This window comes from Collinsella sp. SGI.180 (assembly GCF_050313455.1).
In the GTDB taxonomy this organism is placed as follows: Bacteria; Actinomycetota; Coriobacteriia; order Coriobacteriales; family Coriobacteriaceae; genus Collinsella.
Map to the genome: position 1 here is coordinate 1 of NZ_JBNPLL010000003.1, position 56,995 is coordinate 56,995.

The 56,995-nt window shown below is 59.2% G+C and carries 56 protein-coding genes, 5 tRNA genes and 1 pseudogene (1 of these 62 cut by a window edge); 41 read left to right on the plus strand and 21 right to left on the minus strand.

The window, feature by feature from the left end; genetic code table 11:
• Positions 1-335: 335 nt before the first annotated feature.
• The 38 genes and pseudogenes from ACQRAP_RS01730 (at position 336) to ACQRAP_RS01915 (ending at position 29,605) form a co-directional block, all read left to right on the plus strand.
• Positions 336-611, plus strand: a complete 276-nt coding sequence (locus ACQRAP_RS01730) for a type II toxin-antitoxin system RelB/DinJ family antitoxin (protein WP_427729109.1) — start codon at positions 336-338, stop codon at positions 609-611.
• Positions 608-907, plus strand: coding sequence for a type II toxin-antitoxin system YafQ family toxin (locus tag ACQRAP_RS01735; RefSeq protein ID WP_427729110.1), 300 nt, complete (start codon positions 608-610; stop codon positions 905-907). Before ACQRAP_RS01730 ends, ACQRAP_RS01735 begins: the two co-directional genes overlap by 4 nt.
• Positions 908-2,045: 1,138 nt before the next feature.
• Complete coding sequence (locus ACQRAP_RS01740) at positions 2,046-2,312, plus strand: hypothetical protein (RefSeq protein WP_427729114.1); 267 nt, start codon at positions 2,046-2,048, stop codon at positions 2,310-2,312.
• A 52-nt stretch (positions 2,313-2,364) separates the two neighbouring features.
• Positions 2,365-2,676, plus strand: coding sequence for a hypothetical protein (locus ACQRAP_RS01745; RefSeq protein ID WP_427794737.1), 312 nt, complete (start codon positions 2,365-2,367; stop codon positions 2,674-2,676).
• Positions 2,677-2,733: 57 nt separating this feature from the next.
• Complete coding sequence (locus ACQRAP_RS01750) at positions 2,734-3,102, plus strand: hypothetical protein (protein WP_427794738.1); 369 nt, start codon at positions 2,734-2,736, stop codon at positions 3,100-3,102.
• Entirely contained in the window at positions 3,099-3,413 is a 315-nt protein-coding gene (locus ACQRAP_RS01755) for a type II toxin-antitoxin system RelE family toxin (protein WP_427729120.1), read from the plus strand. Before ACQRAP_RS01750 ends, ACQRAP_RS01755 begins: the two co-directional genes overlap by 4 nt.
• A 188-nt stretch (positions 3,414-3,601) precedes the next feature.
• Positions 3,602-3,751, plus strand: a complete 150-nt coding sequence (locus tag ACQRAP_RS01760) for a hypothetical protein (RefSeq protein ID WP_427794739.1) — start codon at positions 3,602-3,604, stop codon at positions 3,749-3,751.
• Positions 3,752-3,810: 59 nt separating this feature from the next.
• Positions 3,811-4,008 (plus strand): annotated as a pseudogene (locus ACQRAP_RS01765) (DUF3825 domain-containing protein); the annotation flags it as partial.
• Positions 4,009-4,147: 139 nt separating this feature from the next.
• A tRNA-Val gene (locus tag ACQRAP_RS01770) sits at positions 4,148-4,222 on the plus strand.
• Between the two features lie 382 nt (positions 4,223-4,604).
• Entirely contained in the window at positions 4,605-5,762 is a 1,158-nt protein-coding gene (locus ACQRAP_RS01775) for a hypothetical protein (protein ID WP_427794740.1), read from the plus strand.
• Between the two features lie 364 nt (positions 5,763-6,126).
• Positions 6,127-6,199: transfer RNA gene (locus tag ACQRAP_RS01780), tRNA-Ala, on the plus strand.
• Positions 6,200-6,397: 198 nt separating this feature from the next.
• Positions 6,398-6,473 (plus strand) — tRNA-Ile (locus ACQRAP_RS01785).
• Between the two features lie 592 nt (positions 6,474-7,065).
• Positions 7,066-7,138, plus strand: a tRNA-Ala gene (locus tag ACQRAP_RS01790).
• A gap of 75 nt (positions 7,139-7,213) precedes the next feature.
• Positions 7,214-9,247 (plus strand): ABC-F family ATP-binding cassette domain-containing protein, encoded by a 2,034-nt coding sequence (locus tag ACQRAP_RS01795; protein WP_427794741.1) that lies wholly within the window; start codon positions 7,214-7,216, stop codon positions 9,245-9,247.
• Positions 9,234-9,530, plus strand: coding sequence for a hypothetical protein (locus tag ACQRAP_RS01800; protein WP_427794742.1), 297 nt, complete (start codon positions 9,234-9,236; stop codon positions 9,528-9,530). The genes ACQRAP_RS01795 and ACQRAP_RS01800 overlap by 14 nt, the downstream gene beginning before the upstream one ends.
• Positions 9,531-9,539: 9 nt before the next feature.
• Positions 9,540-10,223, plus strand: a complete 684-nt coding sequence (locus tag ACQRAP_RS01805) for a site-2 protease family protein (RefSeq protein WP_427794743.1) — start codon at positions 9,540-9,542, stop codon at positions 10,221-10,223.
• Between the two features lie 84 nt (positions 10,224-10,307).
• Complete coding sequence (locus ACQRAP_RS01810) at positions 10,308-11,117, plus strand: segregation and condensation protein A (protein WP_427794744.1); 810 nt, start codon at positions 10,308-10,310, stop codon at positions 11,115-11,117.
• Positions 11,118-11,128: 11 nt separating this feature from the next.
• Positions 11,129-11,857, plus strand: a complete 729-nt coding sequence (scpB, locus tag ACQRAP_RS01815) for an SMC-Scp complex subunit ScpB (RefSeq protein ID WP_427748055.1) — start codon at positions 11,129-11,131, stop codon at positions 11,855-11,857.
• A complete protein-coding gene (locus tag ACQRAP_RS01820) occupies positions 11,844-12,809 on the plus strand; it encodes a pseudouridine synthase (protein ID WP_427794745.1) in 966 nt (321 codons plus the stop codon). Before scpB ends, ACQRAP_RS01820 begins: the two co-directional genes overlap by 14 nt.
• Before the next feature lie 66 nt (positions 12,810-12,875).
• A complete protein-coding gene (gene cmk / locus ACQRAP_RS01825) occupies positions 12,876-13,562 on the plus strand; it encodes a (d)CMP kinase (RefSeq protein WP_427748054.1) in 687 nt (228 codons plus the stop codon).
• 3 nt (positions 13,563-13,565) lie between these two features.
• On the plus strand, positions 13,566-14,294 hold the full coding sequence (locus ACQRAP_RS01830) for a lysophospholipid acyltransferase family protein (protein WP_427793511.1): 729 nt from the start codon (positions 13,566-13,568) through the stop codon (positions 14,292-14,294).
• Between the two features lie 2 nt (positions 14,295-14,296).
• Complete coding sequence (locus tag ACQRAP_RS01835) at positions 14,297-15,196, plus strand: 4-hydroxy-3-methylbut-2-enyl diphosphate reductase (protein WP_427794746.1); 900 nt, start codon at positions 14,297-14,299, stop codon at positions 15,194-15,196.
• 2 nt (positions 15,197-15,198) lie between these two features.
• Entirely contained in the window at positions 15,199-16,641 is a 1,443-nt protein-coding gene (locus ACQRAP_RS01840) for a DUF512 domain-containing protein (RefSeq protein ID WP_427794747.1), read from the plus strand.
• A gap of 10 nt (positions 16,642-16,651) precedes the next feature.
• Positions 16,652-17,986, plus strand: coding sequence for a ribosome biogenesis GTPase Der (gene der, locus ACQRAP_RS01845; RefSeq protein WP_427748050.1), 1,335 nt, complete (start codon positions 16,652-16,654; stop codon positions 17,984-17,986).
• Entirely contained in the window at positions 17,979-18,662 is a 684-nt protein-coding gene (gene plsY, locus ACQRAP_RS01850; protein ID WP_427794748.1) for a glycerol-3-phosphate 1-O-acyltransferase PlsY, read from the plus strand. Before der ends, plsY begins: the two co-directional genes overlap by 8 nt.
• A 9-nt stretch (positions 18,663-18,671) precedes the next feature.
• Entirely contained in the window at positions 18,672-19,679 is a 1,008-nt protein-coding gene (locus ACQRAP_RS01855; RefSeq protein WP_427794749.1) for an NAD(P)H-dependent glycerol-3-phosphate dehydrogenase, read from the plus strand.
• An 18-nt stretch (positions 19,680-19,697) separates the two neighbouring features.
• A complete protein-coding gene (rpe, locus tag ACQRAP_RS01860) occupies positions 19,698-20,369 on the plus strand; it encodes a ribulose-phosphate 3-epimerase (protein ID WP_427748047.1) in 672 nt (223 codons plus the stop codon).
• Positions 20,370-20,375: 6 nt separating this feature from the next.
• Positions 20,376-21,554, plus strand: coding sequence for a cysteine desulfurase family protein (locus ACQRAP_RS01865; protein WP_427794750.1), 1,179 nt, complete (start codon positions 20,376-20,378; stop codon positions 21,552-21,554).
• The gene (locus ACQRAP_RS01870; RefSeq protein WP_427794751.1) at positions 21,551-22,360 is read left to right on the plus strand and encodes a Nif3-like dinuclear metal center hexameric protein; all 810 of its coding nucleotides are present in this window, start codon (positions 21,551-21,553) and stop codon (positions 22,358-22,360) included. Before ACQRAP_RS01865 ends, ACQRAP_RS01870 begins: the two co-directional genes overlap by 4 nt.
• Positions 22,357-23,076, plus strand: coding sequence for a zinc ribbon domain-containing protein (locus tag ACQRAP_RS01875; RefSeq protein WP_427726754.1), 720 nt, complete (start codon positions 22,357-22,359; stop codon positions 23,074-23,076). Before ACQRAP_RS01870 ends, ACQRAP_RS01875 begins: the two co-directional genes overlap by 4 nt.
• Positions 23,077-23,078: 2 nt before the next feature.
• The gene (gene coaBC, locus ACQRAP_RS01880; protein WP_427794752.1) at positions 23,079-24,293 is read left to right on the plus strand and encodes a bifunctional phosphopantothenoylcysteine decarboxylase/phosphopantothenate--cysteine ligase CoaBC; all 1,215 of its coding nucleotides are present in this window, start codon (positions 23,079-23,081) and stop codon (positions 24,291-24,293) included.
• An 80-nt stretch (positions 24,294-24,373) separates the two neighbouring features.
• Positions 24,374-24,450 (plus strand) — tRNA-Pro (locus tag ACQRAP_RS01885).
• 294 nt (positions 24,451-24,744) lie between these two features.
• Positions 24,745-25,449 (plus strand): CDP-alcohol phosphatidyltransferase family protein, encoded by a 705-nt coding sequence (locus tag ACQRAP_RS01890; protein ID WP_427794753.1) that lies wholly within the window; start codon positions 24,745-24,747, stop codon positions 25,447-25,449.
• A gap of 66 nt (positions 25,450-25,515) precedes the next feature.
• Entirely contained in the window at positions 25,516-25,950 is a 435-nt protein-coding gene (locus ACQRAP_RS01895; RefSeq protein WP_195838557.1) for an FHA domain-containing protein, read from the plus strand.
• A 3-nt stretch (positions 25,951-25,953) separates the two neighbouring features.
• Complete coding sequence (locus ACQRAP_RS01900) at positions 25,954-26,838, plus strand: MerR family transcriptional regulator (protein ID WP_154516382.1); 885 nt, start codon at positions 25,954-25,956, stop codon at positions 26,836-26,838.
• A 23-nt stretch (positions 26,839-26,861) separates the two neighbouring features.
• Positions 26,862-27,407: an adenine phosphoribosyltransferase gene (locus ACQRAP_RS01905; RefSeq protein ID WP_427794754.1), complete on the plus strand. Its 546-nt coding sequence runs from the start codon at positions 26,862-26,864 to the stop codon at positions 27,405-27,407.
• Between the two features lie 32 nt (positions 27,408-27,439).
• Positions 27,440-28,561: a coiled-coil domain-containing protein gene (locus ACQRAP_RS01910; RefSeq protein WP_154516376.1), complete on the plus strand. Its 1,122-nt coding sequence runs from the start codon at positions 27,440-27,442 to the stop codon at positions 28,559-28,561.
• A 177-nt stretch (positions 28,562-28,738) separates the two neighbouring features.
• Positions 28,739-29,605, plus strand: a complete 867-nt coding sequence (locus tag ACQRAP_RS01915; RefSeq protein ID WP_427748039.1) for a DegV family protein — start codon at positions 28,739-28,741, stop codon at positions 29,603-29,605.
• A 73-nt stretch (positions 29,606-29,678) separates the two neighbouring features.
• Here ACQRAP_RS01915 and ACQRAP_RS01920 read toward each other — a convergent pair whose 3' ends face one another.
• Positions 29,679-30,290 carry a DUF1836 domain-containing protein gene (locus tag ACQRAP_RS01920; protein ID WP_195838555.1) on the minus strand — a complete coding sequence of 204 codons (612 nt, stop codon included), beginning with the start codon at positions 30,288-30,290 and terminating at the stop codon, positions 29,679-29,681.
• A 154-nt stretch (positions 30,291-30,444) separates the two neighbouring features.
• A complete protein-coding gene (locus ACQRAP_RS01925) occupies positions 30,445-31,383 on the minus strand; it encodes an NAD(P)/FAD-dependent oxidoreductase (protein WP_427794755.1) in 939 nt (312 codons plus the stop codon).
• Positions 31,384-31,500: 117 nt separating this feature from the next.
• On the opposite strand from ACQRAP_RS01925, the gene ACQRAP_RS01930 reads away from it, so the two are divergent.
• Positions 31,501-32,802, plus strand: coding sequence for an MGDG synthase family glycosyltransferase (locus ACQRAP_RS01930; RefSeq protein WP_427794757.1), 1,302 nt, complete (start codon positions 31,501-31,503; stop codon positions 32,800-32,802).
• 510 nt (positions 32,803-33,312) lie between these two features.
• Here the strand turns inward: ACQRAP_RS01930 and dut are convergent.
• From dut to ACQRAP_RS01945, 3 genes are read right to left on the minus strand one after another with little or no spacing between them, the layout of a single operon-like run.
• Entirely contained in the window at positions 33,313-33,756 is a 444-nt protein-coding gene (dut, locus tag ACQRAP_RS01935) for a dUTP diphosphatase (protein ID WP_427794758.1), read from the minus strand.
• 4 nt (positions 33,757-33,760) lie between these two features.
• Complete coding sequence (gene nrdR, locus ACQRAP_RS01940) at positions 33,761-34,204, minus strand: transcriptional regulator NrdR (RefSeq protein ID WP_427717459.1); 444 nt, start codon at positions 34,202-34,204, stop codon at positions 33,761-33,763.
• Between the two features lie 51 nt (positions 34,205-34,255).
• Entirely contained in the window at positions 34,256-34,705 is a 450-nt protein-coding gene (locus ACQRAP_RS01945; protein WP_427717462.1) for a LysM peptidoglycan-binding domain-containing protein, read from the minus strand.
• 162 nt (positions 34,706-34,867) lie between these two features.
• Here ACQRAP_RS01945 and lexA point away from each other — a divergent pair, with 162 nt between their 5' ends.
• Both lexA and ACQRAP_RS01955 read left to right on the plus strand, forming a co-directional pair.
• A complete protein-coding gene (gene lexA / locus ACQRAP_RS01950) occupies positions 34,868-35,512 on the plus strand; it encodes a transcriptional repressor LexA (RefSeq protein WP_427794759.1) in 645 nt (214 codons plus the stop codon).
• Positions 35,512-36,216: a heparan-alpha-glucosaminide N-acetyltransferase gene (locus ACQRAP_RS01955; RefSeq protein WP_427794760.1), complete on the plus strand. Its 705-nt coding sequence runs from the start codon at positions 35,512-35,514 to the stop codon at positions 36,214-36,216. The genes lexA and ACQRAP_RS01955 overlap by 1 nt, the downstream gene beginning before the upstream one ends.
• Here ACQRAP_RS01955 and hflX read toward each other — a convergent pair.
• The 16 genes from hflX to ACQRAP_RS02035 all read right to left on the minus strand — a co-directional run.
• Positions 36,201-37,490 carry a GTPase HflX gene (gene hflX, locus ACQRAP_RS01960; protein ID WP_427748031.1) on the minus strand — a complete coding sequence of 430 codons (1,290 nt, stop codon included), beginning with the start codon at positions 37,488-37,490 and terminating at the stop codon, positions 36,201-36,203. The two genes, ACQRAP_RS01955 and hflX, sit on opposite strands and share 16 nt — an antisense overlap.
• Complete coding sequence (miaA, locus tag ACQRAP_RS01965) at positions 37,490-38,428, minus strand: tRNA (adenosine(37)-N6)-dimethylallyltransferase MiaA (protein WP_427794761.1); 939 nt, start codon at positions 38,426-38,428, stop codon at positions 37,490-37,492. Before miaA ends, hflX begins: the two co-directional genes overlap by 1 nt.
• Entirely contained in the window at positions 38,428-39,798 is a 1,371-nt protein-coding gene (gene miaB, locus ACQRAP_RS01970) for a tRNA (N6-isopentenyl adenosine(37)-C2)-methylthiotransferase MiaB (protein WP_427717472.1), read from the minus strand. Before miaB ends, miaA begins: the two co-directional genes overlap by 1 nt.
• A 64-nt stretch (positions 39,799-39,862) precedes the next feature.
• Entirely contained in the window at positions 39,863-40,180 is a 318-nt protein-coding gene (locus ACQRAP_RS01975) for a stage V sporulation protein S (protein WP_118079896.1), read from the minus strand.
• A 74-nt stretch (positions 40,181-40,254) separates the two neighbouring features.
• Positions 40,255-41,340 carry an ATP-binding protein gene (locus tag ACQRAP_RS01980; protein WP_427794762.1) on the minus strand — a complete coding sequence of 362 codons (1,086 nt, stop codon included), beginning with the start codon at positions 41,338-41,340 and terminating at the stop codon, positions 40,255-40,257.
• A 1-nt stretch (position 41,341) separates the two neighbouring features.
• Complete coding sequence (gene rny / locus ACQRAP_RS01985; protein WP_427726813.1) at positions 41,342-42,895, minus strand: ribonuclease Y; 1,554 nt, start codon at positions 42,893-42,895, stop codon at positions 41,342-41,344.
• 257 nt (positions 42,896-43,152) lie between these two features.
• The gene (locus ACQRAP_RS01990; RefSeq protein WP_427794763.1) at positions 43,153-43,845 is read right to left on the minus strand and encodes a regulatory protein RecX; all 693 of its coding nucleotides are present in this window, start codon (positions 43,843-43,845) and stop codon (positions 43,153-43,155) included.
• Positions 43,846-43,856: 11 nt separating this feature from the next.
• Complete coding sequence (recA, locus tag ACQRAP_RS01995; RefSeq protein ID WP_427794764.1) at positions 43,857-45,005, minus strand: recombinase RecA; 1,149 nt, start codon at positions 45,003-45,005, stop codon at positions 43,857-43,859.
• A gap of 257 nt (positions 45,006-45,262) precedes the next feature.
• Positions 45,263-45,793 (minus strand): CinA family protein, encoded by a 531-nt coding sequence (locus tag ACQRAP_RS02000; protein WP_427794766.1) that lies wholly within the window; start codon positions 45,791-45,793, stop codon positions 45,263-45,265.
• 12 nt (positions 45,794-45,805) lie between these two features.
• On the minus strand, positions 45,806-46,354 hold the full coding sequence (gene pgsA / locus ACQRAP_RS02005; RefSeq protein WP_229770672.1) for a CDP-diacylglycerol--glycerol-3-phosphate 3-phosphatidyltransferase: 549 nt from the start codon (positions 46,352-46,354) through the stop codon (positions 45,806-45,808).
• A 99-nt stretch (positions 46,355-46,453) separates the two neighbouring features.
• Positions 46,454-47,803 (minus strand): 30S ribosomal protein S12 methylthiotransferase RimO, encoded by a 1,350-nt coding sequence (gene rimO, locus ACQRAP_RS02010; RefSeq protein ID WP_427794767.1) that lies wholly within the window; start codon positions 47,801-47,803, stop codon positions 46,454-46,456.
• Positions 47,804-47,829: 26 nt separating this feature from the next.
• Complete coding sequence (locus ACQRAP_RS02015) at positions 47,830-48,327, minus strand: YajQ family cyclic di-GMP-binding protein (RefSeq protein WP_427794768.1); 498 nt, start codon at positions 48,325-48,327, stop codon at positions 47,830-47,832.
• 26 nt (positions 48,328-48,353) lie between these two features.
• On the minus strand, positions 48,354-49,844 hold the full coding sequence (locus ACQRAP_RS02020) for a RodZ domain-containing protein (protein ID WP_427794770.1): 1,491 nt from the start codon (positions 49,842-49,844) through the stop codon (positions 48,354-48,356).
• Entirely contained in the window at positions 49,844-52,624 is a 2,781-nt protein-coding gene (locus ACQRAP_RS02025) for a DNA translocase FtsK 4TM domain-containing protein (protein WP_427794771.1), read from the minus strand. The genes ACQRAP_RS02020 and ACQRAP_RS02025 overlap by 1 nt, the downstream gene beginning before the upstream one ends.
• Before the next feature lies 1 nt (position 52,625).
• Entirely contained in the window at positions 52,626-54,296 is a 1,671-nt protein-coding gene (locus ACQRAP_RS02030) for a ribonuclease J (RefSeq protein WP_117654800.1), read from the minus strand.
• Positions 54,297-54,947: 651 nt separating this feature from the next.
• Positions 54,948-56,995 carry the 3' portion of a polyribonucleotide nucleotidyltransferase gene (locus ACQRAP_RS02035; RefSeq protein WP_427794772.1) on the minus strand. The gene runs 199 nt beyond the window's last position, so 2,048 of the gene's 2,247 nt are visible here — the last part of the coding sequence; its start codon lies off the right edge, out of view — the gene reads right to left on this strand; it ends in the stop codon at positions 54,948-54,950.

A 56,995-nucleotide genomic window follows, 5' to 3' on the forward strand; every position in this document is an offset into this window, starting at 1 on the left:
CCACGACCACAGCGACCGACACCACGGCCGGAAAGGCCTCTAGGCCCAAGGCCGCCACCGCGACGACCGCCTCGCTCCCCAAGGCCGGTGATAACTGCTGGACCTCCGCATCCCTAACGCTAATCTTTCTCGGCATAGCGCTCCTATGCGCCGCGATTCGCTGCTAAAGCGCTCGATTTCGGATTGCTCCTGAGTGAGGGTATTGGCTTACGTCAACACCCTCACTCTCCTTGAATAGGGAAGCTTCTACGATATCGATTGTTTGTAATCATCTTTTCTATACTTGTATGTACGTTATACTAAGGTTGTACTCACGCTATTGAAAGGACCTATAAATGGCAAGCTCAACATTAACCATCAGGGTTGACGACGACCTTAAGCGCGAGGCGGCAGAAGTGGCCGATTACTATGGGCTTGACCTATCATCCGTTACACGCGCTTTCTTTAAGCAAATGGTCAACACTCATCGCATCCCGTTGACCTTTGCTCCCGAGGAACCCAATGTCGAAAGTCTCGAGGCCATTCGCGAAGGAGATGCATTCCTGGCATCCGGTAAAAAAGGGCGTTTTGACAACGGTGCCGATCTGATCGCTGCGGCGATGGCGCAATGAGTACGCTGACCGCTGAGTTCTCTGCAGCTTTCTCACGCGATTTAAAGAAAAAAGCAAAGCGCCGGAATTGGAATCTGACAGAGCTTCAAAAGCTAATTGACCTAGTGCTGCAGAATACACCTGAGTCAACAGAGATATTAAAGCGACGCCATAATATGCACCGGCTAAACGGCAACTGGAACGGACGAAACGAATGCCATGTAGCAAACTCCGGTGATTGGCTTGTCATATGGTCATCAAACGAAGAGGTGGCATTCTTTGAGCGTACGGGTACCCATGACGAACTGTTCCGATGACATCCTTTGGTTCAACACCAGTAAAGCTATTCGAGTTTCAGCAATTCATTTCCTTATTGTTTAACTGTGATAGCTACTTAGCTGCAAAATGACTCGCTCATAGAGCCGGCATATGGCTATACGCAATCAGGTTTTCCTTTCACCGACTGGCAAAACGATCTACACCTAATTTTGGGAATCAATCACGGGCTGTTTCCCTGCTCGTAGTCTGATCTCGCTACACTAATAACTGCTGCTACCAGGTAGTTTTCAGGCGCCGTTTCCAATGGCTCTTGCGAAGATCGGAGCGGTTATGCTCGCCACCGCGTTCCACACCAGCCGTCACTACATCCTGTTTACTTTCATGACCTGACTATGCGTTTTGCTGGGCGGGGCCTTCTTATGCCGCGGGCGCGCGGCCGGGCTGGTTTCCGTCGATGCGTCCTGGCTGGATGCGTCGAGCGCGGGCGGCGGCGTCGCCTGCCAGGGCGGGACTCCTGCATCCGCGCGCTTTGTGGCGCACGCGGGCGGGGCCTTTGTCGCAGGCGGCGTGGTGGATGCCGACGGGTCCGTGGCGGCGCGTGTGACGATCGAGCCCGTGGATGCCACGGCGCCGGCGGGGGAGACCGCCGGGCCCGATGCGCCGGGCGATGGTCCGTCCGCCCCTGGCACCGACCCCGCTACCGGCGAGCCAGCTGCGAATCCGTCGACGAATCCCACACAAAAGCCCGCGGCCGCGACTAGGGACGGTTACCACGACCACAGCGGCCAACACCACGGCCGCCAAGGCCCCTAGGCCCAAGGCCGCCACCGCGACCTCCTCGTCACTCCCCAAGACAGCCGACAGCCATTGGATTGCCGTGTCCGCATTGCTGTCCGTGTTGGGAGCAGCGGTTCTCAAAGCTGCACGCCGTTGCTGATGCTCCCGATTTCTGGATGTGCGGGAAAACCGGAGCCCGCCGAGCGCAAGCCAAATTCTGTTAATAAAACTGGAGGTCGCGAAAGCGCAAAACCGGGGTCTGGTCGGCAGAACTCGGCCCCCACCACTTCTGGACAAGGCCGGCTGTCAGAGTTCGTGTCTTATAGGAATATTTTAATTCACGCCGCGTTACGTCTAGACTGCTCCTTATACTCGAATATAAACACTAAGGGGGTAGTCATGTTTTGGAGCTATGTTCAGCTTGATGATGGCACTCAATTTGCCTACTCAGAGACAAGAGAAGACGGAACCGTTCGCGTGGCCGTCGAGCGCCCGGTTGACTTTGGCTTTGACCATGCGGAATGCTTCTTGCCTGCGGTCAAATGGTTCAACGTCGAAGGATTTACTGCTGATGACCTCAATTTCTTGACTGAATTCGTTAGATCAAACGCCCCGTTTATCTTCGAGCTCGCCGAACGCCAAAAAGGCGGACCGGCGGTGGCATAATTTATTTGGTTCGTTTGCCCGAGGCGAGCAAACGCCTGATAGCGATATTGACTTGCGCCTAGTCTGCGGCAACACCATGACGTTCGGCACGCTTTACGAACTATCCCATGAGCTCGAGAAGGAACTTGGGCGAAAAGTTGATATCGTCACCAACCCACCAGAGCACATGCGCCCGCCCTTCCGCAAAGGCATCGAACAGGATGAGGCCGCCGAGCACAATATCCTCGGCATTGGCGCTCGCAAAAACCTTACACTGCAGCATCGAAGACCTTGTCTGGCAACCGATCGCCATAGAGTACGATTCGAAACCCTGTTCATCCGTAATCTAAATACTAAGATTATTGTTGTTTATCTTTCCTTTTAGTACGTATTTAAATGGGTCTATAATACGTATTAGAGACACATTTTGAAGGAGGTTGCTATGGTTGCCGTAATAGACAACAAACTCGTTTTCGGACGCGAACAGGTGCTGACTTCGACGCAGGCAAGCAAAAATTTTGGCGAAGCGAGACGTCGCGCTCGAAAGGAGCCGCAATTTGTCTCAGACAGGAACGATGGCATCGATACTGTTATCGTCAGCTTCGACGAGTTCGAAGCGATGGCGGTTGAACTCGAACAGCTCAGAGAGGAGCGCCTGCACGCCATAGCCGCTGCAAGGCTCGCGCAGGGCGACGCTAATTCGAATCGCAAGGGCATCCCGTTCTCCTATACCGTGGGACGTGAGAGGTTCGAGACCATGCTAGAAGCCGAGGCGACCGATCCCATTTCCGACGAGGAGCTGTTCGAGTGAGCGTGGCTAGGTTTAAAGTTGAGTTTTACGACAAGACTGCCGAGAAAGAGTATCTGTCACTCGATGGCTCGGACCGCGCTATGGTGAACAAAGGTATTGCGCGTCTTGCACTTCGAGCCGATGAAATTGGTAAGCCACTTTCGGGTCTTCTTGCAGGTTGTAGGGAACTTAAGTTTCGCTTTGATGGCATTCGCGTAATTTATCGCATCCGCGATGGGCACGTCGAAGTAGTTCAAATCATCGCAATAGGTGCAAGGGACAGGGGCAAGGTTTTCGACCTGGCATCTGGACGCCTGGACAGCGATGGTTGATTGCCTCAAGAAAAATCTATTTAGATTGCATGGTCAACGTCTGGATCCAAGACCTCGTATCCGAAAACCGCTCTCGCGCCGATCTCGCGGAAGAGCTTAGGCGCAATTGCGTTGTGTGTCTCGACTGCGCTTCGCCCGTATAGAATCAAACCTTCCGCACGCTGGTTACTGAATGGGTTGGACACCGCATGGAACTCCCTAGCACCCTGTGCAGCAATGCCTACGACTTTGCGTTTTGTCCCGAGCCCTGCTACGACCGCCTTGTTGACCTCGCCGATCCCGAGGACTGGGGCCCCAGTAACCGCATCCTCAAAAAACTACCTGTCGTTTTCTTTTAGCCGCGCGGTGTTCCTGCCCGAGCGCGACGCGGACCAGACCGCCCGCAGCTAGCTACACGCTCGCGGTGCCGCAGTTCTATGGTGGCCGAATCCAGCTGGTCCTGCCGCTGTGCCTGACCGGCGACAAGCCCGAGCTGGCGCTGACCATCCAGCGCGAGGACGGCTTTTACGCCGCGCGCACCTGCCTCACACTCGACATGGCATACAACAACGCGCGACTTATCTGCCGCCCCGAGACCTTGTGGATCAAGCGATAAAGGGCGGTTTAGCTGCGGGTTTGTCGGTTACTTTGGTTGCTTTGGCTTGGCAGGAGCCCACGAATTTAAAATCGAGGGCAAAAAAGTTCTTGGTAAACCACGTGCGGCTATGATAGTATCTCTTTTGCCGAAAGGCGACGGGCGATTGGCTCAGGGGTAGAGCATATCCTTCACACGGATGGGGTCACAAGTTCGAATCTTGTATCGCCCACCATCAAAAGCACAGGTCAGAGGTATTAAGTCTCTGGCCTTTTTCTTTTTGACACCAAGGGTGACACCAAAACTGACACTAAAATCGGATCGTAGTCGTATAAGGCGTCATTATTTTCGCGCCCTTTTTGCTGATGCTATCGCATGTTTTGTATAAAACGCATGCGTATTTCCATTGAATTCCCCATCTGTTTCGAGCGCAAATGTGGAGACATGGACCACACAACCAGGGCTCCTTCCAGCGGAATTGTATTGCACGAGGGATCTTCGGCAGAACTCGTCAAGCTATTGGTTTGCTTCCGGTACTTACCCGCATGATGGCCCAGTAGATTATCGGCCATGCCCGTGATCCACACGGCCCGCGGCCGAAACCAGGGGAGACGCAAATGGACGAAATCGTCTGCGCAAACACCGCATTCCGTTACTGGCGCTGCCCGCCGCAGGTGCGCGATCTCTACCCGCGCCTGCCCAACTCCGAAGACGGCTGGCGAGCTCTATCCCAAGCCCCTTTCGTAACCGACGTCCTCAAGACCCCGATTATTACCACAACAGTGCCCGGTGGCGTTAACTACCATTCGGGATTACGGACGTCAATCCACTGTGATGATACTTCTGGAGTGGACAGCACGCTGGAAACCGCGATGAACTTTAGGGTTACCAATCCACTTGCGACGCTATTTAGCATGGCGCGCTTTGTGTCTTTAACCGATCTTGTCCTTGCCATGTACGAATTCTGCGGATGGTTCTCAGTCTTTGAGCCCACCGCCGCAGCAGAAGCGGAACTAGGCAAAGCCAAAGACGCTGCCGAGAATGCAACGACCGAATCCCTCTTTGACCTTGATGAAAGCCAAGACGAGCCACAATGGAAACGCGTTTATGCTCGCATAAAAGTCAAGGAACAGGTAAATACGAAGGGGACCAACGGACAAAAGAAGACGAATGAGGTCACAAGGCTAAAGGGCACTTCGCTCTGGATGAGGAAGCCGCTCATTGAATTACACGAGCTTCATGAGTACGCCAGTAAGATGAAAAAACGAAAGTGGGGTACGAAGTTTTACAACGCCGCGCAGCTGGTGACGGGTATAGCCGCTTCTCCGCTCGAAGTTGCAGGAATTTTATTGCTATCGCTTCCTCGCTCTCGCGGCGGTGCCGGTTTTAGAAACGTTTACGTCAACGACCTTACGCCGCTTACCGCAACGGCGCAGAGCATAGCAGGGCAAAAAGTCTGCTACGGGGATATCGTGATTGTGAATCCAACCATAATGAAGGCAGGCATCGTGGAGATTCAGGGAGAGGTCATCCACGGATCAGGCGCCGTGCTCGACCACGATGCCAAACGCATGACGGCGCTGCAAAGTATGGGGTATGACGTCTTCCTGGTTACACACGACATGCTCAACGATGCCGAGCAGCTTGATGCGATCGTGCGAAGTCTTTGCTCGCGTTTGGAATTGCGCTATAGGTGCAAAACTAGGGCGCAAAAGACGACGGAAATGGAGTTACGAGCCAACGTGCTGTGCAATTGGCTGGAAATCGGTCGTTAAACGGGTGCCTGCTCACTTCCGGGCGCCCTCGGCCGGCTGCCCTCGACGCTGCCGTCACGGATGCGGCCCATCTACTACGTTTAGCCCCGGCCCCTCGACCATACCCCGTATTTCGCGAAAACCGCAGGCCGTCTACCTGCGGTTTTATTTTTACCCGTGACGTCATGGTCGGGGGATGCCGCCCAAACGTAGTAGATGGGCCGCATCCGTGGCGGGAGGTCCCCGGGGGCGGCCGGCCGGGCGCCGGGAGGGAGGGCGACGCCCGATCCCGAGCCCGTCCCGCATCCCCGGCCCCGCCGCCGAAAGTTTTTCCGAAATTGTCCTTGCATCGGCGGGGGAGTTCCCGTATAGTACTTCTTCGCACGGGGGCGTAGCTCAGCTGGGAGAGCGCTTGACTGGCAGTCAAGAGGTCAGGGGTTCGATCCCCCTCGTCTCCACCCGAGCATTGAATGAGGCTCCAACGCAAGTTGGAGCCTTTTTTCATATAGGCACACAAGGTCAAAGGCGGCACCATGATCCTCCTGGTCGACAAGATCGTGCGTTGAACGGGTGCCGCGTGCATGGTAGTATTTCACGTCGTAGGTCAAAACGTTGGAAGTTGTTCTTCAACCCTAACCGCGACAGCTACTTTATAAGGGCTCTTGGCGCAACGGTTAGCGCAGGGGACTCATAATCCCTGGGTTCTGGGTTCGAATCCCGGAGGGCCCACCACTATCTACCAGCGGTTTCTCTGATATTCAGTTAATCGGGGGAACCGCTTTCGTTTTAGCTTTCCCTTCTAGAATCCTCGTGTTTCTTCTGGCTATCCGCAACTATCCGCAACAGCCAAATGTATAAACACTGGCCGGTTTCTGCTCGATGACAACATTACCTGCCCGCAAATCAGTTTGTTTGTCCACCTCCATGCATCCGGGCCGGCTGCCCTCGACGCTGCCGCCACGGATGCGGCCCATCTACTACGTTTAGCCCCGGCCCCTCGACCATACCCCGTATTTCGCGAAAACCGCAGGCCGTCTACCTGCGGTTTTATTTTTACCCGTGACGCCATGGTCGGGGGATGCCGCCCAAACGTAGTAGATGGGCCGCATCCGTGGCGGGAGGTCCCCGGGGGCGGCCGGCCAGGCGCCGGAGAGGGGGCGGCGGCAACGCCGCCGCCCGCGGGGTGCGCCCCCGCGGGCCGGATCGGGCACCGCGGGCCCCTCGCTCCCGAGCCCGTCCCGCATCCCCGGCCCCGCCGCCGAAAGATTTTTCCGAGATTGTCCTTGCATCGGCGGGGGAGTTCCCGTATAGTACTTCTTCGCACGGGGGCGTAGCTCAGCTGGGAGAGCGCTTGACTGGCAGTCAAGAGGTCAGGGGTTCGATCCCCCTCGTCTCCACCCGAGCATTGAATGAGGCTCCAACGCAAGTTGGGGCCTTTTTTCATATAGGCACACAAGGTCAAAGGCGGCACCATGATCCTCCTGGTCGACAAGATCGAAAAAAGCTTCGGCGCGCGCGTCCTCTTTAGCGGCGCGTCCTTTCAGATCAACCCCGGCGAACGCTTTGCGCTCGTGGGACCCAACGGCGCCGGCAAAACCACCATGCTCAAAATCATCATGGGTATCGACAGCCCCGACGCCGGCCAGGTCCAGTACTCCAAGGACTGTCAGGTGGGCTACCTCGAGCAGGAAACCAACCTGGAGCACAAGGATACGACCATCCTCGCCGAGGTCATGGCCGCCGCCAAGGAAATCCGCCGCATGGGCGAGCGCGCCAACGAGCTGCAGGCCCAGATCACCGAGCTCTCTGAGCAGGGCAAGGACGTCGACGCGCTCCTTAACGAGTACGGCCAGGTCCAGGACCGCTTTGAGCACTTGGGCGGCTACGAGCTCGAGAGCAATGCCCGCAAGATCCTGTCCGGTCTGGGCTTTAAGGTCACCGACTTTGAGCGCCCGTGTTCCGAGTTCTCGGGCGGCTGGCAGATGCGCATCGCGCTGGCCAAGCTCTTCCTGCGTCATCCCGACCTGCTACTTCTGGACGAGCCCACCAACCACCTGGACCTCGAAAGCGTCCAGTGGTTGCGCGGCTTTATCGCCAACTACGACGGCGCCGTGCTCATCGTCAGCCACGACCGCGCCTTTATGGACGCCTGCGTCGACCACGTCGCCGCGCTCGAGAACCGCCGCGTGACCACCTACACCGGCAACTACAGCAGCTACCTCAAGCAGCGCGAGGACAACCTGGAGCAGATGCGCGCCAAGCGTGCCGCCCAGGAGCGCGACATCGCCCACATGCAGGTCTTCGTCGACAAGTTCCGCTACAAGCCCACCAAAGCCGCCCAGGCGCAGGAGCGCATCCGCAAGATCGAGCAGATTAAAAAGGAGCTCGTCATCCTGCCCGAGGGCCACAAGCACATCGACTTTAAGTTCCCCGACCCGCCGCGCTCGGGCGACATGGTCGTGGGCCTAGAGGGCGTGTCCAAGTCCTACGGCAACAAGCACATCTATAGCGATATCGACCTCAAACTCTACCGCGGCGAGCATGTGGCGCTCGTCGGCCCTAACGGCGCCGGCAAGTCCACGCTCATGAAGATCATCGCCGGCCTGGAGCCGCCCACTACCGGCGCGCGCGACCTGGGTACCAACGTGGGCGTGGCCTATTACGCCCAGCACGCGCTCGAAGGCATGACCGAGTCCAACACCGTCCTGCAAGAGATCGACACCGTCACGCCCAAGTGGACCGTGCCGCAGCAGCGCAGCCTACTGGGCGCCTTCCTGTTTAGCGACAACGATTCTATCGAAAAGCAGGTTCGCGTTCTTTCCGGCGGCGAAAAGGCGCGTCTTGCCCTGGCTAAGATGCTCGTTGCCCCCGAGGCACTTCTGTGCCTGGACGAGCCCACCAACCATCTGGACATCGACTCGGTGGACATGCTCGAGAACGCCCTACAAAACTTCCCCGGCACCATTGTTCTGATCAGTCACGACGAGCACCTGGTGCGAGCCGTGGCCAACCGCGTGATCGATATCCGCGATGGCAAGGTCACGGTCTATGACGGCGACTACGACTACTACCTCTACAAGCGCGAGGATCTCGCGGCCCGCGCCGCCGCCGAGGCGGCAGGGGAGAGCACACCGGCCACGGCCAAGCCCACCAAAGCCAGCGCCGCCCAGGCCGATACCCCCGCTGCGGCCCCCAAGCCGGCCGAGGGCAAAAAGACCAAGGAGCAAAAGCGTGCCGAGGCCCAGGCCCGCGCCGCGCTCAACAAAAAGCTCAAGGGCGTGCGCAATCAGCTCAAGAAGATCGAGGCAGAGCTCGACAAAAAGCGTGCCCGCTATGACGAGCTTATGGAATTGATGGCGAGCGAAGAGCTTTATGCCGATCAGGATAAGTTCAACGCCGCGCTGGGGGAATATAACGGCCTTAAGCAAGAGCTGCCCAAGCTCGAGGACGAATGGCTGGAGCTTTCCACCCAAATCGAAGAGGAGACCGCGCGTGAACTCTCGTAAGGCCGCTGCCGTGGCGATGAGCATCATAGCCATCGCGTGCCGCATCTGCGGCATCTTTATGAGCGCGATGACTGTGCTGCTGTGCTTTAGCGGCCTGACCGCCAAGCTGCAGATTGTGGGCTTTGTCGTTGAGCTTTCGCGCGCGCTGCCGAGCACCATTGCCGGCTACGGCGTCATCACATCGCCCTTTGGTGGTGTGTTCCGCCTGGATTACGCCATCGTGGCCGTCATCCTGTTTGTGGCCGACTACCTGCTTACGCGCGCCTCGCGCCGCGTCCGCTAGGGGAGCGCCATGTCCAGTAGCTACCTCATGAACCTGCTTGCCAGCGCCGTCGCCGTCATCGTGGGCATCGTGATCCACGAGAGCGCACACGCCGCCGCAGCCTGGGCGCTCGGCGACAAAACGGCCCGTTCGCGCGGCCGCGTCTCGCTCAACCCGCTCAACCATATCGACCCGTTTGGCACTATCATCCTGCCGCTGCTCATGCTCGCCGCCGGCGGCCCGGTGTTCGCCTTCGCCAAGCCCGTGCCGGTCTACCTCAACAACCTCAAGCACCCCAAGCGCGATGAGGTCTTGGTGAGCGCGGCCGGCCCCGTATCGAACATCGCGCTGGCGTGCCTTGCCGCGGCCCTCATGCACGCAGCATACGGCAACCTCTACACCAGCATGTCCTTTGCCGTAGCGTCCCAAATCATGAACTTCGGCGCCACCTTTATCGTGGTCAACCTGTCGCTTGCGTTCTTTAACCTCATCCCGATTCCGCCGCTCGACGGCTCGTCTATCATCGTGCCGTTTCTCAAAGGCAAGGCACTCGCCAACTACTACCAACTTCAGCAATACGCCATGCCGATTCTTATCATCGTGCTGTATCTGCTGCCCATGTGGACCGGCATCGACGTGATCGGCCGCTATTTCGACGTTACCGTGTATCCGCTCGCCGGGCAGCTGCTTAACTTCGCAATCGCCGGCATCTAAGGTAAACTTACAGGTCGACCGCGCAAAACGGTCGCAACATGCACCCAAACCGCGCCGCGAAGGCGCCGTCAAAGGAGGTCGAAGATGTCGTATCGCGTGTCGACGCAGGTCTACAGCGGACCGTTCGACCTGCTGCTGCAGCTGGTAACCCGCCAAAAAGTTGATATCGGCGCCATCTCGATCAGCGAGGTGGCCGAGCAGTACCTGGCCGAGGTCGATCGTATTGAGGCGCTGGACCTGGACGTGGCGAGCGACTTTTTGCTGGTCGCGGCAACCCTTTTGGACATCAAGGCCGCCTCGCTGGTGCCCCAGGAGGCCCCGCACAAAGCCGACGACGATGACGATATTGACGAAGACCTCGAGGAACTCAGCGCACTCGACGGCGACGCCCTGCGCGAGGTCCTGATCCAGCGCCTGATCGCCTACAAGCAGTTTAAGGGTGCGGCAGCGGCTCTTGGCGCGCGCATGCAGGCCGAAAGCCGCATGCATCCGCGTGTGGCCGGCCCCGACCCCGAGTTTTTGGGCCTTATGCCCGACTACCTGGCCGGTATCACGCTGCGCGGCCTCGCCGTCATCTGCGCCGACCTGGACGGCAAGCGCCAGACCTTCCTGCTGGAGGCCGAGCACGTGGCGCCGCATCGCGTGCCGCTCGACCTGACGGTGGCCTCGGTCGACCGCTTTACCATGGCGCACCAAACTTGCACCTTCCGCGAGCTGTTAGACGGCGACGCCACCACCGAGCAGCTTGTCGTCACCTTCCTGGCCATGCTGGAGCTCGCCAAGCGAGGCTCGCTCACCCTGAGCCAGGACGAGATCTTTGGAACCATCCGCATCAACCGCGTCGAGGGCGCCGAGGCATACGTGCCCGGCGAAGGCCCCGAGCTCACCGAATAGGAGCGGCAACCATGTCAACCCTTTCCACGCTAGAGGCAAACAGCCTCAAAGGCGCCCTCGAGGCGCTGTTGCTGGTTTCGAGCGATCCGGTGAGCGCGCCCGCGCTGGCAGATGCGCTGGATATCGCCCCGGGCGAGTGTGCGTCGCTTTTGGCCGAGCTCAAAGTTGAGTACGAGGAGGCCAACCGCGGCTTTCAGCTGCGCGAGGTTGCCGGCGGCTGGCGCCTGTTTACGCATCCCGCCTACCACGACGTGGTCGAGGCCTATGTGCTGAGCTGGGATACGCAAAAACTATCGCAGGCGGCACTCGAAACCCTGGCCGTCATCGCCTACCACCAGCCCGTCACGCGCGAGGTGGTCAAGGGCATCCGCGGCGTCAACTCCGACGGCGTCATCGCGTCGCTCGTTGACAAGGGTCTGGTGCGCGAGCTCGGTCGCGACCCCCAGCGCGGTCAGGCCATCATTTACGGCACGACCAACGCCTTTTTGGAGAAGTTCGGTCTGCGCTCCACCCGCGACCTTCCCGATCTGGAGCAGTTTGCCCCCGACGAGCAGTCGCGTCAATTTATCCGCGAGCGCCTGAGCGGCCGCAGCATTCAGTCTACGCTCGAGGAGCAGGTCGAGGACCTGGACGAAGAGCGCGAACTGCTGGATACCGATGTTGAAGATGTCGAGGCAGTCGGTGGCGAGGAAACACTTGCCACCGACGACGCTGCGGAGGATACGCATGACGAGGACTAGCGAAGCAGGGGAGACGCGCGCCGCCGGCGTCACGGGCGCACCCGCGACCGACCCCCAGCCCGTCTACCCGCACACCATGCGCCTGCAGCGCTTTTTGGCGCGCGCGGGCGTGGCGAGCCGCCGCGGCTCGGAGGACCTGATGACCGCCGGCCGCGTGACTGTCAACGGCCAGGTCGCGACCGAACTGGGCACCAAGGTCGATGTGGACCGCGACCATATCGAGGTTGACGGCATGCCCGTCAACCTCAACCAGGGCGCCGTGTACCTGATGCTCTACAAGCCGACCGGCTACCTCACCACCATGAGCGATCCGCAGGAGCGCCCCTGCGTGGCCGACCTTGTCCCGCGCGACCGTTTTCCGGGGCTCTTCCCGGTGGGTCGCCTGGACCGCGACACCACAGGCCTTTTGCTCTTTACCACCGACGGCGACCTGTCGCAGGACCTTCTACACCCCAGCAAACACGTCTACAAGACCTACCAGGCGCTCGTGGACGGCCACCTGACCGATCGCGACTTGGAACCGCTGCGCCGCGGCATCGAGCTCGACGACGGCCTGTGCCAGCCGGCAATCTGCCGCGTCATTACCGCGCGCGAGGCCGAGGCGGTGGCTCCGCAGGGTGTGAAGTCCGGCACAACCGCCGTGGAGGTCATTATCCGCGAGGGCCGCAAAAACCAGGTCAAGCGCATGCTGAGCAAGATCCACCATCCGGTGATCCGCCTGCACCGCTGTAACTTTGCCGGCCTGGAGCTCAAGGACGTGGCCAAGGGCTCGTGGCGCGAGCTCACCGACCGCGAGGTGCAGATCCTCAAGGCCGGCGGCATCCCGCCCAAACAGGCCGGCGCCAAGCGCGGCGCTGCGACGGCGACCAACACCGCGACCCGCACGCGCCACCACGGCAGCCACGGCTCCGCGCCCAAGCGCAACACCTACCGCGAGCGCTACACGGGCTAGCCAGTCCGCCAAGCCGCAGCGCCCGCGTCCCATACCAGCACGTCAACCACCGAAAGGAAGCATTGCATGATCGTCGCCATCGACGGCCCCGCCGGTTCCGGCAAGTCCACCATCGCCAAGGAGATCGCCCGCCAGCTGGGCTTTAACAAGCTCGACACGGGCGCCATGTATCGCGCCGTCACCTTCGCCGCGCTCGACCGCGGCATCGATCTGGACGACGAGGCTGCCATCGACGCCCTCGCCGAGCAGATCGAGATCCGCTTTACCAACGGCACCGGCGAGGACACGCGCCTGACCATCGACGGCGCGGATGCCTCGGCTGCCATTCGCACCCCGCAGGTCGACGCTAACGTGTCCAAGGTCTCGGCCTACCCGGGCGTACGCGCGGCCATGCTCATCCATCAGCGTCGCGCCGCCGAGGACCGCGACATCGTGGCCGAGGGTCGCGACATCGGCACCGTCGTGTTCCCCAACGCGCAGGTCAAGGTCTTTCTGACCGCCGACCCGCGCGAGCGCGCCCGTCGCCGCGTGCTGCAGCGCCACCAAAACGATGCCCAGCCGCCCACCGAAGATCAGCTCGAGGCCGAGGTCGACGAGACCCTCGACGCCCTCAAGCAGCGCGACAAGCTCGACAGCAGCCGCGAGGTCGCGCCGCTCGTGCCCGCCGAGGACGCCGTGCACGTCGACTCCACCGCACATACCATCGACGAGGTCGTCTCGATAATCGAGGACCTCATCAACCAAAGGAGGTAGCTCATGCGCCTGTTTAAGCAGACGCCCGAGGATTACTACAACGCGCCTTATGCCGAGTTCCCCGTGCTCATCCGTGGCACCGTCTTTGTGGTCATGGGCATCCTGTGGGTCTTCTCCAAGCTCATGTGGCGCTGGAAGGTAGAGGACAGCGACCTGCTGTTTGAGCGCCAGGAAGGCCGCGGCAGCGTGGTCATCTGCAACCACACCTCGATGGCCGAGCTCCTGGCCGTGGAGACGGCGCTATTCTTTGGCGGCCGCCGCATTCGCCCCATTTTTAAGTCCGAGTTTGCCAAGAGCAAGATCGTGCGCTGGGCCTTTAGCCGCGTGGGCGGCATTCCCGTCGAGCGCGGCACCGCCGACATGAAGTGCCTACGTGCCGCCCAGCACGCGCTGCAGCGCGGCGAGGACGTCCTGATCTTCCCCGAGGGCACACGAATCCGCTCGCGCGAGATTAAGCCCGAGGTCCACGGCGGCTTTGCGCTCATCGCCCAGATGGGCAAGGCACCCGTCAACCCGCTCGCCATCTGCGGCTGGTCCGATATCACGCCTGCGGGCAAAAAGCTCATGCGCCCCAAAAAGTGCTGGATCCGTGCCGGCAAGGCCATCTCACTATCCGATGCACCGGCTGAGCTCAAGCGCAAGGAGCGCCTGGCATGGTTTGAGTCCGAGGCCATGAGCCGCGTCTACGCCATGCGCGACGACCTGTGCGCCGAGCACCCCGGCAGGTTCTAGCCATGGGCGAGAACGTCATGAATACCGCCGAGGCTGCGCCCGGCAAGGCAGACGCCCCCACCATCGAAATCGCAGCGCATGCCGGTACCTGCTACGGCGTACAGCGCGCGCTCGACATGGCGCTGGCCGCCGCGCCGCAGGCAGGGGAGAGCGCTCAGGTCCACACGCTGGGTCCGCTCATCCATAACCCCATCGTGGTGCGCGAGCTCGCCGAGGCAGGCGTTGGTCTGGCAGACACCTTGGACGACGCCGCATCGGGCACCGTGGTCATTCGCGCGCACGGCGTGGTGCCGCAGGTCATCGAGGCTGCTCGCGAGCGCGGCCTTACCGTGGTCGATGCCACCTGCCCCTACGTCAAGAAGGTCCATGTGGCGGCCGAGCGCCTGGTGCGCGAGGGCTACCGTGTGATTGTCGTGGGCGAGCCGGGCCACCCCGAGGTTGAGGGCATCCTGGGTCACGCCGGCGATGACGCGCAGGTCGTGAGTTGCGCCGCCGATGCGGACGCGCTGCCGCTCAAGGGCAAGGTGGGCCTGGTCGTGCAGACCACCCAAACCGCGCAGAACTTGGCCGAGGTAGTGGCCTCCATCACCCCGCGCGTGCAGGAGCTGCGTGTGATCAACACGATCTGCGCTGCCACGAGCGAGCGACAGCAGGCGGCCGCAACCCTTGCCAACCGCTGTGATTGCATGGTCGTCGTGGGCGGCAAAAATTCGGGCAATACGCGCCGCCTGGCACAGATTTGTGCCGATGTCTGCGAGCACACCCATCACATCGAGGAAGCCTCCGAGCTTGAGGCCGCATGGTTTGCCAACGCGCGCCACATCGGCATCACCGCCGGAGCCTCAACTCCGCAAGAACACATCGAACGCGCCGTTGCGCGCATCAAGGAGCTTTGTCGCTAATCATGGACCAGACCGTACCCGCATACGCCGCCGAGGTGGCCGATTACGGGCGCAGCCGCGACCCCGAGCCGGGTGAGGGTGCGCTCGTAAAGAACGTGCGTCCCGAATCGCCCGCATGGGATGTGGGTATCGAGCCGGGCATGCGCGTACTCACGGTCAACGGCGAGCGACTCACCGACATGATCGTGTGGCTCTGGGAGGCCGACGAGGACACCGTCGAGCTGGAGGTATTCGACCCGCGCGACGGCACCGTCACCCCCGTCGAGCTCGATCGCTTTCCCGGCGAGGACTGGGGCCTTGAGTTCGACGGCCCCATCTTTGACGGCATGCGTACCTGCGTAAACGCCTGCGTATTCTGCTTTATGACCATGCTGCCCAAGGGCGGCCGCTCCACGCTGTATATTCGCGACGACGACTACCGCCTGAGCTTTTTACAGGGCAACTTTGTCACGCTCACGAACCTTTCCGACGAGGACGTGCAAAACGTTATCGACCGCAATATGAGTCCCATGAACGTGTCGGTCCATGCCGTAAGCCCCGACGTCCGCCGCCGCATGATGGGCCGTAACGCCCAGCGCGGCATGGACGTGCTCGAGACCATCATGGCCGCCGGCATCGAGATTCACGCGCAGATTGTGCTGTGTCCCGGCATGAACGACGGCGAGGAGCTGCAAAAGACCCTACGCTTTTGCGAGGAACACGAGCAGATCACGAGCCTGGGCATTGTGCCACTGGGCTTTACCAAGCATCAGAGGCGCTTTACCTGGTCATACAGCGACAAACCTGAGCTCGCGCGCGAAACCATTGCCATGATCCGTCCCTTCCAGGATCGTGCCTACAAGCGCTTTGGCCGCCACACCTTCCAGATGAGCGATGAGTTCTATCTGGACGCCGGCATCGAGCCACCCCAGGCCGATTTTTACGACGGCTACCCGCAGTATTACGACGGCATCGGTATGATTCGCTCGTATCTGGACGAGACTGACGACGTACTTGCCGCCGATGCCGAGCGTCTGCGCCGCGTTCGCGAGGCAATCGCCGCCCGTGGCCAGCGCCTCCTGTGCCTCTCCGGCACCAGCGCGCGCGACACCGTGGCGCGCTTTGTGGAGTCGCCACGGGGCCTTGCCGGCACCGTCACCGCTATCGAAAACCGTTACTTTGGCGGCAACGTGGACGTGACCGGCCTCATCGTCGCCTGCGACATTCTGGAGCAGCTGCCGCAGGACCTCTCGGGGGTTATGCTCTTTGTGCCTAAGCTCATGTTCAACGCTGACGGCATGACGCTTGACGAGTATCATCGTGACGATTTACTCGCAAGCCTTGAAGCTCGCGGCGCCGAGGTTCATGTGGTGTCGACCATGCCGCATGAGCTGCTCGATACCCTGGAGCATATCCTTGGCATTGTGCCCGCAGGCTCTACTAATTCCGCTGACCCTACCCATTAAAGGAGTGCAGATGAAACCTATCGTCGCCGTCGTCGGACGCCCCAACGTGGGCAAGTCCACGCTCGTTAACCGCTTGGCCCAGACCTCGGACGCCATCGTCCATGAGTCCCGCGGCGTAACGCGCGACCGCTCCTACCACACGGCCGATTGGAACGGCCGCGAGTTCACCATCGTCGACACGGGTGGCATCGAGCCGCTCAAGAGCGATGACGTCTTTGCCACGTCCATCCGCGACCAGGCCCTCGCCGCCGCCGAGGAAGCCGCCGTCATCCTATTTGTGGTCGACGGCCGCACCGGCGTCACCGAGGAGGACGAGTCGGTCGCCCGCATGCTCAAGCGCTGCGACAAGCCGGTCTTTCTGCTGGTGAACAAGCTCGACAACCCCGATCGCGAAAACGACAGCATCTGGGAGTTTTATTCGCTCGGCATCGGCGAGCCAACGCCGCTCTCGGCCCTGCACGGCCACGGCACGGGCGACCTGCTCGACGACATCGTTGCCCTGTTACCCGAGGAGGAGGACGAGGTCGCCGACGAGTTCCCCGATGCGCTGAACGTCGCCATCATCGGCCGCCCCAATGCCGGTAAGTCCTCGCTGTTCAACCGCATCCTGGGTGCCGACCGCTCTATCGTGTCCAACATCGCCGGCACGACGCGCGACGCCATCGACACCGTCGTGGAGCGCAACGGCAAGCACTACCGCATGGTCGACACCGCGGGTATTCGCAAGAAGAGCACCGTGTACGAGAACATCGAGTACTACTCCATGGTCCGCGGCCTGCGCGCCATCGACCGTGCTGACGTGGCACTGCTCGTCGTCGACGCCTCCGTGGGCGTTACCGAGCAGGACCAGAAGGTCATGGGCTTGGCCATCGAACGCGGCTGCGCCATCGTCGTTCTGCTCAACAAGTGGGACCTGCTCGACGACGACCGCAAGCGCGAGGCCTGCATGGAGACCGTCGACCGCCGTCTGGGCGTCATGGCTCCCTGGGCCCAGTACCTGCGCATCTCGGCCCTGACCGGCCGTAGCGTCGAGAAGATCTGGGCGATGGTCGACGCCGCCGAGAAGACGCGCTCGCAAAAGATCACCACCTCGCGCCTCAACACCTTCCTCACCGACCTGCGCGAGTTTGGCCACACCGTGGTGGACGGCAAGCGTCGCCTGCGCATGCACTACGTGACCCAAACGGGCGTCAACCCGCCGACGTTTACGTTCTTCGTCAACCACAGCGACCTGGTCAACGACACCTACCAGCGCTACGTGGAGAACCGTATGCGCTCGACCTTCGATTTTTCCGGCACGCCCATTCGACTCTTCTTTAGGAAGAAGGAGCAAAAGGATGCATAATCCGATTCTGCTGACCGCCATCTGCGCCGTGGTCTCGTTCTTTATCGGAGCGATTCCGTTTGGCCTGATCCTGGGCCGTGTGTTCAACCACACGGATATTCGCAAGGCGGGCTCCGGCAACATCGGCACCACCAACGCCCTGCGCGTAGCCGGTCCCAAGGTCGCCGCGCTCACGCTGCTGCTCGACTGCTTGAAGGGCGCCATCTGCGTCCTTATCGCGCGTCCGCTCATCGCGAGCGTGGGCTATGGCTTCCCGGTGAGCATCATGGCTCCCGGTGCCGCCGGCGACTGGATGCTCGGCGTCATTTGCCTGGCAGCGGTGTGGGGACACATCTTCTCGCCCTACCTAAACTTCCACGGCGGCAAGGGCATCGCCGTGGGACTGGGCGTCATACTCGCCTGGTACTGGCCCATCGGACTTTCGCTACTGGGCATGTTTATCGTGGCCGTCGCCATCACCAAGTATGTGTCGGTGGGCTCGCTTGCCGCGGCCATCGGTCTTCCCATCGCCGCCTGCGCGGTCTTTCCGTACAGCAGCCTGGGCCTCAAGTTTTGCATGGCGATGATCGGCATCACCGTGGTGTGGGCCCATCGCGCGAACATCAAAAAGCTCATGACGGGTAAGGAATCCAAGCTCTCGTTTACCAAGCGCGTCACCGAGCCCGACGATAAGTAGGAGAGAGTCATGAATGTTGCGCTGATTGGCTCCGGCTCCTGGGGAACCGCCGTCGCCGGCCTTGCCGCCGCGCGAGCCGAGCGCGTGACCATGTGGGCCCACAGCGAGCAGACGGCCGCCGGCATTAACGGTGAGCACCGCAACCCGCGCTATCTGGTGGACTACGAGCTGCCCGGCAACGTCGTCGCCTCCACGGACCTGTCGCGAGCGCTCGACGGTGCCGATGCGATCATCTTTGCCGTGCCCTCCATGCACCTGCGCGACGTGTGCCATCGGGCAGCGCCGTTTATCGATACCGAAACTCCGGTCCTGTGCCTCACCAAGGGCATCGAGCCCGAGTCCGGCATGCTCATGAGCGAGGTCATCGCCAGCGAGATCGGCAACGAGGCGCGTGTGGCGGCGCTCTCGGGCCCCAACCATGCCGAGGAGATATGCCGCGGCGGACTTTCCGCCGCCGTCATCGCCAGCAAAGACTCGCAGGTAGGGGAGACCTTTAAGGACCTGCTCCTATCCACGGCCTTCCGCATCTATCTGTCGCAGGACATGACCGGCGTCGAGGTTTGCGGCGCCATGAAAAACGTCATCGCCATCGTGTGCGGCATCTCCGCCGGTACCGGCGCAGGCGACAACACGCTCGCCCTTATCATGACGCGCGGCCTGGCAGAAATCAGCCGACTGGTGCACGCCCGCGGCGGCCAGGCCATGACCTGTATGGGTCTTGCCGGCATGGGCGACCTTATTGCCACCTGCACCTCCGAGCATTCGCGCAACCGCACCTTCGGCTACGAGTTTGCCCACGGCGTATCGCTCGACGAGTACCAGGCGCGCACGCATATGGTGGTCGAGGGCGCCGTCGCCGCCCGCAGCGTGAGCGAGCTCGCCCGTTCGCTGGGCGTAGACATTCCGCTCACCTTTGCCGTGGAGCAAACGCTCTACAACGGTGTTACTTTGGATAGGGCGCTCGAGATCCTTACCGACCGCGTCCCCTCTCAAGAGTTCTACGGACTCACCGACTAGCGCAGAAAGGCTACTACCATGGGTTCCATCAAAATCGCTCCGTCCGTCCTCTCAGCCGACATGGCCAACCTCAAGGGCGAGCTCGACAAGATCGCCGGCGCCGACTATGTGCACTTCGACGTCATGGACGGTCACTTTACCGGCAACCTCACCTTTGGCGTCGAAATCCTCAAGGCCGTCAAGCGCTCCACCAAGGTGCCGGTCGACGCGCACCTGATGGTGTCGAACCCCGACGAGACCGTCGATTGGTATGCCGACGCCGGCGCCGATATGATCACCGTGCACTATGAGGCCTCCACGCACCTGCACCGCACGCTCACACACCTACAGCAGCGCGGCGTCAAGGCCGGCGTGGTGCTCAACCCCGCCACTCCCGTCTGCGTGCTCGAGAGCATCATCGAGGTCGTCGACATCGTGCTGCTCATGAGCGTGAACCCCGGCTTTGGCGGCCAGAGCTTTATCCCGGGCACGCTGCATAAGCTCCACGAGCTCAAGGCCATGTGCGAGCGCCACGGTGTGTCGCCCATGATCGAGGTCGACGGCGGCATCTCTTCCAAAAACATTGCCGAGGTCGTCAAGGCCGGTGCCGATGTCCTGGTGGCCGGCTCCGCCGTATTTAAGTCCGAAGATCCCGCCGCCGAGGTTGCGCTGCTGCAGAAGCTGGGCAACGAGGCCGCACAGGAGGCATAAACCCTTATGACCGCAGGTCAAAACCGCATACCCGTGAATCTTGACTATGCCGCCTCGACGCCCATGCGCGCCGAGGCGCTCCTTGCGCAGCGCGAATATGACGACAGCGAGCTCGCCGGCGTCAACCCCAACTCGCTGCACTCGCTCGGCCGCAAGGCTGCCGCACGTCTGGAGGTTGCACGCCGCGAGATCGCCCGCAGCTTTGGCGCGCGCGTTCGCCCGTCCGAGATTGTCCTAACCAACGGCGGTACCGAGGCCAACCAGCTGGCGCTCCTCGGGCTTGCCGAGGGTGCTCGTCAGCGCGATCGTAAGCGCGATCGTGTAATCGTTTCGGCCATCGAGCACGATTCGATTCTGGACAACCTGCCGCTACTGCGTGCCGCCGGCTTTACCGTCGACCTGGTGCAGCCCTGCCGTGCGGGTTACATCGAGCCTGCCGCGCTGAGCGACTTGTTGGGCGACGACGTCGCGCTCGTGAGCATCATGGCCGCCAACAACGAGACCGGTGTGGTACAGCCTATCCGCGAACTTGCCGCGGCTGCGCACACCGCGGGCGCCCTGTTCCACACCGATGCCATCCAGGGCTATCTGCATATTCCGCTCGATGTGACCGAACTGGGCGTCGATGCTATGACCGTTGCAGCACACAAGATTGGCGGCCCCGTAGCCTCCGGCGCGTTATACCTAAAAAGCCGCACGCCGCTGCGCCCCCGCATCTTTGGCGGAGGACAGGAAGCCGGACGTCGTGCCGGCACGCAGGACCTGCGCACGCAGCTGGCCTTTGCCGCTGCCGCCTTGTCTCTGGCGCCCCATGTGGCTCAGGAGCGCAAGAAGCTGCAAGCCCTTTCCGACAAGCTCTACGCCACGCTTACGGCCCATCCGCGCATCCACGCCACCATGGGCGACTACACGCAGGCCGACCGTCTGCCCGGCATGGTATCGCTCTATATTGACGGCATGGACTCCGAGGAGCTCATCATCAAGCTCGATGCCGCCGGTTTTGAGGTGTCGGCCGGATCGGCATGCTCGAGCGGCAGCATGGACCCGAGCCACGTGCTGAGCGCCATGGGCATTGGTCGCGAGCAGGCGCTGGGCGCACTGCGCATCTCCTTCGATGACCGCGTGAATCCGAGCGATCTGGACGACTTTGCCCAGACGCTGCTCTCGATCGTAGGTGCCGCATGATCGTCGCCGAGCTCGAGCGTGCCCTGCTGGCACGCTATCCCAAGACGGACGCCGAGCCCTGGGACCACGTAGGCTTATCCGTTGGCGACCCCGACGACGAGATCCGCGGCGTTGCCTGCGCGCTTGACGCTACCAGGGACAACGTGCAGCGCGCCTTGAAAGCCGGAGCCAACGTGTTGCTCACGCATCATCCCGTCTACATCAAGGCGCCCGAGTCGTTTTGCCCGCCCAGCGCAACGCGCCCCCAGTGCAGCGCGGCGCTCTACGAGGCGGCCCGCTGCGGGGTGAGCATTATCTCGCTCCACACCAACCTGGACCGCTCGCACGAGGCACGCATCTGCCTAAGTAAGCTGTTGGACGCCGTGCCCGATAGCTCGCTGGAGCACGTGGACGACCCCAAGGCCTGCGGCCTGGGAGTTTTTGCGACACTCAACGACCCGTGCACGCTGCGCGATCTTGCCGCCCGTGCTGCCACGGCCTTTGGCAGCGACCCACGCGTATGGGGCGATGCCGAGCGCCCGTGCCGCACCGTCGCTATTCTGGGCGGCTCCCTCGGCGACTTTGGCGAGCTTGCCATCGCCGCCGGTGCGGATGTCATCGTGACGGGAGAGGCGGGCTATCACGTGGCGCAAGATCTTGCCTTGCGCGGGCTGAGCGTGATCTTGCTCGGCCACGACCGCTCCGAGGAGCCGTTCGTGGATATCTTGATGAACTCTGCGGTTGACGCCGGGGTCGACCCCCGTCATGCGATTAAAATACTGAACCCTTGCCAATGGTGGACTGTGACAAAAGGAGAGAACTTATGAGCGCCGGCGCTACGCTACTCAAGCTGCAACAGATCGATTTGGAGCTCGCCCGCAACAAGAGCGAACTTGCCAATATGCCGGAGCTCAAGGAGCTCGCCTCAAAGCGCAAAACCTATGTAAAGCTTAAGTCCGAAATGACCAAGCTCTATGCTCAGCGCAAGGACCTCGACATTGAGCTGGACGATCTCAACACCACCGAGATCCAGACCAACAACGCCATCGAGGCCGCCAAGAAACGCCACTTCGACGGCTCTGACTACCGCGAGGTCCAGGATCTGGAAAACGAGCTCGCCACCCTGGCCAAGCGACTGGACAAGATTGAGCACACCCGCAAGGATGTCGTTGTCGCCCACAAGGAGGCGCTCGACCGTGAGGCTCGCGCGCAGGCCATCATCGCCAAATTCGAGGAGGGCGTGAAGGCCGACACCAAGGCCGCCCGTGCCAAGGCCGCCGACCTGCAGGCCCAGATTGATGCCGCCACCAAGGAGCGCACCGCGCTTGCCGCCACGCTGCCGACCGACGTGCTCACCGACTACGAGCGTCTGCTCAAGCAGTTCCGCGGCCTGGCCGTCGAGACCATTAAGGGCAACATCCCCACGGTCTGCCACACCGCGCTGCAGGCGTCGTCCATGAGCGACCTCAACCACGACGGTAGTGAGATTACGCACTGTCCGTACTGCCACCGCCTGCTCGTGCTCCCCAACAAGGAAGCCTAACAATGACGACGGCACCCGACAATTCAATGCAACTTGAGGGAAAAACGATCCTGCTGGGCATTACCGGCGGGATCGCCGCCTATAAGTCGTGCAATATCGTGCGCCTGCTGCAAAAGCGCGGCGCCCGCGTCAAGGTCGTTATGAGCGAGCATGCCACCGAGTTTGTAGGCCCGCTCACTTTTCGCGCGCTCACGGGCGAGCCGGTCGCCGTGGGTCTGTTCGACGACCCCTCCGACCCCATCCACCATATCTCGCTGGCGCAGGAGCCCGACTTGGTGGTCGTGGCGCCCGCGACGGCCAATATCATCGCCAAGATGGCCAACGGCATCGCCGATGACCTCATCTCCACCACGCTGCTTGCCACGCCGCGTCCTATCGTGGTCGCGCCGGCCATGAACAATGGCATGTGGAAGGCGCCGGCCACGCAGGCAAACATAACCACGCTGCGTGAGCGCGGTGTCCACGTTGTGGGTCCGGGTAGCGGCTACCTTGCCTGCGGCGATGTGGACACGGGACGCATGAGCGAGCCCGAGGACATCGTCGAGTCCGTCTGCAAGCTGCTCGACCCCGCTCCTCAGGACCTTGTGGGCAAGCGCATCGTGATCACCGCCGGCCCCACGCACGAGCCGATCGACCCCGTGCGCTTCATTGGCAACCGTTCATCGGGCAAGATGGGTATCGCCCTGGCGGGGGAGGCCGCGCGCCGCGGTGCCGCCGTCACGCTCGTGCTGGGGCCGACATCGCTCGACGTTCCCTGCGATGTAGCGTGCGTGCGCGTACAAACCGCCTCGGAAATGCTCCATGCTGCGCTGAGCGCCTTCCAGACGGCCGACGCGGCCATTTGTGCCGCCGCCGTCGCCGACTACACGCCTGCGGCCCCGGCGGACCATAAACTCAAAAAGGCCAACGAGCGCCTGGATCGAATTGAGCTCGTCGAGACCGTTGACATCCTGGCCGAACTCTCACGCCAAAAGGGCGATCGCCGTGTGATCGGCTTTGCGGCCGAGACCGATAACGTCGTGGAGTACGCGCAGCGCAAACTCGTGCGCAAGGGTTGCGATGCCATTATCGCCAACGATGTCTCGCGCGCCGATTCGGGCTTTGGGACCGATACCAACAAGGCCTGGATAGTGAGTACAGCGGGCACGCAAGAACTTCCCGTACTAACAAAACCCCAGCTCGCAGATACAATTTTAGACTTGCTTCAAAATTTGTAAAAAAGTTCTTGCACAAGGACAAAGTTTCGGGTTACTATACTCCCTGTTGCGAGCGAGAGCAGAGCAACAAACAAAAGCTTCGGGACGTGGCGCAGCTTGGTAGCGCACTTGACTGGGGGTCAAGGGGTCGCTGGTTCGAATCCAGTCGTCCCGACCAGAAGTTTGCAGGTCAGGCACCTAGTGCCTGACCTTTTTTGTTTTAAGCAATTGCTTACAGCAACGAAGAGTCAACGACTTTCACGTTCAATACGTCTGCGCAACAAAAACCTGTACAACAGCCTCCAAAAACAACATTTTTCGACATGTTCGGAGGCTGATGTACGCTAGTGCGATAAACATCCCGGCCGATACCGTCCTCCACATGTCTGGACTCTCTATGCTCGCGCTGGATAGACATCGCCAGAACGGGTATAGTATCGAGAGTTTTGTCGTTTACCAGCGGGGGAGTCCTGTGGGCATCAAAAAGAAGATCAAAAAGGAGCTTATCGGCACCTCCGATTACCCGTCGAATAAGATTTTCACGATCTCCAATTTCATAACCTTCACGCGCCTGATCCTCACGCTGGTCTTCCTGTACCTGTTTGTGACGGACAACAACCGTGTCGTCGCCATTGTCATCTATGCCATCGCGGCTTCCACCGACTGGATGGACGGTCAGATTGCCCGCATGACTAAAACGGTCTCGTGGCTCGGCAAGGTTATGGATCCCATCTGCGACCGTGCGCTGCTATTTACAGGAGTTTTAGGTCTCGTGGTTCGCGGCGAGCTTCCCATCTGGGTCTGCGTGCTCATCATTGGGCGCGATATCTACCTGGGCATCGGCACGCTCATCGTGCGCCACTACCACCGCCGCCCCATCGACGTAGTGTTTCCCGGCAAGATTGCCACGGCGCTGCTCATGACCGGCTTCTCGCTCATGCTGCTTGGCTTTCCCGTCGTGGACGGCTGGCATCTGCTGCCCGCCACGTTCACGGCCTTCCCGGGCCTCAACGGCAGCTCGGTACCGCTCGGCATCTTCTTTGTGTATGGCGGCGTCATCTTCTCCATGGTCACCGCTGTCATCTATTCCATTAAGGGTGGAGCGGCCATTAAACAGGCTGTTGCGCATCCAGAGGACGAAGACGTCGACTTTCTTAACCCCGAAATCGAAGACTAAGCCATTGGGGTATTATTACGTACAGTTCATTCTTTGCGGCATGTCCGCGTTAAGTTAGGGGTTGTCATGGACAACATGGTTAACAATATGCCTCAAAACGATAAGACTGCCGACGCAACCTGCGTCTTCCGTGTGCCTTCGAGCGACGTTACCGTTCCCGATCTTATGGCGAACGTTCGCATCACTGCCCCCGTTCTGTCTATTGTCAAGGGGCCGCAGACCGGTGCTGCCTTTGAACTCGAGGATGATGTGACCACCATTGGCCGCGATCCGGCAAACGGCATTTTCCTCAATGACATGACCGTATCGCGTAGCCACGCACGCATTATTCGCGAGGGTCTGGCTGCTCGCATCGAGGACTTAGGCTCGCTCAACGGCACGTGGGTTGATGGCGCCATCGTCAATGCCGCCCCGCTGCACGACGGATCTTCCGTCCAGATCGGTACGTTTACGCTCATCTACCACGAGAGCACGCCGGAGCGCATCGAAACCGGTGAGTAGGGCATGGCCGAACGCAACTATCTGAGTATCGGCCAGGTCGTCAATTTACTTCGAGGCGCATACCCCGATCTTTCGAACTCAAAAATTAGATTTCTAGAAGATGAGGGGCTCATCACCCCTCATCGTACGCCTAAGGGGTATCGCCAATACTCCAAGGAGGACGTTGACCGTCTAGAGGTCATTCTGCACCTGCAGAAGACGCGCTACATGCCGCTCAACGTGATCAAGCAACGCCTGGAAAACGCTACAGATCTCTCCACGCTTGCCTACGAGGTGGGCCTGCTGTCCGATGTTCCGCTCAAGACGGAGCCCAAGGAAACCAAGCAAAAGCTGCACCCCATCGAGACCATTCCGGATATGTTGGGCGTCGAGATCTCGTTTATTCGCTCCTTGGCCGAAAACGACCTTATTCGCATTATCAAGAGTCCGCAGAACCGCGAGCTCGTCGACGGGCGCGATTTTCCGATTATCCGCTACTGTTCCGAGCTGTCACGCTTTCATATCGAGCCGCGAAACCTTCGTCAGTACGTATCATCCGCCAACCGCGAGTCTTCGATGTTCGAGCAAGTGCTCGTGAGTATGCTTGGCATGGACACCTCCGATGACGAACGCGATGCCAAGCTCGAACGCGCGTTTAAGAAGTTGCATGACCTCACCGAGGGCGTGCATACTGCGCTGCTCAAGAACCGCGTATTTGAGTCACTCAACGCCGTAGTCGAGGACGCCGATATCGATGCCCTCGATGAGGAGATCGCACGCTCCGAATCAACCAAGGCCAAAAGCGAAGAGGCATCTGCCTCCGCGGTCCCCGTGCGCGAGGAATCCCTCGTGCAGCCGCTTAAGGTTGTCGCCCCCTCGCACACCGGCACCGCCAGCGCGGACAAATAAACGCTTCTACAAACCAGCCTCCCATGAAAGGTCACACCATGTACGACTTCGAATCTCACATCGTCGACATCCCCGACTATCCCGAGCCCGGAGTCGTCTTTAAGGACATCACGCCGCTCTTTAGCAATCCCGAAGCGCTTAAAGCCATGGTCGACGCGCTAACGGAGCATTTCTCCGGTATGGGCATCACTAAGGTTGTAGGACCCGAGGCTCGCGGTTTTATGGTAGGCGTGCCTGTTGCCGTGGCACTCGGCGCGGGCTTTGTTCCTGCACGTAAACCGGGAAAACTGCCACGTAAGACCGTTAGCCAGGAATACGAGCTCGAGTATGGAACCGATTCGATTGAGATTCACGTCGATGCCATCAGCTCTAAAGATACCGTGTTGATTCTGGACGACTTGGTCGCGACAGGCGGAACCGTTGAGGCAACAGGTAAACTAGTGCGAGATATGGGCGCAAAGCTCGTAGGTTATGGTTGTATCCTTGAGCTTGCGTTTCTCAACCCGCGCAAGAAGCTCACGCCTTCTAACGAGGACGTTGAGCTCTTTAGCCTGGTAACGGTGAACTAGCCGCTACCATTAGATACTGGAAAGGAAGCTCCATGCGCACAGCAAACACGCACAAAAACATGGCACGCTGCGCAGCTACGGCAACCCTCGCTTGTGTTTTGGGCTTGGGCCTCGCGGCTCCTGCCTATGCCGATACCGCGTCCGATCTTGCCGCCGCTCGTACCAAACTCGAGCAGATCGGTACGCAAACCCAGCAAATTCATGAAGAACTCTCCGCTCAGACGCAGGAGCTTGATCAGACTGCAGGCGAGATCACGCAAAAGCAGCAAGAGATTGCCGAGGGCCAGGCAAAGCTTTCGAGCTACGTTGCCGGTGAGTACAAGACCGGCGGTCTGAGTCTCCTTCAGGTTCTGACGGGCGTCGACGATCTGGGCGATATGCTCAACCGTTTGTTCTACTACGGCAAGGTTTCCGACAAGCAGGCCCAGACCATTCAGGAGGTCAAGGACCTTAAGCAGCAGCTCACCGATAAGCAGGCCGAGCAGGAGAAGAACGTCGCCGCGACGCAGAAGAAGGTCGACGAACTCAACGCCCAGCAGGCTGAGGCCCAGAGTGTCGTGAACTCCCTGGATTCACAGCTGCAGGCCGAGCTTGCTGCCGAGGCCGAGGCGAACGCCGCGCTGCAGGCTGGCATAAATGCCAGCACCGCCGAAAAGGCCACGGTGAGCAACGACACCGCCGGTACGACCGAGAACACCAACAATGGTGGCGGTACGACCAACAACGGCGGCGGCAACACGCCTGCGCCCGCGCCCGCTCCTGCTCCCACGCCGCAGCCCTCCACGCCCGCCCCGGCACCGGCCCCTTCCGCGCCGAGCCAGTCCGTTGACGGCGGCAGCGTTGTCTCTCGCGCTTATAGCAAGCTTGGTTGCGCTTATTCCTGGGGCGGTATTGGCCCGAACAGCTTTGACTGCTCCGGCTTTGTAAGCTACTGCCTCACCGGTCGCTACTGTCGCCTGGGCACTACCGGCACCTTCATGGGTTGGCCCCGTGTTTCTGATCCTCAGCCGGGCGACGTCGTGGTTAACTCTTACCACACCGGCATCTACATTGGTAACGGCCAGATGATCCATGCTTCCGACTACAGCACGGGCGTTATCATCAGCTCCGTTGCCGCTGGCATGAACAACAATTATATTTTCGTTCGCTATTAAGTGTTTTAACTCAGCTAACGAAAGTGGACCTCGTATCCTTTGGGAGCGAGGTCCATTGTTTTATCTCGACCGCCCATTTTGTGTGTAAACTACAATCTAGTTTTGAATACTAGATATGCGCAGCATCTATCCAAAAGATAGCTATAATTGTTGAGGAACAACTAGAAAGGACCCTCAATGAGCTGGGCACTCATCTCAGATTCGAGCTGCAATCTTCGCGATTGGCAACCAACCGCACCTCATACCACCTTTGCATTTGCACCCCTTAAGATCCGAGTGGGGGAGCGTGAATTTGTCGACGATCTCTCGCTCGATGTTCACGAGCTTAATGTTGCCATTCAATCGGAATCCAGCGCATCATCGAGCTCCTGCCCAAGCGTAGGGGAGTGGGCTGAGCTCTTTAAGCTCGCCGACAAGACGATCTGCATGCCCATCTCCGAGGGCGTCTCGGGAAGCTACAATGCCGCGGCCACTGCGCGTGACATGGTGCTTGCCGAAGAGCCCAATCGTAAGATTCACCTGGTTAATTCGCGCGCAGCAGGCGGCAAGATGGACCTGATCTTCTTACTGTTTGATCGCTATCTTGCAAGTAAACCGGATGCCTCCTTTGAGGAAGCCTGCGCCTACTTCGATAGCTTGGAGCAGAACAGCAAAATCCTCTTTAGTTTATGCAATTACGAAAACCTTGCGAAGGCCGGACGTATCCCCAAGGCGGCCGGTGTTATTGCCAACAAGCTCAACATCCGCATTTTGGGCACGGCGAGCGAAGCGGGCGAAATTGAACTCGTTGGGCATACGCGAGGCGAAAAGAAGATGCTCACCAAGATTGTCGACACCATGGCGGCCGAGGGTTTCACGGGCGGCGAGGTCATCATCGATCACGTTGAGAACGAAGCTGGAGCCCAGGCGCTTGCCGACCGCATTGTGGAGCACTGGCCAGGCTCCAAGACTATCATCATGCCCTGCAACGGCCTAGATTCCTATTACGCCGAGATGCATGGTCTCATCATCGGCTACGGCATGGGCATGGCTTCGGGCCAATAAAGCTCAACCAAGCAAAAACGCGGACGGGACAAAGTGACTGATGGCTCTTTATCCCGCCCGCGTTATACGTCGCCTAGCTATTAAACCCATTGAACTTGAGGTAGCTCATCAGGTACGCCTTCGAAACGAAGGAAGAAACCGCACTGCGTACAAGCAGCGATTCACGCGTAACCTGATGTGCGGTATCGGGCACGGGAGTCTGCTCAAGGGAAAAAGCCGCTCGAATCGATGCCTCAAGTTGATCGACTACATAATCGAAAGCCGTCGGAGCGTCGTAGCTCAAGCGCTGAATATTAAAGAGCGCCTGAACCGCAGCGATGGGCAGCACCTGTTTAAAGATACAAATGGCGATGAGACGCGCAATCTGCTCACGGCCATACTGCTTTTTAACCGGAGCAGGAACGAGGCCGACCTTTACGTAGTTATTGATCATCGAAGGTGTGATAACGGGCTGCTCTACGCAAATCGAAAGCGGCTCCATCCACAGCGCAACATATTCAATAACCTGATCGCGATAGAGCGTTACATTGGGCAGCTGGTCATAGCGCGGCAGGCTCAACACATTGAGTTTGCCCACCATATCGGACTGAATAAATGCATCCGGCAGCACCGTCGGCTGAATATCCTCCGGCTTAATGCTGACCGATGTATCGGACATCGGGATAACATGTTTGACGTGGTTCATAAGAGACCTCCGTTCGTTTTCTATATTGTATTCTAGATTATCTAGTTTTGCATACCACATAGCCGCTAAGTAAAAGTGGTTGGACAGCACATTGGCGCAGCGTCCAACCACTTTGTATAAAGATAGCAACCTTACATAAGATATATTATCGTACTTATCCTCGTAAGAAGGCGTATGCGCTGGTAGCCGCTATGGCTCCGTCCGAAACGGCGGTCACAACCTGGCGTAAACGCTTGGAACGGATATCGCCGGCAGCAAACAAACCCGGCGTGCACGTGGCCATCGAGTCGTCGGTAACGATACCGCCGTCAGGCGCCAGATCCACCAGATGCTGTACAAGCTCGGTATGGGGCTGTGTTCCGGCAAAGACAAAGATGCCAAACGAACCTGGATCGAAGGACTCGGAATAGGTATCACCGGTGGCGTTGTCCTTAAACGTGATAGTTGTAGGCATGACCTCGCCCGATAGCTCCACAATACTAGTTTGGTACCTAACAGAAATATTATCTTTAGCGAGCACCTTTTGAACCACGCCATCGGGAGCACGGAACTGATCGCGGCGCAAGACGATGGTCACGCTGCTGGCAATTTCTGATAAGAACAGGGCTTCCTCGCAGGCAGCATTACCGCCGCCAATGACAAAGACCTGTTTGCCACGAAAGAACATGCCATCGCACGTCGCACAATACGAAACGCCGCGACCGCGATACGTATCCTCGCCAACAAAACCAGCAGAGCGCGGCGTGGCGCCCATGCAGGCAATAACGCTTGAAGCCATCGTGTCGCCCGTATCGTGATGCACCGTAAACAGCGCCGCATTCGCATCGTAATCGATACCCGTCACCATGCTCCATACGACCTGCGCACCCAGGCCCTCTGCATGCTGCTGAAAACGCTCGCCGAGTTCGGCGCCGCTCAAGAGCGGAATGCCCGGATAGTTTTCGACCTCATTGGTTGTGGCGATCTGTCCTCCCGACATGCCTTGCTCAATCACGGTCGTCGTTAGGTTGGAGCGCGACGCATAAATGGCTGCAGCATAGCCCGCTGGGCCGCCGCCGATAATCGCAACATCGATCGGCTGATTGGTAGTCATGAAGAGACCTCCTGTCGAAACATTGGCGTTCTTTGCGCTCATACCCAAATTTAGGAGAACATGACAGTCATGCACTACAATGATTCTTTGCGAAACAACGATGAAGGGGAGTTATCGATGGATCAAACGCAGATGGGCAATGACGCTCCCCTGCCCACGCAAAGCGCCCCCCAATCGGAGCAATTGATGCCGTCACCCGCACAAAAGCCCTTAGTGACCATTGTCCACGCATCGGTTGGTTCGGGACACAAAGCGGCAGCCAATGCTATCGCACAAGCATTCGAGCTTATACGCGGCACCAAGGGCATACCGCAGGATGTCGAGATTGAGGTCTTGGATATCCTCGATTTTGGACGCATAAAATTCGACGGCAACAAAACGGCCGCATCGTTTACCGGCACCACACGCCCAATTTATGACTTGACCTGGCGATATACCCTTACCGGACACCTGCTTTGGGGCGGCGGCACGGCATGGTCGCGCATTATGTTCCCCGCATTTAACGAATACGTTCGCACTCGTAGGCCTATTGCCGTGGTCGCCACACATATCACGGCAGCCAACGTTGCAGTTGGTGCGCGCGTCATTACGGGCATCGACTATCCCGTCATTTGCGTGCCGACCGATTACGAAGTCGAGGGCTGGTGGCCCCATAAGGACACTGACTTATTCTGCGTGGCAAACGAGTTTATGGCCGAGACGCTCCGCCCACGCAAGGTTCCCGAGGCAAAGATACGCATTACGGGCATCCCTATTCGCGCTGGATTTGACACGGATTACAATCGTGAGGAAGAACTCGAGAAGTTCAATCTCCCTATCGACAAGACCATTGTGCTGGTAATGGCCGGCGCCAGTTTGCCTCAACCGTACGTTCGCTTTCGCGCGGCGATGGACCACACCCTCCCCTTCCTCCGTAGCTTCGAGGATATGCACTTTGTCTTTTTGCCGGGCAAGGACACGGAATACGCCACGCGCCTGAAAACGCTCTTCGAAGCCATGAAACTCGAAAACGTCACGGTTCTTGACTATGTCAATGACATGGCAGCGCTCATGCACGGCTGCGATCTGGCAATTCTCAAATCGGGCGGACTCACTGTTACCGAATGCTTGTGTGCACACCTGCCGATGATTCTGTTGGGCAAGTCCTATGGCCAGGAAAAGGCCAACACCACCATGCTCACCGACTTGGGCGCCAGCATGCATGTCACCACCGCACGCGAGCTCATCGTGACGCTGCGCCATCTCCACGATCATCCCGAGTCGCTCAAGGCACTGCTCATCAATGGCGAAGTGCTACGCCGTCCACACGCGGCCGAGGACATCGCCATCGCAACTATGGAACTTGCAGGCAAGCCCCAAAAGCGCAAACGAGCCTTCTGCCGCTTCTACTGGGGCGGAAAACCCGCGCATATCCGCTAGGCGAAAGTCCGCTGCTCGGCGGGAGCCGCCCATATATCATTCCATGCTCAAACATTCTCGCTGCGCGCTCGTATCCCTCCCGCCCGCTTCTCACACATATCATTCCATGCTCAAACATTCTCGCTTCGCAGGGCGCACTAATCCCACCCGTCCGGGACTCACCCATATCATTCCATGCTCAAACATTCTCGCTTCGCTGCGCTCGCTGCGAAACTGCGCGTGGAACGATATGGGTGAGTCCCGGACGAGAGGTTTCCTGCTTGAAAACAAATTGCAATCCGACTAGAAAGCCGGTGCGACAAAGGAGAAACTCCCTTGTCGCACCGGCTTACAAATTGATTAATGCTATCAGCTTCCAGCGAAGAGGCACGGTAGTTACAAGCATACAAACGTAGCTCACCCGTGGGAGGGCCCTATATATCGTCCCACGCGCAGTTTCGCAGCGCAGCGAGAATGTTTGAGCATGGGATGATATATAGGGCCCTCCCACGGGTGAGCGGACGGAAGCAACTAGGCGACGCCGCTGGAGCCGAAGCCTCCGTTGCCTCGGTCCGTTTCGTCTAGTTCGTCTACCTCCACGAGATTGACCGTGGGAACTTCTTGGATGACGAGTTGAGCGATTCGGTCACCCTTGTTGATCTGGATTTCATTGGATGGATCCAGGTTGATAAGGATGACTTTGAGTTCTCCTCGGTAGTGGGCGTCGATGAGGCCAGGAGTGTTAACTATAGACAGACCCTGCTTAATAGCCAGGCCACTGCGAGGCTGAACGAAGCCAGCGTATCCATCGGGCAGCGCGATCGCAAGACCAGTAGAGACCAAGCGTCGCTCGAAGGGCTTAAGGGTACAGTCCTCATTGGCACGGAGGTCCAAACCGGCATCTGAGGGATGGGCGTATTTGGGAAGCTCGATCGTAGGGTCGAGACGCTTAATGTTGACTGTAATGTTGGACATAAAATCACCTTAGCTTGTCGAGCTCTTGCAAAAACTCATCGATGTCTTTGAAATCGCGATAGACCGAGGCAAAGCGAATGTAGGCCACCTTGTCGATCTTGGCCAGGCGCTTAAGCACCATGTCGCCCAGGTCGTGGGACGTAACAGCCGTCAGCGTACGGGAACGCAGCTCCACCTCGATGTCATCGATGAGCTCATTGAGCTTTTTCGTGTCGATGTCGCGCTTAATCGTAGCGCGCATTAAGCCGACCAGCAGCTTATTGCGATCGAACCGCTGCCTTGACCCGTCAGATTTGATGACCTCGATGGGGTCTTCGCATCGCTCGAATGTTGTGAAGCGATAGTTGCACGAACAACATTCACGGCGGCGTTTAATGGTGTTATTAGATTCCTGCATACGGGAATCGACAACACGGGTATGTGCATTGCCGCATCTGGGACAGCGCATGGTACCTCCTCCAAAACGATAACAAGGGTACCATGTGCCGGAGTTTAAATCTTACGAACGCGCAGGAACTTTAAGAACGTCACCCGCATCGAGTGACCCATGCTCCAGATGATTGACACTGCGAATTATGTCAGAAGTCTCCTGCGTAGAAAGACCGTCAACGGAATGCTCCTGAGCAAGCGACCACAAGGAATCGCCAGACTGAACACGGACGGTCTCATAGGTAACGTTAGATGCCGACTCGGCATATGCGGCGTGACGAGCGCTGAAGATCGAGGTAGCAAGTACAAAGAAGAGCGTGAGAGCAACGGCCAGGGCGACAATCGTCGAGGCCTTCAGAGCAACGGGGGCCGAAGTCGTGGCGACGCACTGGCTTCGGACGGGCTTGCCAGGCAGTGTTTGAAAACCAGATCGGCCGCCTTTGACAACCGTGAAAGCCGGCGCCGCAGGCGTCTCGAGCTTAAGGGCGAGGTTTCCCTGGACCATATCCGTTGCATTCATCATGTTCTCCTCTCGCGTTTTTGACGAGAACTGTTTTATCAAGCCGCGAGGACAAAAAAGTCTAGCGCGGGAACGAGTGTTCGGTTATTATTATCTTCGAACAGTTGTTCCTGTCAAGCAAACATAGAACATTTGTTTGGGTTAGGTAGAGAGGAATCCCTGATGGCTCGCAAAATTACCAAGCGACAGCAGCAGATTTACGACTTCATCAAGGAGTATCAGCAGGAAAAGGGCTATCCGCCCAGCGTGCGTGAGATGGCTTCGGCTGTGGGTCTTTCCTCCCCTAGCACCGTACATGCACATCTCTCCGCACTGGAAGCACGCGGCCTGCTCAAACGTGACGCCACCAAGCCTCGTGCCCTAGAGCTCTTTGACGAGGACGGAGCCTCCGTCTCCATCTCAAAGTCCGATGAGCCCGCGGCACCCCGCGGAACCGTATCGCTACCCCTCGTGGGCCGTGTCGCCGCAGGGATCCCCATCCTTGCCGAGCAGAATATCGAGGACACCTTTACCATCCCGACCGAGATCGCAACGGACCAGGGGTCTTTTATCCTCGAGGTCCACGGCAATTCGATGATTAACGTCGGTATCCTTAACGGCGACTATATCATCGTTCGCGAACAGAAGAGCGCCATGAATGGCGAGATCGTTGTGGCCATGATCGATGGCTCCGCAACGGTCAAAACGTTCTACAAGGAGCAGGGACGAGTTCGCTTGCAGCCCGAAAACGACACCATGGAGCCCATCTATGCGACAAATCCGACGATCCTGGGCAAGGTCGTTGGATTGATGCGCCGGTTCTCGTAATGCAAAACCGCATCACGGTCTTTGATACCATTCGCGGATTTACCATGCTGTCGATGGCAGGATTTCATGCTTGCTACGATCTTGCCTATCTTTATGGTTGGGATATGCCCTGGTTTACTCAGACCATCTTCCAAGACATCTGGCGTGCCAACATCAGTTGGGTATTTTTGTTTATTGCCGGCTGGATGTGCACCCTCTCGCGCAACAACATCAAGCGTGCCGTCAAATATGCCGCTGCCGCTTTTGTTGTATGGGTCGCGACGACGCTCGTCTCAGTCGATGACTCGGTGAACTTCGGCATCATGTTCTGCATGGCGGCCTGCACCGCCATTGTCGCGCTCGCGCGTCCGGTGATCGTTAAAGTGCCGTCGGTATGGGGTATAGCAATTTGCCTCACACTTTTTACCCTTACCTGGAGCATTCCTAAAACGGTTTATCCTATCCCCTATTTAGCTTGGCTGGGTTTCCCAAGTCCAGACTTTGTCTCTGGTGATTACTATCCAGTCATACCATTCTTATTTATGTACCTTGCAGGCTTCTTTGCCGCCCACACGACTCAGGAAGCAAACTATGAGGCGCCGGGATGGGCCTATGCGAATCCCATCCCGGCGCTCGCAAGTCTCGGGCGCCATGCGCTGCCGTTCTACCTGCTTCATCAACCGGTTATCTTGGGTGTACTGGAGCTGATTTACTCTGTTCGATAACGCTCGAGACGCGGTGCGATACGGGCTGGAAGCTTTGCCACAATACGAACGCCGTCCTCGAGGTATTCCTCGTGCAGAAGGGTTCCCTGTTCGTGCACGAGCGTGATTAACGCGCCCTCTCGATACGGGATATCGGCCGAGAGCAACACGTCCGTAGCGGCCGCTTCACGAGCGATGCGATCGACTAAGTCATCAAGGCCCTCACCCGTCTGAGCCGAGAACAATACCGCCTCGGGATAGCGCCGGCGAAAGCTCAAGCGGTCGACGCTATCGAGCAGATCGATTTTATTGAACACGGTAAGCGTCAGGCGCTCACCGGCACCAATCTCGTCAAGGACACGATCAACCGCCTCAAGCTGACGCTCGTAATCCTCATCGGAAGCATCCACAACTTTAAGAACCAAATCGGCGCCGAGCACCTCGGAAAGCGTAGATTTAAACGCGTCGACCAGGCCATGGGGCAGCTTTTGAATAAAGCCAACGGTATCAGTGATCGTCATGCCACGGCCACCGGGTAAACGATACGAACGCGTCGTAGGATCGAGCGTGGCAAACAGCTTATCCTGCGAAAGTACCGTGGATCCCGTCAATCGATTAAGCAACGTCGACTTACCGGCATTGGTGTAGCCAGCCAACGCTACGCGAAACGCCGGCGATTCAATACGGCTTTTCGATTGCACATCACGACGTTGTTCAACCTGTTTCAATTCGCGGCGAAGCGCAGCGATCTTGTCGCGAATCAGGCGACGGTCGACCTCGAGCTGGCTTTCGCCCTGGCCAAAACGCGATCCAATGCCGCCACGCGTCTGTTCCTTAGCAAGGTGGCTCCACATACCTCGCAGACGGGGCAGTAGATACTGCAACTGAGCCAGCTGGACCTGTAAGCGACCCTCACGCGTCTGGGCATGCAGGCCAAAGATATCCAAAATCAACGCCGTACGGTCAATAATCTTGACCGGTTCGCCCACGGCTTTCTCAAGATAGGACTGCTGTGAAGGAGTCAAGTCGTCGTCGAAGATTACAACATCCGCATCCATACGATGCACCAAACCGCATAGCTCCTCGACCTTACCGGAGCCGATAAACGATTTGGGATAAGGTTTAACCAGACGCTGAGACAAGCGTGCCACGCATTGGGCTCCAGCAGTGTGAGCCAAGCGCTCGAGCTCGTCGAGCGAACGGTCGAGCGGCCAGGCGTTATCGCGCCACTCAACACCAACCAAGACGGCACGCTCAGGTTCAGGCGCCGTGGGAACCAAGGGAAAACGTGCCATTAGGCAGCCTCGATACGACGGTAGATATCATCGACGACCTCATCGATCGTAAACTCATCCATATCGAACCACACGATGCGATCGTCACGCTTAAACCAGGAAAGTTGGCGCTTGGCATAGCGACGTGAGCGCATCTTGATAAGCTCGCGGGCCTCATCCATGGTAATAGCGCCTCGCAAGGCATCAATAATCTCTTTGTAACCTATTGCCTGCATCGACGTGAGTGCATCACCCAGGCCCTGGTCCATAAGGCCACGGACCTCATCAACCAGCCCCTGCTCAAACATAAGGTCGACACGCAGGTTAATGCGCTCATACAGCACTTCACGGCTACGCGTCAGACCAAACCACAAGGCATGATAACGCTCACGTGGAACGCTGAATTTCGACTTCTGCTGGGCATACGACACACCGTCATCGTGCATCTCGAGCGCACGGATCACGCGGCGCACGTTATGGGGATGAATCACGGCAGCCGATTCCGGATCACGCTCGGCAAGCAGGGCATGCAATGCTTCCTCGCCAATACGCTCGGCAAGCTCCTGATAACCCGAGCGACGTTCGTCCTCGAGCTCTCCTGAAGGAAAATCCATTTCATCGAGTGCAGCCTTTAGATACAAGCCCGTACCGCCGCAAAAGACCGGAAGCCGTTGCTCACCAAGCAAACGCTCGATATGCGCCCGGGCATCAGACTGATAGAGCGCAGCAGAATACGCGACGCCCGGGTCCACGATATCGACAAGGCGCAGGGGCACCGAGCACTCCTCGGGCATCATCTTGGCCGTACCGATATCCATACCGCGATAGATTTGCATCGCGTCACACGATAACACTTCAGACGACAGACGAGCAGCCAGGCGGTCGGCAACATCACTCTTGCCGACCGCCGTCGGACCGACGATCGCTACGGCAGAAAGGTTTGTGCCGGGGGAAACCATTAGCGAGGCTCACCCACAACGGAGCCAGACAGATACCACGTCTTGGCGACATCCACATCGACGTCGACGATTTTGCCGATAAGCTGATCGATGCTATAGCCAGCGGGAATCGGCGCATGCACTGTCTGGTTCTTAGGACTTTTACCAAGAAGGACAGCGTCGTTTTTCTTGCTCGTGCCCTCAATAAGCGCAGGCACCACGGTGTGAAGCTCGCCCTGGTTATACTCGTATGCCGTCGTCTCGATAACCTTGACCAGACGGTTAAAGCGCTCAAGGATAACCTCATGCGGGGTGGGATCATAGATCTCAGCTGCCGGGGTACCGGCGCGCTTGGAGTAAATAAACGTGTAGGCCTGGGCATAGCGCACCGTCTCGGCAAGCGAGAGCGTCTGCTCAAAGTCTTCCTCGGTCTCGCCCGGGAAGCCCACAATGATATCGGTCGAAAGCGCAATTTCGGGCATACGGTTACGAATGCGATCGACCAGGCCCAGATAATCCTCGCGCGTGTACCGACGATTCATCTCTTTAAGGATGCGCGTGGAACCCGACTGGACGGCTAGGTGAAGCTGCGGCATAACGGCAGGTGTCTCGGCCATAGCATCGATGGTCTCGGGAAGCAAATCCTTGGGGTGCGAAGAAGTAAAGAAGATACGCTCGACGCCCGTATCACCCACGGCGCGCAGCAGGTCGGCAAAGCGCGGCTTGCCAAAGAGATCGCGACCGTAGGAGTTTACGTTTTGTCCCAGCAGCGTAATCTCGCGCACACCCTGACGCACCAGACCCGTCACCTCGTCGACAATCTCCTCGAAGGGGCGGCTCTTCTCGCGACCACGGACGTACGGCACGATGCAGTACGTGCAGAAGTTGTTGCAGCCCGTCATGATGGGCACCCATGCATGATACTGCGTCTCGCGATGCCACGGCATACTCATGGCGTCCGTATCTTCATGCTCATTCGTGCGGATATGGCGCTTGCCATCCATAAACGCCTCGGCGATAAGCTCAGCCACGTGCGCAATCGAATGCGTACCAAAAATAACGTTGACGTTATCGACGTTGGTGAGCAAGCCCTCGCCATCGCGCTGAGCGATGCAGCCACCCACGGCGACCACACGCTTGCCCGAAGGAGAAGGGGGAAGACTCTTGCAGGAGTTGCACTGACCGTACAGGCGCGTATCGGCAGCCTCGCGCACACAGCACGTCATGAATACGACAATATCGGCATGCTCCGGATCGAGCGCCATAAGACAGCCATAGGAATCGAGCAAACCGCTCACGCGCTCGGAGTCGTGCTGATTCATCTGGCAGCCGAATGTGCGGATAAAATAGGTTTTACCGGCAAGAATATCGCGTACGAAGCGCTGGTCCATGAGCTTACATCCTAACGATGATATCGACGGGGCACAAAGGTGCTAAAAACGTGCGAAAACTCGCTTACGCAACAGGCTTAACGTCGTCCATGACGACATTGTCCATAGCAGCCCGATTAATCTGGTGAACGTAGATAGAGAGACGGATTGCCGTGCGAGACTCCCCGTTAATGAGGATGTCAGAGAACACCGGCGCACAAGAGACATCAAAGCCAGTAGGGATCAAAAAACCTCGCGCAATGGCAACGGCCTTTATGGCCTGGTTGACGGCGCCGGCACCGACGCACTGAATGTTGACGGGAACGCCATCTTTGACCATACCGGCAATGGCGCCGGCAACGGACGCGGGCGATGATTTGCTTGATACCTTCAGGCAATCCATGAAGAAACTCCTGCGTTTAAAAGTACGTTTTAACTGCAATAACTGTATCGTACCGAGCGGACTCGGTAAAGATGCTACTCCTCTTTGGCAAGATCGAACGTCACAGTGATGCGATCACGTGAAACGCGAATCTTAGGGTCGCCGCACAGATTGAGGTAATACCGGGCGGCGAGGTCATTGAAGTCGCGCTCAACAGCACGCGAAAACTGTGCCATGTCATCCTTGGCAATGCGGAGGCCTCGACGGTCCTTGGCAAGATCGACTGGAGCCGGCAAATGCGAGGTGGAATCGCGCTCGCGCAGCAGGCGCGCACACACGCCGCGAACGGGCTTAATCTGTCCTGACAGAATACGATGGGCAGTACGCTCGGACATCTCGAGACCCAGCCCGGAGCAAATCCGGATAAAGTCCTCGGCATCCGAAGCGAGACCCAAACGATCGATAACCGGAAGCTCATACTCGTCATCGATAAAGAGCAGGCGTGACGTATCGAGACGACTGGAAGCCTGGGCGTACAGGGTCGCAGCGATCTCGGACGGAGAGCCCAGATACACGTCGCAGTCGCGCAGCTCCTCAAGGGCAAACTCGCAGGCTGCGCGAATGATGTTGTGAGGACCGCGAGCGCATACATAGCGGCCGTCTTCGCCTTTAACCGCCTGAGGCCAGCTCGACTGGTCGGCGCGCTCAGCCAAGCGATCGGTGTCAACGCACACCTTAAACGCTGAGCCCAAATCGACGCCCGATGTAACAACGCGTGCCTCATCGGTGTTCTGCTTGATAGAGAACAGCGCCATACCACGACCGTGAACACCCCAACGGTCCATCTTCATGCTCTCGAGCTTGGAGGTGACACGGGCATCGAAGATACGCTCCTGCATATCCTGCGGCACACCCGAACCGTTATCCAGGAAGAGGAGGGTACGAACACCCTCCTCCTTGGTCGTGGCTAGATAGACCTTATCGGCTCCGGCATCGCGAGCATTACGCAGCATCTCGATGACAATGTCCTCTACATGTTGAATGTCATGCTTGGCCTGACGGCGCTCGGCCTCCGAAACGCGGAGGCGGACATACCCCTCGCCAAGGTTTTCCTCGACGCGAAGGTTGCCCTCCCCCGACATCGACGCGATAAATGAGATGAGCTCGTTCGCGTCGTTCATGTTATTTAGCGATATCGACGGCACGGCTCTCGCGAATCACGACAACGCGCACCTGACCGGGATACTCCATCTCTTCCTCGATCTGATGGGCGATATCGTGCGCAAGCACCGTGGACTGGGCATCGGAAATCTTGTCCGGCTGAACCATGACATGGACCTCGCGACCGGCCTGCATAGCATAGGTACGCTCGACGCCGTCATGAGAGTTGGCAATCTCCTCGAGCTTCTCAAGGCGCTTAATGTAGCTCTCGGCCGACTCGCGACGGGCGCCGGGACGAGAAGCGGAAACAGCATCGGCAGCCTGGACCAGAACGTCGAGCACCGTGTTGGGATCGACATCGGCATGATGGGCCTCGATTGCGTGGACGATAACGGGCTTCTCGCCATAACGGCGGGCAAGCTCGGCACCAATCACAGCATGCGGACCCTCAACGTCGTGGTCGATGGCCTTGCCCAGGTCATGCAAAAGACCCGCGCGCTTGGCGGTCACAACATCCAGACCAAGCTCGGAGGCCATGATGCCGCACAGGTCGGAGACCTCAAGCGAGTGCTGCAGCACGTTCTGACCAAACGAGGTGCGGTAGCGCAGAGCGCCCAGGGTTTTGACGATCTCGGGATGCAGGTCGTGGATTCCGGTATCGAAGGCGGCCTGCTCGCCGGCTTCGAGCACACGCTGCTGAACCAAGTCAGCGGCCTTGTGGTACATCTCCTCGATGCGGGCGGGGTGAATACGACCGTCGGCAATGAGGTTCTCGAGCGCCACGCGGGCGGTCTCACGACGGACCGGATCAAAGCTCGAAAGCACGACAGTCTCGGGGGTATCGTCGATCACAAGGTTGACGCCGGAAACCTGCTCGAAAGTACGGATGTTACGACCCTCGCGACCGATGATGCGGCCCTTAAGGTCATCGGAGGGAATATGAACGGACGTGACGGTGACCTCGGCGGTATGGTCGGCGGCACAGCGCTGGATCGCCAGGGAGAGAATCTCCTGAGCGGTCTTGTGGCACTCGGCGCGGACCTGTTGCTCGGACTCACGGATGATGGTGGCCGCCTCATGGGTAACCTCGCCGCGGACCTTGTCGAGCAGCTCCTTGTGAGCATCCTCGCGCGTAAGGTCGGCAATACGCTCGAGCTCGGAGGTCTGCTTGGCGCAAAGCTCCTCAAGTTCGCGAGAGCGCTTCTCGACCTGACCGGCCTGGCTGGACAGCTGATGCTCGCGCTTATCGAGCGCATCGTTGCGTCGGTCGAGCGATTCCTCGCGCTGCATCACGCGATTTTCGAGCGCGCGAATCTCGCTCTTACGCTGCTTGTCCTCGGCCTCGGCGGCCTGTTTGTTCTTGATGATCTCTTCCTTAGCCTCGAGCAGAGCCTCTTTTTTGAGGGTCTCGGCCTGACGCTTAGCATCACCGATCAGGGACTCTGCCTGCGCGTGTGCCGACTGAATCTTTTCTTCGGCCTCGTGAAGACTACCCTGCTTGGCGGTGCGCATGTAGGCAATGGCGACGATGGCACCCAAAACAATGCCAACGAGCGCTGCAATGATAAGCGGCATGCTCACTCCTTTTTATGGATTCGTTACACAACAAAGCGAACCGTCCATACGAACGGCTCGCGACATTTGAGTAATATGGGCGCAGCTTATGCGGGTCGGATACAGATAAACATATAAACAAACTCATCGCAGATGAGCACATATCACAATGCAAATGACAGTAATTATCCTACGTTGAACCGCAACAACTGTCAAATTGACGCACCCAGCACGGCGCCTATCGAGCGGTGAACGGCAGGGGCGTAACGTGCGCATGCTTAAACGTCGCATTTCTCGCTTAAGGCATCAAGGCGCTCCTTAACGGCATCCGCGGCAATGTGATAGGAAAAGCCCTTGCCCATCAAAAATCTGACGAGCTTTTCGAATGCACGTGCCTCGGGAACGCGACGCTTAGCGAGCAAAGCCGATGCGCGAGCCAAGTCGTCATCCTCGGCAAAATAAGCCTCGGGATACCCTGGAATCTCATCAAGTGCAACATGGCGACGCTTGAGTTCAGTCTCGATTTTGCGCTGTCCCCAACCACGACGCTTACGCTCCTCGATAAAGTACGAGCAAAAGCGGTTCTCATCTAAAAAACGATACTCGATGGCACGATTGACGGCAAAGTCGATCGCGGGCTGTCGAAAGCCATAGCACGCCAACTTATCGCGCACCTCGCCCGTAGCATGATCGCGACGCGAAAGCATCTCGGTCACCATGGTGAGCGCACACTTGCATTCGATAAGCTGTACCGCCTCGCGAAAGTCATCCCAGTCGCAGGGAAGATCGAGACGGTTCTGAACGTACACACGTGCCACACGCACGGGAATCCAAATGGACCGTTCAAAACCGCCCTCCAGATCGCAATCGATATGTGCACAGGGCTTTTTAGACGCATAACCGCTCGAGAACGAGGAGGCCGTCTTCTTATCCGGAAAAACGACCCTAGCCTCGGTCACCGTATACGACATGTCGGCATCCGTTACTCGCCGTCATCGTCGAGCATCGCGGAGCCATCGATGGCATACAGCTCGTCAAACTCCTCGGGGGCGGGCTGATCGGTCAACTCAACCTCGGAGGGGGCATCATCGTCATACTCAAGACCGCAGGCAAGGCGAACCTTGTGCTCGATCTCGTCGGCGCAATCGGGATGCTCGCGCAGGAACGTCTTAGCGGCCTCGCGACCGTTGCCGAGTTTGTCCTCACCATAGGCAAACCAAGACCCCATCTTTTTGCATATGCCGCACTCGACAGCCATATCCAGAATCGAGCCCTCTTTAGAAATGCCGGTGCCATACATGATGTCAAATTCGGCCGAGCGGAACGGAGCAGCCACCTTGTTCTTAACGACCTTGGCACGTACGCGATTGCCGATAACCTCGTCCTTGAGCTTGATGGTATCGATTTTGCGAATATCGATACGCACGGAAGAGAAAAACTTGAGTGCGCGGCCGCCTGTGGTGGTCTCGGGGTTGCCGAACATGACGCCGATCTTCTCGCGCAATTGGTTAATGAAGATGCAGGTTGTGTTGGACTTGGCAAGCGAGCCGGCGAGCTTGCGGAGCGCCTGACTCATCAAGCGAGCCTGCAGACCCACCGTCGTGTCACCGATCTCGCCCTCGATTTCGGCACGTGGAGTCAAAGCGGCAACAGAGTCGACGACGATGGCGTCGATGGCACCGGAACGCACAAGCATGTCAACGATCTCGAGCGCCTGTTCACCCGTATCGGGCTGGGAAATCAGCACCTCGTCGATATCGACGCCGATGCGCGCGGCGTAGGTGGGATCAAGCGCATGCTCAGCGTCGATAAAAGCCACGACACCGCCCATGGCCTGCGCCTCTGCAAGAATCTCGAGCGAAAGCGTTGTCTTACCGGAGGACTCGGGGCCATAAATCTCAACGATACGGCCGCGCGGCACGCCGCCGATACCCAAGGCGGCATCGAGCGCCAGAGAGCCCGTCGGAATAGCCTCGACCTCGAGCTCGGGACCGCCGTCGCCATACCTCATAATAGAACCCTGGCCGAACTTCTTCTCGATCTCGGCCTTGGTAGTGGCGATCATCTCGTCGCGCTCTTTGCCCGTCGTGCGCGTATGAACGGTACGTACGGGACCTGAATTCTTGGCCATGAATAGCCCTCCTCTTAACAACCTGAATCGATGATAAACGAACTGCTGTTCGTGGTCAACCGTTCAGGTTCATCATATGCACCCGTCCATTCCAAAACCCGACCAAACGCCGACCAATCACCGACCAAACGCTTGACCATGCCAATCGCAAATACGAGTGCTCGTACAAATTAAAGACATGTGCCAGCGCAAGCGCATTCCTTGCCAAAGGTCCCTATCTCCACAATTAAGGGGCCCTAAGGCCCCTTAAAACACGTCTATTCCATGGAATTGAGCACGCGGACAATGCGTTCCAAAGCCTCAGCGACCGCATAGGCGCGGACGCACGACCGATCACCCTCGTAGTGACAGCGCGCAGACTCAACGACCGTCGCTCCCCCCTCGGCCGCACGATACGCCCAGCCGATATAGAACGTGCCGGCGGGGTCTTGCTCGGTACCGCCGCCGGGCCCAGCGTAGCCCGTTGCGCTCACGGCGACATCGCTCTGATAGAGGTCCAGCGAGCCCGCGGCCATCTCACGCGCCGTCTGATGCGACACGGCGCTAAACCGATCGAGCGTTTCCTGCTCGACGCCGAGCACGCGATGTTTGATCTCATCGCAGTAGGTCACCGCACCGCCACGAAGCACCGCCGAGGCACCCGGGATATCGGCAATCGTCGAGGCGATCATGCCCGCCGTCAGCGACTCCGCCGTCGACACCGTCACGCCACGGGCACTCGCGCGCTCGACAATATCGCGCGCCAGCTCCTCGTTGTTTGCGGCGATCTGCAAATTAGACTCCGTCATACCCACCAGGACCTAGACCGAAAAGACGATCTTACGGCAGTTCCAGAAGTACTGGGCACCCGAGATAATGGTCAAAATGACGGCGATGACGTACAGGAAGCGCGACACCGAATAGACACCGAGCAGCAGCGACGCCGGCCCCAGCTGAAGACCGGCCATCGCAAAGACGCACAGATAGCCACAGATGGAGACCATCGTGGTCGCCGTCTTGTACTTGCCGAGCTTATCGGCGGCAACGACCACACCGGCAGCACTCGCGACCATGCGAAGTGCGCTCACCAACAGCTCGCGGAACAGGATAATGAACACGGACCACACGGTCACCGCGCCAAAATCCAAGAACAGCAGCAAGGCCGAGAACACCAGCAACTTGTCGGCGATGGGGTCCAAGAACTTGCCGAAATCGGTGATCTCGTTGCGTGAGCGCGCCAGATAGCCGTCGACTTTATCGGTGCACGACAGGATCACATACAGAATGAAGGCAGCGGCGGCGAGCGGGCCGTCAAAGGTGCTCCAGTCCGTACCGGCAACGCTCGCGTGAGACAGGGCCGAGACGATCATGAACACCGGAATAAAGACGATGCGCACGCACGTCACGATATTGGCGGGCGTCCAAACGCTCGTCAGTTCCTTATTGCTCTCGTTTGCCACGACGCTCTCCTACTCCACAACATGGCCGATAAGCTCATAGCAGAAGCTATCGGTAAACTCGACGGTCAAAATATCGCCCACGGACGCCTCGCTGGCGTCCAGATGCACCGCGCCATCGGAATCGGGCGCCTGGAACCAGGCATGTCCGATCAGCTCGGCGCCGTCCTCGGTCTCCTCGATACCGTCGACGATTACCTGGGCGCGCTCGCCCACATGGGCTGCCGTGGCGGCAAAACCCAGCGACTCGGCCAGATCCATGGCCTCCTGGGCGCGCTCGAGCTTGACCTCCTCATCGACCTGGCCCTCCATATTGGCGGCCAGGCTGCCCTCCTCCCGCGAGTAGGCAAAGACGCTCGTATAGTCAAAGCCGACGGTGTCCATAAAGTCGATAAGATCACGGAACTCGTCGTCGGTCTCGGTCGGAAAGCCGACCATGGCCGTGGAGCGAATCACGATGCCGGGGATACGATCACGAAGATCGCGGAACAGTTCCTCGAGCTCCTGACGCGAACCGGAGCGACGCATGGCCTTGAGGATGCGCGCGTCGCAGTGCTGCACGGGGATATCGATATAGGGCAACACCTCGGGCGTATCACGAATCGTCTCGATAAGCTCGTCGGTCATACCCTCGGGCTGCAGATAGAGCACGCGAACCCAAACGTTGTGCGGGCGCACAGCCTCGGCGACGGCACGCAGCAGCTGAGCCAGATTGCGCGGTGAGGCCTCAGCGGTGTCCTCATCGGCAAAGTCGGTGCCCCAAATGCCCGTGTCCTGGCCGATCAGCACGATCTCGCGCACACCGCCGGCAACCAGGTCGCGCACCTCGGAGATAATGCTTTCGGCATTGCGCGAATGATAGCGACCGCGAATGTAGGGAATCATGCAGAAGCTGCAAAAACGATTGCAGCCATCGGAGATCTTGACGTAGGCGACAGCGCCCTCGACGGTACGCTTGACCTGCGGGATATAGGCAGCGATTTCACGCTCCACACCAAGAACGCCATCGATGACAGAGACGATACCGTCTTCCTCATCGGCCTTCACAAATGCCGCGACCTCGGGCAGCTCGTCGGGCAGGTCGTCGCCGTAACGAGACGGCACGCAACCGCACATGACAATGGGGCAGGAGCGAACGCCGTCCTGCACCTCGTTAGCGAGCTCGAGCGTGGTCTCGATGCTCTCAGACGTCGCCGAGGTAAGAAACGAGCACGTATTGACAATGGCGATATCGGCATCCTGAGGATCGAATGCCTCCTCGTAGCCCGCAGCGGCCAGCAGCGAACGCATGCGGTCGGTATCGACCTCGTTCTTGGCGCAGCCAAGCGTGATATAGAGTACGGAACCCAACGGAGTATCCATGTTGGAGAGCGGTCCTTTCGAGTAAATTAGCGGTAGTTGGTAAACTGCAGCGGCTGGCCGTAGTCCTGGTCGCGCAGGAACTGAATCACCGTCTGTAAAGCGTCCTTAGAAGCCGAGGAAACGCGCAGCTTATCGGCCTCGATGGTCACCTTGACCTTAAGCTTTTGATCCTTGATGTCTTTATTGATCTTCTTTGCGGTCGTCTGGTCGATGCCCTCGACGATATGACCGAGCACGCGCACGGTACCGCCCGAAGCCGCCTGCGGGGCGTCCCAAGAGACAGCCTTGAGGTCGATACCGCGCTTGATGAGCTTGGAGCTCAAAACATCGATGATCTGCTTGGAGACAAAATCGGCCGGAGCGTTAATCGTAAAGAGCTTGTCGCCCTTCGAAAGCTCGATGGTGGCGCCGGAGTCTTTAAGGTCATAGCGCTGGGAAATCTCGCGGGCGGTCTGCTGGAAGGCGTTATCGACCTCCTGCATGTTAACCTCGGACACAACGTCGAAGCTGGAATCTTTAGCCATGGTTCTTCCTTTCGGTACGGGGAGCCTTAGTAGCTGTCGTACGAATAGTCATCTGAATCGCTCACTGTCTGGCCGTCGGATGCCGTGTCGGTGCCGACGGTAGACTGGGCATCGGTGCCGTCGGCATTATCGGTACCGCCGGCATTAACGCCGTTCTCGGAGTCAGCGGTCTCCTTCTTGGGAACGGTAATGGTCACGCGCGCCACACCCGATGTCTTGGTGTCATAGCGAACCTTTTCACCATTCTTGGTGACCGTGACATCGGAGGGCTTGGACGTGGTAATCTCAATCGAGGACTCGGGCGTGTACTCCTGCTCAAAAGGACCGGTCGCTTGAGCGCCATAGACCGATTTACCGTCGACCTTGACCTCGATCCAGGCGGTCTTGCCCTTGGCAACAGAGACCTTGACCTTGGTGACCTCGTCCTCTTCCGTTTTGACCGTCGCCTTGGCAGCATCGGAACCGGCCGCATCCGTCGCCTCGTCGGCGTCTTCATCCTCGTCAGTGGATTCGGTCTTCTTGGAAGATTTCTTAGTCGTCGTCTTGGTAGCCACGGGTGTCTCGGGCGTCGACTCGGGTGCAGCAGAGCCGCAACCACGCAGGAGTACCACGATGAGCAAAATCAACAGTAGCACCACGGCACCGATGCCGACGTAAATAATGCGCGGATCGATCGTGTTGTATTGAGAGGCGCGCCCAACGCCGCGTCCGCGATTGGAGCTACCACGACCATTACCCTGCGGTATGCGGCCGCGACCGCTATCGGGACGACCACGATAGCTACTCTGGCGCTGCGAACCCCGCCGGCCCGGACGCGGCGCAAGCTCGCCACGGCCCTGATAGCCGCGCTGGCCAGAGCGAGGCGCCGAAGAGCGCTGCCCATAGGGCTGGGATTGCGAACGGAGGCGCGGCGTCACCTGCGTGGTATCGGCGTCGGAATAGCCATCGCGGGAACGCCCGGCGGGTACTCCGCGATAGCTACGACCGGAGTATCCACCGTCGCCGTAACCGGCGCGAGGATCGCGACTCAACCCGCGAGCGGCGGGAAGCGCACGGTCATCTGGCAGGGGCGTACTGCGAAAACGATCTCGCTGAGAACGAATTTCCTCGCTGGAGCCCGTCTCGGTGATATAGCCCGCTTGCGGAGGGCGCTGGCCGTACCGTGTCGTACGACCACCCTGAACCATCAAAAAACGACCGTTATCGACCGAAGAACGCGAGTTAACGTAGCCGGCAGCATCCTGAAAACGACCGCCCTGCTGCGAGGTATCGCGTTCATATGCCATGAGGTCGTCAAAATAAGCGTTGACGACCTCGCGCGGGTTAAGCCCCAAAAAGCGAGCGTAGCTCGAAATCATGCCCTGCGCATAACCACGCGGGGGCATCGATGCAAAGTTACCAGTCTCGAAAAACTCGATGATCTGCGGCCTGATTTTGATGGTGTTGGCGACCTGCTGGATGGAAAGGCCCATCCGGCGACGCTGCTCGAGCAGCATGTCACCAAAGCGTGCAGCCATCAGAATCCTCCAAACTCACGATCTTCACGTACCATCTCGGCGTCGACAGACTCCAGCGCGGCAAGCCCTTCGTCATCCAGCAGGACCTCGCGCGGCTTGGAACCGTCGGGCGGGCCGACGACGCCCTTTTCTTCCAGCATGTCCATAATACGCCCGGCGCGCGCATAGCCAACCTTGAGGCGGCGTTGCAGGCCAGATGTGGAGCCCAGCTGCGATTCCACCACAATATGGGCGGCCTCCCAGATAAGCGGGTCGTCATCCTGCGGCTCGGCAACGCCCGTGCGAACAATGCCGCCACCAGCCGTGGACATGGAAGCAGGCGCCACGGCAGACAGAATCTCCTCGTGGTAGTCGGGCTCGCTTTGCGACTTAACGAACTCGACGATCTCGTTGATCTCGTCATCCGAGACAAAACAGCCCTGGATACGGCGGGGCTTGCCCCAGTCGACCTTGGAGAACAGCATGTCGCCCAAACCGGTGAGCTTTTCGGCGCCCATCTGGTCGATAATGACGCGGGAATCGATGCCCGTGGCCACGTTAAAGGCGATACGATTGGTGATGTTGGCCTTAATGAGGCCCGTCACCACGTTGGAGCTGGGGCGCTGCGTAGCCACGATAAGGTGAATACCGGCGGCACGCCCCAGCTGGGCGATACGAACGATCGAGGCCTCGACATCCTTGCCGGCAACCATCATCAGGTCCGATAGCTCGTCGATGATAATGACCAGATAGGGCATCTTTTGCGGCGGGTTATCGTAGTGTTCGAACTCGCCGGCGGCCTGCTTTTCGTTATACGTCGAGATCTTGCGAACGTTGAGGCGCTCGAAGACCTTCAGGCGACGCTCCATCTCGGAAACAGCCCATTGCAAGGCACTCGCAGCCTGCTTTGGTTCGGTCACCACGGGCACATAGAGATGGGGCAGGCCGTTATAGCCGGCAAGCTCAACGCGCTTGGGGTCGACCATGATCAAGCGAACGTCCTCGGGAAGCGCGCGCATGAGCAGGGTCGTGATGATGGAGTTGATCATGACCGACTTACCGGAACCAGTGGTACCGGCAATAAGCAGGTGGGGCATCTTGGCGAGGTCGGCGACAACCGGCGTGCCCTCGGCATCGCGGCCGATGGCCAGCTCGAGCGGACCGCCCTTCACATAGGGAAGCACGTCGCCCAGGTTAACGTTCTGGCGCTTGCGATTGGGAATCTCGATACCCACAAGCGAGGTGCCGGGAATCGGCGCAAAGATACGCACCGACTGGGCGGCAAGCGAAAGCGCGATATCGTCCTCGAGGCTCGAAATCTTGCTCACGCGCTCGCCCTCGCCGGGCTGCAGCTTAAAGGTCGTCACCGTGGGACCGGCAATCCAGCCGACGACGCGAGCGCTACGGCCAAACTCCAGCAACGTGGACTGCAGCGACTCGGCAGTCTGCTCCAACTCCTTGTCAGAAGACGCGGCGGACGCCGACTGCGGGTTGGCGTGCAGGATTTCGAGCGGCGGGAGTTTGAGGCCATCCTCTTGCTCGCCCTCGACATCGGCAGCAGTGCCGTCAGCTCCCCCATCGCCGGCTGCAACAGGAGCAGCGGAAGCCGTTGGGGTGGAGGCGTCGGCAACCTTGGGGTGTTTCAGGAAATCGGGGATCTGCGGGGCAGCAGACACGGGGTTCACGGCAAACGGCGGCTCGGACTCGTCGACCTTGTCCGGGTCGTCTTCCATCGAAAGCTGTCCGGTGACCTGTCCGCGCCTGTCTTGGCGACGCGGCAGCAAAGTTGTCTTGGCGGTATCGAGCGGACACTCGTCATCCTCGTCATCGCCCTCGGTGAGTTCGATTTCGCTATCGGACCAAGACGGGTCGGGCTCACTCGTGTTGAGCTTGGGCGCGGACTTGCCATGCTTGGCATGGCGACGCGGCAGCAGCGTGGTCTTGGCGCGCTCGGCCTCCACAGCCTCGGACACGTCGACAAACGGATCATCGTCCTCGTCGTCATCGTCCAAAACCGGGTCCGCGTCATTGCCCATGACCGTGGTCACGGCCATATCGGAGCCCTTCTGACGAAGAATGCTCAGGTGCGGACGGGCGATGCCGGGAACCGACAGGGCCTCTTCATCGCCCCACGGGCTCGCATTGACATCGGCACGACGACGCTCGGCAAAATCGGCAGCGCGATCGCGCGCAGAGCGCAAAACGCCACCCACCGAAAAGCCGATGATGACAAAGCCAACGACGGCCAAACCCAACAGGACCACTATCGCGATAGGTTTACCCAGGGCATTCTGCAGCGCACTCGCAATAAACGCACCGATGTAGCCACCCGAGGCAGACAGGTTTTGCGGCACAAACATGAGGTCGCACGAATCGCTCGTGCCCGGCACCATCAACGAAAGAATGGAGACGACGGCGATAAAGACAACGGCGCCACCCGCGACCGAGCGAATGTTGAGCGGCGAGTCCTCACCCAAAAAGAGCGTGGCGGCAAACAGCAAAATGACGATCGGCAGCACGTAGGCGCCCAGGCCAAAGCCAAGGTGGTAGAAACCGGCAACCACTGCCGTCACGGGTGCCGTTGCCGGAGAAATCACGGCAATGAAAGACGCAATCGCCAAAACGGCAATGACCACGCCGGCGATATCGCGGTTGGCCGAAGGCTCGATCAGGGGCTCAACATCGTCGAACTCGGCCTCGTGGCCCTTATTGGCACGAAGATGGGAACCGGCACCCTTAGCAGATGCCGGTTGGTTGTTGGCTTTATTGCCTTTGGCGTTTTGTGCAGATCCGCGCGCCAAACTAAACCTCCATGACGACCGGGATGATCATCGGACGGGTGCGCGTACGGCTCCAAATGAAGTTGGAGAGCGAATCGCGCACGGCCTTGCGAATGGCATCGGAGCCACTGCTCGTAAAGCTAAACTTGCCCTTCTCGATTGTCTTCATGATGGATGCGGAGGCATCCTCGGAGAACTGATCGTCGATGGCAAAAGAAACACCACGGCCCGAGAACTCGATGGCCTCGATCTTCTTGTGCTTGAGCGAGACGATGGCGACAGCCGTGACCATACCGTCATTGGCGAGCTTCTGACGATCGCGCAGGACGATGGGGTCGGTATCACCGATGCGCAGGCCGTCGACGTAGACGACGCCGGACTCGACGGGCGTGCCGCGCTTGACAATACCACCGCGCATCTCGAGCGTGTCGCCGTTATCGAGGATAAAGATGTGATCATCCTTAATGCCCATCTTACGGGCAAGCTGGGCATGGGCACGCAGGTGCACGGCCTCGCCGTGAACCGGCATAAAGTAGGTGGGCTTGGCCATGGCCATCAGAAGCTTGAGCTCTTCCTGGCTGCCGTGACCCGAGACATGGACGAGGGCACGGTTCTTGTCCCACACGTCGCAGCCAAGCTTGGCCAGGCTGTTGACGACCTGCTGGACGGCCTTCTCGTTGCCGGGGACCGGCGTTGCCGAGAGGATGACGGTATCGCCCTCGTGGATGGAGAGCGTCTTGTGCTCGCCGTTAGCCATGCGGGACAGCGCCGACAGCGGCTCGCCCTGAGAGCCGGTGCACATGACGACAATCTTGTCGTCAGGCAGGTTATCGATATCGAAGGCATCGATGATATCGGCATCGTCGATGTTGAGGTAGCCCAGCTCGCGCGCCACGCGGGTGTTGGTGAGCATGGAACGTCCGGTCACGACGACCTTGCGGCCGCACTTGCGGGCGGCGTCGCAAATCTGCTGCAGGCGATGGATATGGCTCGAGAACGACGCGACGAACACGCGGCCCGGGGCATTCTTGATGGCGTGCAGCAAGTTGGGGCCGACTTCGGCCTCGGACTTGGTAAAGCCCGGAACCGTGGCGTTGGTGGAGTCGGAAAGCAACAGGTCGATGCCCTGTTTAGCAAAGCGACTGATGGCGGCATAATCGGGCGTGACGCCATCGATGGGCGTCTGGTCGAGCTTAAAGTCGCCCGTGTGCATAACGGTGCCCTGGTTGGTGCGAATGAATACGCCCAAAGCGCCCGGAATTGAGTGCGTCATAGAGAAGAAGTCGAGCGAAATGCCACCAAGATTGACATGGCTACCGCCCTTGACCTCGCGGAACTTGGGCGCGCGGATGCGGAACTCGGAAAGCTTGCCCTCGATGAAACCAAGCGTCAGCTTGCTCGAGAAGATGGGCACCTTGTTGTTGAGGTCCTGCAGCAGGTACGGAAGCGAACCGGTATGGTCCTCGTGGCCGTGGGTGACGATGATGCCGCGGAGCTTCTCCTCGTTCTCCAGAACATAGGTGTAGTCGGGAAGCACCAAATCGATACCGGGCTGGGAGTCGTCGGGGAACATAAGGCCGGCGTCGACGAGCACCATGTCGTCGCCGCACTCGAAGACCGTCATATTCTTGCCGATGCCGTCAAGGCCTCCGAGCGGAATGATCTTCAAGGGAGATGATTTTTTAGCTGCCATAGGTTCGTGCGGTTTCCTTTCTTCGAAACGGGTCTGGAACAACCGACGGGGCGCTTCTGGCAAACCGACCGCCGGGAACGTACAAACATGCATCACGGAGTCGATGCAGTAACCGCATTATGATACCCATTTGCCCACCAACAGACCACCCGTGCATCAAAGCCCCATCCAAACCGGTCTATCCCGCCGGTCTGGGGCCATCGGGGGCCGGGGCGGGTTAAGTTTGCTGCTCTACAGTCCTGCGCAAGACGGAAAGCACATTAAGTGCTTTCCTTTGCGTGCGGAACTCGCGACAAACTTAACCCGCCCCGGCCCCCGATGGCCCCAGACCTGCCAAAAAGGGACAGGTTTATTTTGGTCGGTTTTATCTGGGGTAATGCCGCACATGCGATTATCTAAAGATCTGAATTCAGATAACTGAATAGACTATCTGACAAAATCGAAACCCGCACCCACCAGCCCTTTTGCTATTCCCGGCGGGGGCCGCGGGTAAAGTTTATCGCGAGTTCCGCACGAGCCGGAGAGCACTTAATGTGCTCTCCGTGCGAGCAGGACTGTAGAGCAGGAAACTTTACCCGCGGCCCCGCCGGGAATAGCAAAAGGGCGACCCCTGTCCAGAGTCGCCCTTATTGAGCAGTGTGTGTACGGCTGTTACTCGGCGTCGTGGTGACGGCGGGGCTTGCGGCCTCCGTTGTCACCGGGACGGCGCGGACGGTCGCTGCGCTCGGAGCGCTCGCGACGCGGACGCTCACGGCGCTGGAAGTGCTCACCGTCGCCCTCGGAGGCACCCTCGGCACGAGCCGGAGCCTCGGGCTTATCCAGACGATCGAGCGAGATCTTGCCGCGATCATCGACCTCGATGACGACGACCTTAACCTCGTCGCCCACATTGAGGACATCCTCGACCTTCTCCACGCGGCCCTTGGCGACGCGGGAGATGTGCAGCAGGCCGTCCTTACCGGGCAGCAGGTTGACAAAGGCGCCAAAGGGCTGGATGGAGACCACGCGACCGGTGTACTCCTCGCCCGGCTCGGGAACCTTGATGATGAGCTTAATGCGCTCGACAGCCTGGTCGACGGACTCGCCGGTGCCGCCGACAAAGACAGTGCCGTCCTCCTGGATGTCGACCAAAGCACCGGTCTCGTCTTGGATGCCGCGGATGACCTTGCCGCCGGAACCGATGACGTCGCGGATCTTGTCGGTCGGAACCTGGATGGAGACGATGCGCGGAGCGGTGCTGCGCGTGGTGTGGCGCGGCTCGGGGATCACATCGAGCATCTTCTGCAGGATGAAGGCGCGACCCTCCTTGGCCTGCTGCAGGGCGCGGGCCAGGATGTCGAAGGTAAGGCCGGTGGCCTTGTTGTCCATCTGCAGAGCGGTAATGCCCTCGGTGGTGCCGGTGACCTTAAAGTCCATATCGCCCAGGAAGTCCTCGAGACCCTGGATGTCGGACAGGACCACGGTCTTGCCCTCCTCCTGGATCAGGCCCATGGCGATACCGGAGACCGGGCGCTTAATGGGAACGCCGCCGTCCATGAGGGCGAGCGTGGAGCCGCAGGTCGAAGCCATCGAAGAGGAGCCGTTGGACTCCATGACCTCGGAGACCACGCGGATGGCGTAGGGGAACTCGTTCTCGTCGGGGAGCACCGGAAGCAGGGCGCGCTCGGCCAGGTTGCCGTGGCCGATCTCGCGGCGCTTGGGGCTACCCATGCGGCCGGTCTCGCCGGTGCAGAACGGCGGGAAGTTGTAGTGGTGCATGTAGCGCTTGCCCTCGGTGGGCTCGATGGTATCCAGACGCTGGCCCTCGTTGAGCATGCCGAGCGAAAGGACGGAGAGCACCTGGGTCTGGCCGCGCTGGAACAGGCCGGAGCCATGAACGAGCGGCAGGTAGTTGTCCTTCACCATAATGGGGCGAATCTCATCGGCGGCACGGCCGTCGACGCGCTCACCGGTCTCGACGACCATGGTGCGCATGGCCTTCTTCTCGAGCTTCTTGAGTGCCACGGGGATCTCGCGCTCCCAAGCGGCCTGCTCCTCCTCGGTGAACTCGGCACGGATGGACTCCTTCAGAGCCTCGACCTTGCCGATACGGGAGAGCTTGTCGGCGTCGCGAAGGGCGGCTGCCATCTCGTCGTAGTGGGCGAAGATGCGCTCCTGGACCTCCTCGACGGGCTGGTCGAGCGGGTACTCCTTCTTGACGATAGCGCCGTTGACCTGCTCCCACTCGGCAACGAACTCGTCCTGAGCCTGGCAGAAGGCAGCGAGGGCCTCCTGGCCAAACTTCATAGCGGCGAGCATATCGTCCTCGGAGATCTCATCGGCGCCGGCCTCGACCATCGAGATGAAGTCGGCAGAGCCGCCCAGCTCCAGGTCCAGATCGGAGTTCTCGCGCTCCTCATAGGTGGGGTTGACGATAAACTCGCCGGTCTCCACGTTGCGGCCGATGCGCACGCACGCAAGCGGGCCCTCGAAGGGCACGCCGCCGAGCGTCATGGCCAGGGAGGCACCCATGACGTTGATGACGTCGAAGGGGTTGACCTGGTCGGCGACGAGCGAGGTGGCGACGATGTGCACCTCGTTGCGGAAGCCGTCCGGGAAGCTCGGGCGAATAGGACGGTCGATCATGCGGGCCGTGAGCGTGGCCTTCTCGCTGGGACGGCCCTCGCGCTTGAGGTAGCCACCCGGAATACGGCCGGCAG

Bases quoted from the DNA above. Each gene is read 5' to 3' on its own strand.
- ACQRAP_RS01855 (WP_427794749.1), top strand. From the start codon at position 18,672: ATGAATGTTGCGCTGATTGGCTCCGGCTCCTGGGGAACCGCCGTCGCC.
- ACQRAP_RS02015 (WP_427794768.1), bottom strand. From the start codon at position 48,327: ATGGCTAAAGATTCCAGCTTCGACGTTGTGTCCGAGGTTAACATGCAG.
- ACQRAP_RS01740 (WP_427729114.1), top strand. From the start codon at position 2,046: ATGTTTTGGAGCTATGTTCAGCTTGATGATGGCACTCAATTTGCCTAC.
- dut (WP_427794758.1), bottom strand. From the start codon at position 33,756: ATGTCCAACATTACAGTCAACATTAAGCGTCTCGACCCTACGATCGAG.
- ACQRAP_RS01820 (WP_427794745.1), top strand. From the start codon at position 11,844: ATGACGAGGACTAGCGAAGCAGGGGAGACGCGCGCCGCCGGCGTCACG.
- ACQRAP_RS01990 (WP_427794763.1), bottom strand. From the start codon at position 43,845: ATGTCGTATACGGTGACCGAGGCTAGGGTCGTTTTTCCGGATAAGAAG.
- ACQRAP_RS01930 (WP_427794757.1), top strand. From the start codon at position 31,501: ATGGATCAAACGCAGATGGGCAATGACGCTCCCCTGCCCACGCAAAGC.
- ACQRAP_RS01840 (WP_427794747.1), top strand. From the start codon at position 15,199: ATGGACCAGACCGTACCCGCATACGCCGCCGAGGTGGCCGATTACGGG.
- rny (WP_427726813.1), bottom strand. From the start codon at position 42,895: ATGCCGCTTATCATTGCAGCGCTCGTTGGCATTGTTTTGGGTGCCATC.
- ACQRAP_RS01810 (WP_427794744.1), top strand. From the start codon at position 10,308: ATGTCGTATCGCGTGTCGACGCAGGTCTACAGCGGACCGTTCGACCTG.
- ACQRAP_RS01865 (WP_427794750.1), top strand. From the start codon at position 20,376: ATGACCGCAGGTCAAAACCGCATACCCGTGAATCTTGACTATGCCGCC.
- ACQRAP_RS01900 (WP_154516382.1), top strand. From the start codon at position 25,954: ATGGCCGAACGCAACTATCTGAGTATCGGCCAGGTCGTCAATTTACTT.
- recA (WP_427794764.1), bottom strand. From the start codon at position 45,005: ATGGCCAAGAATTCAGGTCCCGTACGTACCGTTCATACGCGCACGACG.
- ACQRAP_RS02000 (WP_427794766.1), bottom strand. From the start codon at position 45,793: ATGACGGAGTCTAATTTGCAGATCGCCGCAAACAACGAGGAGCTGGCG.
- ACQRAP_RS01750 (WP_427794738.1), top strand. From the start codon at position 2,734: ATGGTTGCCGTAATAGACAACAAACTCGTTTTCGGACGCGAACAGGTG.
- ACQRAP_RS01775 (WP_427794740.1), top strand. From the start codon at position 4,605: ATGGACGAAATCGTCTGCGCAAACACCGCATTCCGTTACTGGCGCTGC.
- ACQRAP_RS01925 (WP_427794755.1), bottom strand. From the start codon at position 31,383: ATGACTACCAATCAGCCGATCGATGTTGCGATTATCGGCGGCGGCCCA.
- ACQRAP_RS01760 (WP_427794739.1), top strand. From the start codon at position 3,602: ATGGAACTCCCTAGCACCCTGTGCAGCAATGCCTACGACTTTGCGTTT.
- der (WP_427748050.1), top strand. From the start codon at position 16,652: ATGAAACCTATCGTCGCCGTCGTCGGACGCCCCAACGTGGGCAAGTCC.
- ACQRAP_RS01905 (WP_427794754.1), top strand. From the start codon at position 26,862: ATGAAAGGTCACACCATGTACGACTTCGAATCTCACATCGTCGACATC.
- plsY (WP_427794748.1), top strand. From the start codon at position 17,979: ATGCATAATCCGATTCTGCTGACCGCCATCTGCGCCGTGGTCTCGTTC.
- coaBC (WP_427794752.1), top strand. From the start codon at position 23,079: ATGACGACGGCACCCGACAATTCAATGCAACTTGAGGGAAAAACGATC.
- ACQRAP_RS01910 (WP_154516376.1), top strand. From the start codon at position 27,440: ATGCGCACAGCAAACACGCACAAAAACATGGCACGCTGCGCAGCTACG.
- ACQRAP_RS01955 (WP_427794760.1), top strand. From the start codon at position 35,512: ATGCAAAACCGCATCACGGTCTTTGATACCATTCGCGGATTTACCATG.
- ACQRAP_RS01795 (WP_427794741.1), top strand. From the start codon at position 7,214: ATGATCCTCCTGGTCGACAAGATCGAAAAAAGCTTCGGCGCGCGCGTC.
- ACQRAP_RS01895 (WP_195838557.1), top strand. From the start codon at position 25,516: ATGGACAACATGGTTAACAATATGCCTCAAAACGATAAGACTGCCGAC.
- ACQRAP_RS01980 (WP_427794762.1), bottom strand. From the start codon at position 41,340: ATGAACGACGCGAACGAGCTCATCTCATTTATCGCGTCGATGTCGGGG.
- cmk (WP_427748054.1), top strand. From the start codon at position 12,876: ATGATCGTCGCCATCGACGGCCCCGCCGGTTCCGGCAAGTCCACCATC.
- scpB (WP_427748055.1), top strand. From the start codon at position 11,129: ATGTCAACCCTTTCCACGCTAGAGGCAAACAGCCTCAAAGGCGCCCTC.
- ACQRAP_RS01975 (WP_118079896.1), bottom strand. From the start codon at position 40,180: ATGGATTGCCTGAAGGTATCAAGCAAATCATCGCCCGCGTCCGTTGCC.
- miaB (WP_427717472.1), bottom strand. From the start codon at position 39,798: ATGGACCAGCGCTTCGTACGCGATATTCTTGCCGGTAAAACCTATTTT.
- pgsA (WP_229770672.1), bottom strand. From the start codon at position 46,354: ATGATCGTCTCGGCCCTGTCTCACGCGAGCGTTGCCGGTACGGACTGG.
- ACQRAP_RS01870 (WP_427794751.1), top strand. From the start codon at position 21,551: ATGATCGTCGCCGAGCTCGAGCGTGCCCTGCTGGCACGCTATCCCAAG.
- lexA (WP_427794759.1), top strand. From the start codon at position 34,868: ATGGCTCGCAAAATTACCAAGCGACAGCAGCAGATTTACGACTTCATC.
- rpe (WP_427748047.1), top strand. From the start codon at position 19,698: ATGGGTTCCATCAAAATCGCTCCGTCCGTCCTCTCAGCCGACATGGCC.
- nrdR (WP_427717459.1), bottom strand. From the start codon at position 34,204: ATGCGCTGTCCCAGATGCGGCAATGCACATACCCGTGTTGTCGATTCC.
- ACQRAP_RS01835 (WP_427794746.1), top strand. From the start codon at position 14,297: ATGGGCGAGAACGTCATGAATACCGCCGAGGCTGCGCCCGGCAAGGCA.
- ACQRAP_RS02020 (WP_427794770.1), bottom strand. From the start codon at position 49,844: ATGGCTGCACGCTTTGGTGACATGCTGCTCGAGCAGCGTCGCCGGATG.
- miaA (WP_427794761.1), bottom strand. From the start codon at position 38,428: ATGGTTTCCCCCGGCACAAACCTTTCTGCCGTAGCGATCGTCGGTCCG.
- ACQRAP_RS02030 (WP_117654800.1), bottom strand. From the start codon at position 54,296: ATGGCAGCTAAAAAATCATCTCCCTTGAAGATCATTCCGCTCGGAGGC.
- ACQRAP_RS01805 (WP_427794743.1), top strand. From the start codon at position 9,540: ATGTCCAGTAGCTACCTCATGAACCTGCTTGCCAGCGCCGTCGCCGTC.
- ACQRAP_RS01875 (WP_427726754.1), top strand. From the start codon at position 22,357: ATGAGCGCCGGCGCTACGCTACTCAAGCTGCAACAGATCGATTTGGAG.
- ACQRAP_RS01735 (WP_427729110.1), top strand. From the start codon at position 608: ATGAGTACGCTGACCGCTGAGTTCTCTGCAGCTTTCTCACGCGATTTA.
- ACQRAP_RS01830 (WP_427793511.1), top strand. From the start codon at position 13,566: ATGCGCCTGTTTAAGCAGACGCCCGAGGATTACTACAACGCGCCTTAT.
- ACQRAP_RS01915 (WP_427748039.1), top strand. From the start codon at position 28,739: ATGAGCTGGGCACTCATCTCAGATTCGAGCTGCAATCTTCGCGATTGG.
- ACQRAP_RS01920 (WP_195838555.1), bottom strand. From the start codon at position 30,290: ATGAACCACGTCAAACATGTTATCCCGATGTCCGATACATCGGTCAGC.
- hflX (WP_427748031.1), bottom strand. From the start codon at position 37,490: ATGGCACGTTTTCCCTTGGTTCCCACGGCGCCTGAACCTGAGCGTGCC.
- rimO (WP_427794767.1), bottom strand. From the start codon at position 47,803: ATGGATACTCCGTTGGGTTCCGTACTCTATATCACGCTTGGCTGCGCC.
- ACQRAP_RS01730 (WP_427729109.1), top strand. From the start codon at position 336: ATGGCAAGCTCAACATTAACCATCAGGGTTGACGACGACCTTAAGCGC.
- ACQRAP_RS01945 (WP_427717462.1), bottom strand. From the start codon at position 34,705: ATGAATGCAACGGATATGGTCCAGGGAAACCTCGCCCTTAAGCTCGAG.